We start from the raw sequence: 57,671 nt of genomic DNA, 5'->3' as shown, positions 1-57,671 counted from the left end.
TTGACTATAGCTGGTGTAGAGAGAAACCGATTTACTCGGCTGATACACCAAGCCAAATCGGGGGCTGAAAGCACTATCATTTTGTTCGGGAGAATCAATTCCGCTATTTGTCTGATTTTGTGAAACCCAATCTAAGCGCCCCCCAACCAATAGCTTCAGACTATCTAAAATACTGATTTGATCTTGAAGGTAAGCACCATAAGATTGAGTAGATGAATCGAAACTATAATTTGGAATATATACGGGGTTTGAAATGTTGTAATCTGGGTTGAAGATATCTAGATTAGGAAGAGCAGAATCGGAAATCGTAGACTCAAAAATCTGAACATTGCGATTGAAATCAAAACCCACTAAGAGTTGGTGCGAAATCGATCCCGTCTTAAACTTTCCAAGCAAGTCGATCTGTCCAAAATAATTATCTATTGAGTATCCACGTCTTTCAGCGTTAATACCTACTAGCGAACTATCGTCTTCTATATCTAATCCTCCAGCAAATGCGTCTCTAGTTCTAGTGGTAGCCACTGAAAAATTGTTACGAATCTGCCAGTTGTCGCTCAACTTTTGATTCAGGATGTAGCCAAATTTTTGAGTCTTGGCATCAATAAAGGTTAAATCAGGATAGCCGAGAAAGACACTCCGAGGCAGGAAGCTACCATCACTGAAAAACCAACTGCCAGACTGATTTGGATATCCATTATAGTTAGTGTATTCATAGTATAGATTCAGGTCTGTCCGATCGCCCAATTTCAAACTGATTGAGGGTGCGATCGTGGTTATATTTGTGTTGACGGAATCTTGAAACCCCTCCGAATTTTGATAGCTCGCAATAAACCGATAGAGTACAGTTTTATCGGCATTTAATGGCCCTGAGAAGTCGATGCTGGGCTGATAATATCCAAAATTTCCTGCCTCAAATCCGAGACTGTAGTAGGGTTCACTCAAAGGTTGTTTGGTAGTAACATTGACAATTCCACCTGGTTCTACAGCGCCAAATAGAACTGAGGCGGGGCCTTTGAGAACCTCTACTTGTTCGATCGTTCCAATGCCTGTCAGTGAAAAGCTATCACTTGTATCTCGATAGCCATTGCGGAAATTTCCGGTCTGCACAAATCCTCTGATGACTCTGCCTCCTGAAGGCGCACCGAAGTTGGTTCCTCCATCAACAACGCCACTGACCGTTTCCACTGCCTCTTTTAAACTTCTTACCTTGCGATCTTCCAGCACCTGTCGCGGCACCACCTGAATTGATTGGGGAATATCGCGCAATGGTGTGTCGGTTTTAGTCGCAGTTGACGTTTCTGGTACGTTATACCTATCTTGCTCCCCCGTCACCACCAACTCAATCGGCTCATCCTGCTGTGCTGTTGGTTCTTGCTGCGGTGTCTCGCTTGTTGGCTTTTGTTGATCTTGTGGTGTTTGGGGTTGCTGCGGTGGAGAAGTTGCTATTGCCGAAGAATTTATACCAAACACCAGCCCTGCATTATCATCAAATAACTCAACTTTGGGTAAAGTTTTCTCACCCACCACCGTCACCCGGACAGTATTTGCATCGATATTGGTAACTGTTATCTCAGTAATTTCAGCAAGGGGTTTTTCTGAACGAAATACAAAAGCTTCTCCCGATGCTAAACGCAACTGTGCGCCAGGTATATCTGCAATAAAATTATTATCGGTACTGAGATTTTTAACTTGTAGTTGTTCCCCACGAGTCGTCTCTAAAATCAACTCCACACCTTTGTCTGTAGGATTGGCTTTAACTCCTATGATTGGTACAATTTGATCCCCACTTCTTTGTTCTGAATTCGGGGAGTTGCTTGGTGTTGGTGTCTGTACTAGCATTTGAGCGCTAGTTGCGGGAAGTTTGATTTCGCTGAGTTGGGGAATGTTTTTACTTGCTTTACCAGGTGCTGTTTGGGGTGATGTAGATTTCCCTATCACTTGGGTAAAAGATTGGCCTTGAAAATCTTCTCGTACTTCCTCGCCTTTAGAAGGAGTGCTGATACAAAGAACAAACGTACCTGTCAGCAGCAGGCTTTGAAACAATTTATCTAACTTCATTTATCCGCTTATCCGCTTACACTCAATCACACTACTTGGTCGTACCTGAAGATACAATGACAATCTCTGAAAAAAATTGTCATTTAAATTTAAATTATTCCAATCATATTATGAAGCGATACAAGACACAAGATAATTAATAGCTTTTTTCATTTAGCTATGGATATTAAACAATAAATTCTTATAAAACAGCTTATTTGCTTGATATAGAATCAGAGATTATATATCAAGCAAAAACTACTTTTCTGTCTTGAAAATAGGATTGGTGACTAGGAATTAAAGATGAGGACAAGTTAACTTTCATCCGGTGGTTGCGGGCGATCGCTCGTGGAGTTTTAACTTGAAAATGGGGTATTGCTCATTTGTCTTTTGTCAGGGAATATTGATTTTCCCATGATTTACTGCCTGAAAATGACGTTTTTAAATTTCTCATCTATCTACAGATATAAATTTGTTTATATAAGTAGAATTTATGTAATGTGATTTTGTTGATACTAACTTTCTATACTTTTTCTATTGCTAAAGCAACTTATTCTCGTTAGTGTAATCTGAAGATAAATAAAAATTACTCGCAATAAGCTAGATATTGCTCCCAGAAAATCACTAATTAGGATTTAGACAATTCTAAGTAATTGGCTGAATTAATCATTTCCTCTTGATTTTTCTCTAGTCAGAGCGAGAAAAAGAGTAGCAGTGTATCAGGGTTGTATCTAGTTGAAAATCAAAATGAATCAATATTCTCATTGCTTCCTTGAAGCTTCTGGCGGTGGTTCTACATTTGTTGATTTACTGCGCTTAAGAAGCTCTACCCAGCCAAACAGAGATGCTTTTACCTTCTTGCTGGATGGGGAAACAGAACAAACAACGCTAACCTATCAAGAATTGGATAGGCGATCGCGTCGAATAGCTGCTCAATTACAAGCATTGGGTTTGACTGGAGAACGCGCCTTACTACTTTATCCAGGCGGACTAGATTTTTTGGTTGCTTTTTTCGGTTGTTTATATGCGGGAGTTGTGGCTGTAACGGCATATCCCCCTAGAAATGAGCGCAACACACCGAGAATAAAAGCTATTTCTATAGATGCACAAGCAGCGATCGCTCTCACTACAACAGAAATCCTGCCTACAGTGCGGTCTTTAATGTCACAAAAGACTGACTTAGAATCCTTGCAGTGGCTAACTACAGATAATCTTGCTCTGGGAATAGAAGATGCTTGGCAAGAACCCTCTATTGCTCGAGATACCTTAGCTTTTCTGCAATACACCTCTGGTTCTACAGGAACACCAAAGGGTGTAATGATTAGTCATGGAAACCTACTGCACAATGCTGACACAACTTACCAATTTATGGAGCATTCTCCAGAAAGTAAGTTCGTGACATGGTTGCCGATGTACCACGATATGGGTCTGATTGGAGGAATATTGCAACCCTTGTATGGAGGTTTTCCTTGCATCATCATGCCTCCAACTTCCTTTCTCCAACGTCCTTATCGTTGGTTACAAGCTATTTCTCACTACAAAGGTACAACCAGTGGTGGCCCGAATTTTGCTTATGAGTTATGTACTCAAAAAATTACTCCTGAACAAAAAGAAACTCTTGACTTGAGTAGTTGGAGCGTAGCATTTAACGGCGCGGAACCGATTCGGGATGACACTTTAGAGCGCTTTGCAGCAGCTTTTGCCGATTGTGGCTTCCGTAAAGAGGCATTCTACCCTTGTTACGGAATGGCTGAAACAACTCTGATGGTTTCTGGTGTCCAGAAGGCAACATCACCGATTATCAAGACAGTCCAAAAGTCTGCACTAGAATCTAATCGGGTAGTTGAATCATCTGTTAAGGATGAGGATGTCTATCATTTCGTCAGTTGTGGTCGAGTTATACCACAACTGGAAGTGGCGATCGCTAATCCCGAAACCCTCAGTAGTTGTAAACCTGATGAAATTGGGGAAATCTGGGTATCTGGGCCGAGTGTTGGTCAAGGTTATTGGAATCGTTATCAAGAGACAGCAGAAACTTTCCATGCTTATCTATCAGACACTGGTGTAGGCCCTTTTCTGCGAACGGGAGATTTAGGTTTTTTGCAGAATAGCGAGCTTTTCATTACAGGTAGAGCCAAAGATTTAATTATTATTCGTGGTCGAAATCTTTACCCACAGGATATAGAATTAACCGCAGAACGCAGTCATCCATCATTAAATTCCGGTGCTAGCGCAGCATTTACAGTCGAGGTTAACAACGAAGAACGGTTGGTAATCGTCCAAGAGTTGAAGTTTCGCGCCAAGCCAAATTTAGAAGAAGTTATATCTGCAATTCGCCAAGCTGTTACTGAAGAACATGAAGTACAAGTTTATGCTGTGGTTTTGATAAAACCAGGTAGTATTCCTAAAACTTCCAGTGGTAAGATTCAACGTCGTGCAACTCGCGCTCAGTTTCAGAATGGTGAACTGAATATTATTGTCAGTAAGATTCTCAAAATTAGCAATATTGTCAGAGAGGAAACTCGATTACAGCGTTCCGAACTTTTGGCGCTTTCCCCAAGGGAACGTCAACGGCTTTTAGAAATCTATCTGATTGAACAAGAAGCCAGAGTACTGGCGATCGCACCAGATGATATCAGTCCTGAAGAACCATTAAGCGCTCTGGGGCTTGATTCTTTAAAAGTATTTGAGTTGAAAAACCGACTTGAGGTTAATTTAGAAGTAGAAGTATCAGTAGCAGACTTCTTTGAAGGGATGAGTACGCAACAGCTAGCTACCAAGATCCTCACTCAACTGACAATAGATCCAGTACCATCAATATCCCTTACCAAACACGATAAAAATCCATCTATTCAGCCTCTATCTTTTGGCCAGCAGGGATTATGGTTTATCAATCAGCTAACTCCCGATAGTCCTACATATAACATTCCTATAGTTATTAGCTTAAAAGGCTGCATTAATTTAGCAGTCTTACAAGATAGTCTTAACGAAATTATTAGACGACACGAAGTATTACGGACGAGCTTTACAGTAGTTGATGGACAACCAGCCCAAGTTATAAATCAAGCGCCACCTTTAGCCTTGGTGGTTGAAGATTTGCGTTCACTATCAGAAAAAGAACGCCCTCAAGAAGCACAACGTTTGGCTACAGAATTTGCACAGCAGCCATTTGATTTATCTGCTCAATCGCTTTTGCGTGCTAAAATTTTGCAATTAAGTGAGAAAAATTATCATTTAATTATCACTCTGCATCATATAATTGCAGATGGTTGGTCTATCGGTATTCTGATCAAAGAACTAGCTGTATTATATGAAGCATTCTCCACAGGCGAACTCCCAGCACTTCCTGAATTACCCATTCAGTATCGAGATTTTGTCAATTGGCAACGAAAATGGCTTGATTTTGAGCGTATTCAATTTTTATTGACTTATTGGAAACAAAAGTTGCAGGGTGAGCTACCTATACTAAACTTACCAACTGATCGTCCGCGTAGAAGCTTTGTTTCTGATCGTCAAACATTCAAAGGCGCTCAAGGGAAATTAGTTCTTTCTCAAACTCTGACAAAAGAGTTAAAGAATTTGAGCCGTCATTCGGGAGTAACTCTGTTTATGACCTTGCTTACAGCCTTCAAAACCTTGCTGTATCGCTACACAGGTCAGACTGATATTGTAGTAGGTTCGCCAATTGCCAGTCGTAACAGAGCAGAAGTTGATTCATTAATTGGATTCTTTGTCAATGTTTTGGTGTTGCGTACAGACCTTTCTGGCGATTTGAGTTTTCAAGAGTTACTAGCGCAGGTAAAATCAACAGCTTTAGAGGCATACATTCATCAAGACTTACCTTTTGAAAAATTAGTAGAAGAAATACAGCCAAATAGAGACTTGAGTTACAATCCACTATTTCAAGTAATGTTCGTTCTCCAGAATGTGCCAATATCAAATCCTAGACTCTCAGATGTCTCTGTTACTTGTCAGGAGGGTTATAACGGGACATCAAAATTTGATTTGACATTATTTATGGAGGATGAAGAGCAAGGGCTGGTTGCAACTTGTGAGTATAAAACAGATTTATTTAATGCAGATACTATCGCTCGGATGCTAGTACATTTCCAGACTTTATTAGAAAGTATAGTTAGCAATCCCAAACAACGGATTTCAGACTTGCAACTCCTGACACCATCTGAAGTACAGCAGTTATTAGTTGAGTGGAATAATACTGAGACAAATTACCTCCAAGATAAATGTATTCATCAACTATTTGAAGCACAGGTAGAGAAAACACCATCTAATATTGCTGTTATTTTTGAGAACCAAAAATTAACCTACCAGGAATTAAACGAGCAAGCAAATCAACTAGCACACTACTTACAAGAACTAGGGGTGCAGCCAGAAGTAATTGTAGGTGTTTGCATGAAGCGCAGCCCAGAAATGCTGATTGCATTGTTGGCTATTTTAAAAGCTGGCGGGGCTTATGTACCACTAGACCCAGCTTATCCCCAGGAACGCTTAAGTTTCATGGTAGAAGACAGTCAGACCAAGGTACTGCTGACTCAAAGCCATCTAGTTGAATTGTTTGCTAAATCGAATGTGCATATTGTCTGCATCGATAGAGATTCACAATTACTTAGCCAACAGAGTAGAGAAAATCTGTTTAGTGAAGTAAAATCCAATAACCTAGCTTATGTCATCTATACTTCTGGTTCTACTGGTGTACCAAAAGGTGTTGCGATCGCTCATGAAAGTTGTGTTGCTTTCTTAACATGGTCAAGAGAAGTTTTTACAGATGATGACCTTGCTGGAGTTTTAGCATCAACCTCTATTTGCTTTGATTTGTCAGTATTTGAACTGTTTGTTCCCCTCAGTTGGGGTGGTAAAGTAATTCTTGTAGAGAATGCTTTACACTTACCCTCATTGGTTGCTGAAGTAAGCTTGGTTAATACAGTCCCAAGCATCATTGCAGAATTACTGCAAGTAGATGGTTTACCTCCTTCAGTCAGGACGGTTAATCTTGCTGGTGAACCACTACAAAATCAACTTGTACAGCAGATTTATCAAAACGATCGTATTCAGAAAATTTTTAATCTTTATGGCCCATCTGAAGATACAACCTATTCCACATTTGCTCAAGTAAATAGAGATAGCAACGTAACTATCGGTCGTCCTATTGCCAATACACAAATTTATTTACTTGATACTAATTTACAACCAGTACCAATCGGTGTCCCAGGAGAAATTTATATTGGTGGTGCTGGTTTAGCTAGAGGCTATTTAAACCGACCAGAGTTAACAAAGGAGCGGTTTATATCTAATCCGCTTAATAATAAATTTGAATCATGGCTATATAAAACTGGAGATTTAGCTCGTTATTTACCAGATGGAAATTTAGAGTATTTGGGGCGAATCGATCATCAGGTTAAAATTAGAGGATTTCGGATTGAGTTAGGTGAAATTGAGAATGCTTTACTAAAACATCCAGCAGTGCAGAAAATTGTAGTTTTGGCACGAGAAGATAAACCACGTGTTCAACAATTGGTGGCTTATATTGTTCTTTTACCAGACCAAAAACTTACAACTAGTGAACTGCGAAGCTATCTCAAAGAACTGTTACCGGAATATATGGTTCCTGGTGTTTTTATCTTCCTAGACACCTTGCCACTTTTGCCTAACGGAAAAGTAAACCGTCGTGCTTTACCTGTACCAGAAGACTTACGTCCAACATTGACGACTACTTATCAAGTACCCCAGTCGGAAATGGAACAGCAGATAGCAAAACTTTGGCAAGAGGTGCTACATCTCGAACGAGTAGGTATTCATGATAATTTCTTTGATCTTGGTGGGCATTCATTACTGATGATTCAGGTTAATCATAAACTGCAAGGAAATTTGCAGCGAAATATATCAGTTGTAGAAATGTTTCAGAACCCGACTATTTACTCACTGGCGCAATATTTAAGTCAACAGCGACAGCTTTCTTTTACAGGAACACGCGATCGCGCAAATAAGCAAATTGAGGCTATCAATCGCAAAAAACAACAATTGAGTAAGCAAGGTAAAAAGATTTATGATTAGCACTATACATAATGATGCTATAGAAGGCATTGCCATTGTTGGGATGGCAGGGCGTTTTCCCGGTGCTAAAAATATTGATGAATTTTGGCAGAATTTGCAATCTGGTGTAGAGTCAATTTCTATCTTCACAAATGAAGAGATAATATCTGACGGTATAGATTCCGTTACACTTAGCGATCGCAATTATGTAAAGTCTAGTGCCATATTAGAAAATATCGATTTATTTGACGCTGCATTTTTTAGTTTTAATGCCAAAGAAGCAGAAGTTACTAACCCCCAAAACCGGATTTTTTTAGAGTGCGCTTGGGAAGCATTAGAAAATGCTGGCTATGATTCCAATCGGTATGATAGTCGGATTGGAGTTTACGCTGGTGCTAGCCTAAATAACTATTATTCATTAGATTTAAACCGCGATCCTATAGGATCGGCGCAATGCTATCAAACATTAATTGGTAATGATAAAGATTTTCTGACTACCCGTGTTTCTTACAAATTAAATCTAACTGGCCCAAGTATTACGATCCAAACAGCTTGTTCTACCTCATTAGTTGCAACAACACTTGCTTGTCAAAGTTTGTTGAATTATCAATGTGATATGGCTTTAGCTGGTGGGGTTTCTATCCACGTACCCCAGAAAACAGGTTATTTGCATGAATCGGGAGGGACACTATCTCCTGATGGTCATTGTCGTGCTTTTGATGCCAAAGCACAGGGAACGACTATTGGTAATGGTGTCGGAGTTGTTGTCCTCAAGCGATTGAGCGATGCTCTCGCAGATGGTGACTGCATCCATGCTGTAATTAGAGGTTCAGCCATCAATAACGATGGTTCTGGTAAAGTTGGCTATACAGCTCCTAGCGTCAATGGTCAAGCAGAGGTGATTGCCGAAGCGATGATGCTGGCGGGAGTTGAGCCTGAGACAATCAACTATATTGAAGCTCATGGTACTGGTACAGCTTTAGGCGATCCGATTGAAATTGCCGCCCTCTCTCAAGCTTTTTGTAGTAGTACCAACAAAAAAGGCTTTTGTGCCGTCGGTTCAGTGAAAACAAACATTGGTCATCTAGATGCAGCTGCTGGGATTGCTGGACTGATTAAAACAGTTTTAGCCCTAAAACACAAGCAGATACCAGCAAGCTTGAATTTTGAGCAGCCAAATCCCCAGATAGATTTTGCCAACAGCCCCTTTTATATCAATGCAAAGTTAGCGGAATGGAAAACAGGAAGTACTCCTCGTCGTGCTGGTGTGAGTTCCTTGGGTATAGGTGGGACTAATGCTCATGTCATTCTAGAAGAAGCTCCTGGAGGGGATCAGGGGAGCAGCACTTCTCTACGAGAGGCTGCGCCAACGGCTACGCTCAGTGACCGAGGGGCAGGGGAGCAGGGTAGAAAGTATCAATTGCTGGTAGTTTCTGCAAAAACTGACTCTGCTTTAGAGACAGCAACTGCAAATTTGGCTAATCACCTGCAACAGCACCCAGAACTTAATCTTGCAGATGTAGCTTATACCCTGCAAGTGGGGCGTGCTGAGTTCAATCATCGTCGCGTGCTGGTGTGTGAAGATATCGAGGATGCAGTCAGCGCCTTACAAGATCCAGAAAGAGTTTTCACCCGCTTAGTTGAAAGTGGCGTTCGCCCCATTGTCTTCATGTTTCCTGGACAGGGCGCTCAATATGTGGACATGGGTAAAGAACTTTATCAAACTGAACCGATTTTTCAACAACAGGTTGATTTATGCTGTCAATTGCTGCAACCTCATCTTGGGTTGGATTTATATTCGCTCATTTATCCCAACGAGTCTGAGTCAAAAGCCGCAGCAGAAAGACTGCAACAAACTGATATTACTCAGCCTGCATTATTTGTCATAGAATATGCTCTGGCTAAATTGTGGATGTCCTGGGGCATTTCTCCCCAAATGATGATTGGTCATAGCATAGGAGAATATGTAGCAGCTTGCCTTGCTGGTGTATTTTCCCTAGAAGATGCTTTGGCAATAGTAGCTATCCGTGGACGACTGATGCAGCAACTTCCAGCAGGTGCTATGCTTTCGGTTTCACAAACAGAGGCAGAGATTAAAACTTTACTAAATGAAAATTTATCTTTAGCCGCCAGCAATGCTCCTTCCTTGTGCGTAGTTTCAGGAACCCATAATGCTGTAGACACGATTCATAAGCAACTTACAGCATTAGGTGTAGAGTGTCGGCGTTTGCATACTTCCCATGCCTTTCATTCTGCGATGATGGAACCTATCATTGAGCCATTCATCAAAGAAGTTAAAAAAGTCAAACTAAACCCGCCGCAGATTCCTTTTATCTCTAACCTCACAGGAACTTGGATAACAGCAGAAGAAGCCACAGATCCCGATTACTGGGCAAGACATTTACGCCAAACAGTGCAGTTTGCAGCAGGTATCTCTGCGTTGCAGCAAGAGGCAAATAGCATCATGCTAGAAGTGGGGCCAGGAAGCAGCTTGTGTACTTTTGTTAAAAAGCATTCAGATTCTCCAGCACTCTGTTCATTACGACATCCTCAAGAAAAACAGTCAGATATAGCATTTTTACTGAACACACTCGGCAAACTCTGGTTATATGGAGTACAGGTAAATTGGTCAGGATTTTACGCCCACGAACACCGTCATCGTCTCCCACTACCAACATATCCCTTTGAGCGGCAGAGTTACTGGATTGAAGACTATAAACAGAGACAGGATAACAGTGCTAAACCTGTGTCATTTGGCAAAAAGCCAGATATTGCCGATTGGTTCTACTTACCTTTGTGGAAACAATCTGTACCTACTGTATTGTTGAACCAGAAGGAATTGGGAACTCAGAAGTCTTGCACTCTTGTATTTCTCGATGAGTGCGGCTTGGCAGAAGAACTAGTAAAACGACTTCAGCTTGATGGTCAGGATGTAATTATAGTGAAGGTGGGGTCAAAGTTTATTAAGTTGAATGAGCGTGCATATAGCCTTAATCCTATACAACGTGATGACTATGATGCCCTGCTCAATGAACTAGTAGCACAAGACAAAACCCCAAAAACGATTGTTCATTTATGGAGTGTAACTTCTGTTGATCGGATTCAATCTGGACTCGCAGGAGTTGATGAAGCCCAAGAAAAAGGTTTTTATAGTCTGCTGTTTTTAGCTCAAGCACTTGGAAAACAGCGAATTACAGATGAGCTTCAAATAACGGTCATTTCCAACAATATACACTCAGTCACTGGAGAAGAAGTGCTATGCCCAGAAAAGGCGACTCTACTAGGAACTGTTAAAATCATTCCTCAAGAATATCCAAATATCAACTGTCGTAGCATTGATGTTGTGATTCCAAAAGAAGTAAGTTGGCAAGAGGAGAAACTTGTAAATCAGCTGGTAAATGAGCTACAAATACAATCCTCCGATATAGTTGTTGCCTACCGTGGTTTTCATCGCTGGGTGCAAACCTTTGAAGCAGTCCGATTGGAAGAAGCAGAGGGAGGAAGATCGCGATTAAGGGAAGGAGGAGTGTATTTAATCACAGGTGGACTTGGAGGCATTGGACTTGCTCTAGCGTCACACCTAGCAAAGGCGGTACAAGCCAAACTAGTTTTGATCGGGCGTTCAGCTTTTCCTGCTAGACAAGAGTGGGAACAATGGCTAGCTACTAACGATCGCCAAGACAATATCAGTCGTAAAATTTTGAAAGTAAAGGAACTTGAAGAACTAGGTGCAGAAGTTTTAGTACTGAACGCTGATGTGGCTAACCTGGAACAGATGCAAGAAGCGATCGCAACAGTTCAGAAACAGTTTGGCCAAATCAATGGTGTTCTTCATTGTGCAGGAATTGCTGATTATGCGGGTGTGATTTCTCGAAGAACGCGAGAGATGACAGAAAATATTATGGCCCCTAAAGTCAAGGGTACATTAGTATTAGATAGCCTTTTGAAAGATGTTAAGTTAGATTTTTTAATTCTTTGTTCATCTCTGAGTTCAATTATTTATAGAAAGAAATTTAGTGAAGTTGGCTATTGTGCTGCCAATGAGTTTCTTGACGCTTTTGCTTATCATAAAACCAATCGAGATAGTACATTCACAGTTTCTATTAACTGGACTGACTGGCAAGATGTTGGGATGTCAGTAGAAGCGGTGAAGCGATTAGCTAACAAACAAGATATCTCTGATGCTAAATCCCTATTAATAGATGCTTTATTACCTTCAGAAGGGATAAAAGTCTTTAAACATATTCTCAACAGTGGAGTTCCTAGAGTTGCAGTATCAACTGAAGATTTGACAATTGTGATTGAGCGCGATCGCAATTTTAATCCCCAAGCTCTTTTGGAATCTTTAGGCAAGGCTAACCAGTCGAAATCGGTACATCAACGACCTCAGTTGAGTAATGCCTATTTTGCTCCGAGAAATAAGACTGAGCAAACAATTGCAGATATTTGGCAAAAACTACTTGGTATTGACTTAGTAGGTATCCACGACAACTTTTTTGAACTCGGTGGCGACTCTCTAGTAGGCGTTCAAGTTATTTCGCAATTAAGTAAAGAATTGCATATAGAAATTCCTGTAGTCAGTCTTTATGAAAGCCCAACAGTCAGTTCTTTGAGCAAAACTTTAAATATGGAACAGGCTGACAAACCTATGGAAGAAAGGAGCGGACGGGGACAAAGACGAAGAGAAAAAAGAATGCAACAGAAGAGCGCTTTATAAAAAAATTAATAAAAGAGGTACTAATGAAAATCGATGAAACATTTTCTAATTTAGCGGGTTTAGATATAGCTATAGTGGGTATGGCAGGTCAGTTTCCAGGTGCAAAAAATATTGATCGGTTTTGGCAAAATTTGCAGGACGGCGTAGAATCAATTTCATTTCTTTCTGAGAGTGATTTAGTATCTTCAAATATCGATCCTGCGTTGTTAAATAATCCTAATTATGTTAAAGCCGGATCAATACTGGAAAACGTAGAGGAGTTTGACGCGTCATTTTTTGGTTTTGAACCTAAAGAAGCTGAAGTTATAGACCCCCAATATCGTCTCTTTTTAGAGTGTGCTTGGGAAGCAATTGAAAACGCTGGCTACGATCCTGAAACCTATAAGGGTTTGATTGGGGTTTACGCTGGGGCAAATATGAACACCTATCTATTAGAAAACCTTTATCCAAACCGCGATACTATAAATCCTGTAGATGGAGCTTTACAACCTCTACATGGCAGTGGTCAAGCTTTCCTAACCACAAGTGTCTCTTACAAATTAAATCTTAAAGGGCCTAGTATTACTATCCAAACCTTCTGTTCTACATCATTGGTTGCAGTTCACTTGGCCTGCCAAAGTTTGTTGAATGAAGAATGTGATATGGCTTTGGCTGGTGGTGTTTCAATTAAAGTTCCACAAAAAGCTGGCTATTTATATCAACAGGGAGGAATGTTGTCTCCCGATGGGCACTGTCGAGCCTTTGATGCTAAAGCACAGGGAACTGTTTTTGGTAGTGGGGCTGGAATTGTCGTATTAAAGAGATTAGAGGATGCTGTTGCTGATGGAGATTGCATTCATGCAGTCATCAAAGGTTCAGCAGTCAATAACGATGGCTCTTTGAAAGTAAATTTCACTGCCCCTAGTGTAGAAGGTCAGGCGGAGGTAATTGTAGAAACCCTGAGAAATGCTGGAGTAGATGCCGAGGATATAACCTATATAGAAACTCATGGAACCGGAACAGCTATGGGTGATCTCATTGAAATCACTGCACTCAAAAAAGCTTTTCACACTACTACTCAAAAGAAGGGTTTCTGTGCGATCGGTTCAGTGAAAACCAATATCGGACATCTAGATGCCGCAGCCGGTGTAACAAGTCTCATCAAGACTACCTTAGCGCTCAAACACAAGCTGCTCCCACCTAGTCTGCACTTTGAAGAAGCCAATCCCCAAATCGATTTTAATAACAGCCCCTTCTACGTCAATACCAAGGTTTCTGAATGGAAGGCACATCGCACACCCCGTCTGACTGGGGTCAATTCGTCGGGTTATGGTGGAACCAATGCCTTTGTCATTCTCGAAGAAGCTCCGCCGATCAAATATTCGGAAGAATCCAGACCCTGGCAATTGTTGGTACTCTCGGCTAAAACCATCTCTGCGCTTGAAATTGCGACTACGAATTTAACTGCGTACTTAAAGCAGCATTCAAATGTTAACCTAGCTAATGTTGCTTACACACTTCAGGTTGGTCGCAGGGCTTTCAACCATCGGCGGATGGTAATCTGCCATGATATTAATGATGTGATCGCTACTTTAGAAACACAAGATCCGAAACGGGTTTTTCAGGTCTACCAAGATCGCCTAGATCCTCCCGTCGTGTTTATGTTTCCAGGGCAAGGAGTACAGTCTGTAAATATGGCGCTGGATCTCTACCAGACAGAGCCAACTTTTCGGAAGCAGGTAGATATCTGCTCAGAGTTTCTCCAACCACATCTAGGGCTTGATCTGCGACATATACTCTACCCCAACACAGAAAGGACTCAAGAAGCCGCGCAACAACTGAAACAGACTGCAATTGCTCAACCAGCGCTCTTTGTTATCGAGTACGCCCTAGCAAAGTTGTGGATGGAGTGGGGAATACATCCCCAGGCTTTGATTGGTGAAAGCCTTGGGGAATATGTCGCTGCGTGTTTGGCAGGAGTATTTTCATTAGAAGATGCTTTAACTCTAGTAGCTGCGCGGGGACAACTCATGCAGCAAGTGCCTGAAGGTGCAATGCTTGCCATTCCACTTTCAGAAAAAGAAGTTCAACCCCTGCTAGGCAAAACACTATCTCTAGCTGAGATTAAGGAATCATCTCTTTGCATAGTTTCAGGTTTCATAGATGCTGTGGAGGTATTACAGAAGCAGCTAGCTTCCCAAGGTGTCGAGTGTATGCGTCTGCATACCTCCCATGCCTTTCATTCTGTGATGATGGATGTCATCTTAGAGCCATTCACAGAGGAAGTTAAAAAAATCAAACTGAATCCTCCCAAAATTCCTTTTGTATCCAATGTTACTGGAGCTTGGATTACAGAAGCGGAGGTGACAGATCCAAACTATTGGGTGAAGCATCTGCGGCAAACAGTTCGCCTTGCTCAGAGTATGCAAGAATTGTTGAAAGAACCAGAGCGCATTTTGCTAGAGGTTGGCCCTGGGCAGACTTTGAGTGCATTCGCCCGTCGTCATTCTGATAAAGAAGCCCAGCAAATTGTATTAACTTCCTTGGGCTATGCACAAGAAAGTCAGTCGGATGTAGGATTCTTGTTAAATACATTGGGTCAGCTATGGCTGGCTGGAGTACAAGTAGATTGGTTAGGATTCTATATCCATGAGCGCCGTCATCGTATACCTTTACCTACTTATCCTTTTGAGCGTCAGCGTTACTGGATTGAACCCAAAATACAGGTAAACGCTCTCAAGACTGGTGAAAATAAATTGCCTGCAACCTCTCTACTAGGCAAAAAGCTGGACATAGCCGACTGGTTTTATGTCCCATCTTGGAAACGCTCTCTGCTGGTTGCCCCTCAACTAAGTCAAAAGTCGGTTTTGTCTTGCACTCTTGTATTTATCGATGAGTGCGGTTTAGGTTCTGAGTTGATAAAACGACTCGAACTTGAGGGTCAAGATGTGATTACCGTGAAGATTGGGTCAGCGTTTACAAAGTTGAGCGATCGCGCATATATCCTTAATCCTCGACAACGTGATGACTATGATGCCTTGTTCAATGAACTTCTAGCACAAAATAAACGCCCAAAAACCATTGTTCATTTATGGAGTATTACACCGCACAGTGACGCAGAATTAAGATTTGAGGAAGTTGACAAAATTCAGGAAAATGGATTTTACAGTCTGCTGTTTTTAGCCCAGGCACTTAGTAAACACCATACTGATGAATGTCAAATCGCGGTTGTCTCCAACGATATGCAGGAAGTTGTCGGAGAAGAGTTGCAGTGTCCAGAGAAGGCGACTTTACTCGGACTCGTTAGGGTGATTGCAGAAGAATACTCAAACATTATCTGTCGTAGTATTGATGTTGTTATTCCCCAATTGGGAGTTAAGAGTGAGCCGAAACTTTTGGAGCAGTTGCTCTGCGAACTACAAGCCCTAAATTCTGAGAAGGTTATTGCTTACCGTGGAAATCATCGTTGGGTACAAACTTTTGAGCCAATTCGATTGGAGAAAGCTGGCCAAGGAATATCAAGGTTAAAAGAAGGAAGCGTTTATCTCATTACAGGTGGATTAGAAGGTATTGGTCTTGTCATAGCCCAACATTTAGCACAGACTGTACAAGCCAAGCTGATCCTGACGGGAGGTTTAGCTTTTCCTTTACCAGAGGAATGGGAACAATGGCTAGCTACTCACGATGAGCAAGATAACACAAGCCTCAAGATTCGGGAAATCCAGAAACTTAAACAACTAGGTGCAGAAGTTTTGGTAGTCAGCGCCGATGTGAGCAATTTTGAGCAGATGCAACAAGCGATCGCATTCGCCCAAGAGCGATTTGGCCAGATCAATGGCGCGATCCACGCAGCCGAGGTTTCTGCTAGCGGCGTGATTTTGCAAAAAACGCCAGAAATGGCAGAAAGTATTCTGGTATCTAAAGTAAAAGGCACATTAATTCTCAATAAAATTCTCAAGGATGTTCCACTAGATTTCTTTGTTTTATGTTCATCAATCACTTCCATTACAAGTAAATTTGGGCAAGTAGATAATGTTGCTGCTAATGCTTTTCTTGACGCTTTTGCTCGTCATAAAACTAATCGAGATGGCACATTTACCGTATCGATTAACTGGGATTCCTGGCAGAAAGAGGTGATTAAGCAATCAACACCAATCTTGGATATTTCCCAATCTAAATTAAAAGAAGTGTCTCACCCTTTATTCGATCAATGTATAGTTGAAGGGAAAGAGCAAGAGATATACATCAGCAAATTTAGCGTCATCAAACACTGGGTTTTAGATGAGCATAGGGCTATGGGTAAGGCGACACTTCCGGGAACAGCTTACTTGGAAATGGCTTTAGCCGCTTTTGAAAATCATGCGAAGAACGGAACCATTGAGATTAGAGAAGTATTTTTCTTAACCCCCTTGGTAATAGAAGATGATGAAGAAAAAGAAGTTCGTACAGTCCTGAAGAAGAAAGGAGAGGGCTTTGAATTTTTGGTCATAAGCCAATCAAACTCAGGGTCAAAGCAATGGATCGATCATGCCAAGGGCGAAATAGCCTGTATAAAATCAGAATCATCACCAAAACAAGAACTCAGAGAAATTGAGGAAAGATGTAATCAAAAGGAAATAATTATTCCAGAAGGAGAGAATAAACTTAAAACAGGATTTGTAGAGTTTGGTGCTAGATGGAACAACTTGAAACAGGCAAAATTAGGAACAGATCGGGGGTTGATTGTTCTAGAACTGCCCGAAGTATTTGCCACTGATATTAATTCATATAAGTTGCATCCTGCTTTATTGGATAATGCCACGGGTTTTCTAAGTGTTGAAAACGAAGGTGTTTACTTACCGTTTTCCTATAAAAGTCTGAAAATAAAAAAATCTTTGCCAAGCAAAGTATATAGCCACATCAGATATATAGAAAATAATCAGTTCAGAGAAAGAACTTTAAAATTTAACATCACGATCATGGACGACCAGGGAAACGAACTGGTTGAGATTGAAGAATTCATCATGAGGAAAGTAGATATTGGTACAAATACTGCTGAAGAGTCTAACGGTAAACCTCGAAAAATTTCTTCCGTTTCTGCAAGCGAAAACTTCTCTTTGGAGATTGCTTCCCCTGGCATCTTAAATACCCTGACTTTCCGACCTAGCACTCGCCAAAAACCAGGTCTGGGTGAGGTAGAAATCGAAGTCTGCGCGGCTAGCCTCAACTTTAAGGAAGTGCTTATAGCGTTGGGGCTGCTTCCTGTTCCACCCAATGTTCGTATCAACTTCGGTAGAGAGTGTTCTGGAAAAATAGTTGCTCTGGGAGAAGGAGTTAAGGGTTTTGAGGTAGGAGATGAAGTGATGGCCTTTGGCGATTCTTGCTTTAACCAATTCACAACAACTTCTGCTTCTTTGGTGGCACTCAAACCAGAACATCTTAGTTTAGAAGAGGCAGCAACAATTCCCGTTGCCTTTATTACGGCTTACTATGCCTTGATAAAATTAGCTAGGCTTCGTCAGGGTGAGCGTGTTCTTATCCATGCTGCTGCCGGTGGTGTTGGGATGGCTGCTGTGCAAATAGCCCAGTGGGCGGGAGCCAAAATCTTCGCCACAGCAGGCAACCCGGAAAAACGAGCATTTCTACATTCTTTGGGTATTGAATATGTTATGGATTCCAGGTCTTTGGCTTTTGCCGATGAAGTGATGAAATATACTGATGGCAAGGGTGTAGACGTAGTTTTGAATTCCCTATCAGGAGAATTCATGACTAAAAGCCTTTCACTTTTAGCACCCTATGGACGCTTTCTAGAACTCGGCAAACGGGATATCCTCAACAATAGCCAATTAGGTCTACGACCTTTTGAGAAATGCTTATCGTTCTTTGCTACAGATGTAGGAAATGATCTCCCTGACTTTATTTCTACGTGGCACGAAGTAGTGCAACACTTTAAAGATGGTAATTTTAATTCCCTACCGCATCAGATATTTCCAATTACAGAAGTAGCTCCCGCCTTTGAATACATGGCTAAAGCCAAACATATCGGTAAGATTGTGGTATCTTGGCAGAATCAGGAAGCTTTGAAAGCGCTGGTGGCTTCAGAAGGCGAAGTTAGTCAAGAAAAAAAAGAAACTGTAGCTTCTTCCGCCCGGTTAGGTTCTCCGTCTACTGTTTTTTCCACAGTTGGTTCTGGTATACAGGACAAACCTGCTATTCTCAAGGAAGGGTTATTACCAAAAGAAAGTGTAGAGGCATTTGACCGCATTCTCGGAAGTACACTTACCCAGGTTCTAGTATCAACCCGTGATTTCTTAAATCGAGTTGAGCCGGATAATGGTTTTAACTCAGAACCTTTCCAAGAAGCCTCACAAAAGTATAATCTCTCTAAACCGACACAATCACAACCTGCGCTCAGTAGTGCCTATATTGCTCCCAGAAATGAGATTGAGCAAAAGCTTGCTGTCATCTGGAAAGAACTTCTTGGGAAAGATTTGGTGGGAATACAAGACAACTTCTTTGAAATCGGTGGCAATTCCCTTCTAATAGTCCAAGTTCGCAGCCAACTGCAACAAGTATTTAATAGTGATATCGCAACGGCTGACTTGTTTGAATATCCGACCATAAGTGCCTTAGCAGAATATTTAAGTCGAAAACAGGCCCAGCAACCTGCCTTTGGGCAAGCATATAACCGTGCTAAGAGGCAACAGGAGGTTATGGAAGAAGAAATGCAACTAATGAAGCAAAGGAGGAGAATACGTGAGTAACCAGTTGAAAGGTGTAGCCATAGTTGGCATGAGTGGTCGTTTTCCAGGAGCCAAAAATGTCGATCAATTGTGGCAGAATCTGTGTAACGGTGTGGAATCAATTTCATTCTTTACTGATAACGAGTTAGTCGCTTCAGGCGTAGATCCAGCTTCGTTGAATGACCCTCAGTACGTCAAAGCGGGGGCTGTGTTACAAGACATTGAGATGTTTGACGCTCCATTCTTTGGCTTTTCGCCTAGAGAAGCTGAAATCATGGACCCGCAACAACGTCTTTTTTTGGAGTGTGCTTGGGAAGCGCTGGAAAATTCTGGTTATGACCCGAAAACAGACAAAAATCTAATTGGTGTTTATGCAGGGGGTAACTTAAGTACCTATTTGCTTAACAATCTGGCTTCACACCCTGAACTCATTAAAGCGCTGGAGTCACAAATTACAATTGCTAATGATAAAGACTTTATATCCACACGAGTTTCTTATAAATTAAATCTAAAAGGGCCAAGTATTAGCGTCGGTACGGCCTGCTCTACGTCATTAGTAGCAGTTCACTTGGCGTGTCGAGGATTGCTAAGTTATCAGTGTGATATGGCACTGGCTGGTGGTATTGCGATACAAATTCCACAAAAACAAGGTTATTTCTATCAAGAAGGTGGTATGGCCTCTCCTGATGGTCACTGTCGGGCTTTTGATGCGAAAGCACAGGGTAGCCCTTTCGGTAAAGGAGCGGGTATTGTCGTGCTGAAAAGATTGGAAGATGCTGTAGCTGATGGGGACTGCATTTATGCGGTTATCAAAGGTTCAGCTATCAATAACGATGGTTCCGAGAAGGTGAGTTACACAGCACCCAGTGTCACAGGCCAAGCAGAAGTGATTGCTGAGGCTCAGGCGATCGCTAACTTTGATTCTGAAACAATCACCTACATTGAAACCCACGGAACTGGTACACCTCTAGGCGATCCAATTGAATTTAGGGCGCTTAACAAGGTGTTTAGTGCCGGAACTAGCAAAAAAAACTTCTGCGCTATTGGTTCAGTCAAGACTAATGTCAGCCACCTGAGTTCAGCATCTGGCGTAACGGGCTTGATCAAAACAGTCCTGGCGCTCAAACACAAGATAATTCCGCCCACCCTGCACTTTGAAGAACCCAATCCTGAGATTGACTTCGCTAACAGCCCCTTTTACATCAATACTCAGCTTCATGAATGGAAAACAAATGGAACTCCTCGCCGGGCTGGGGTTAGTTCTTTTGGCATCGGTGGAACTAATGCTCATGTTGTTTTAGAAGAAGCCCCTGGAGGGGAGCAGGGGAGCAGAGGGGCAGGGGAGCAGGGGGGCAGGGGAGCAGGGGAGCAGGGGAGAAAGTATCAATTGCTGGTAGTTTCTGCAAAAACTGACTCTGCTTTAGAGACAGCAACTAGAAATTTGGTTAATCACCTGCAACAGCATCCAGAACTTAATCTTGCAGATGTGGCTTATACATTGCAAGTCGGGCGACATGGTTTCAGCCATCGGCGGACAGTTGTTTGTCAAGATACTCAAGATGCGATCGCAGCCCTCCAAAATCCCAAACGAGTTCTCACTAGCACTCAGGAAACAAATCAGCGCCCAGTAGTCTTTATGTTTACTGGTTTGGGAACCCATTATGTCAATATGGGTTATGAATTATACCAAGCTGAAACAACTTTCCGCGAACACCTCGATCGCTGTTGCTCGTTGTTTCAACCTCTGTTAGGTCTAAATCTCAAAGAAGTTATTTATCCTACTTCCTGTGCCAAGCAAGAAGCAACACAAGAAAAATCGGGTATAGATTTACGCCAAATGCTTGGACGCGATCGCCAATCACCAGATCCCGCCGCCCAAAAATTAAATCAGACATACCTCACTCAGCCAGCATTGTTTGCCATTGAGTATGCTTTAGCTCAATTATGGATGTCCTGGGGCATTCGTCCAGTAGCAATGATTGGTTACAGCATTGGTGAATATGTGGCCGCAACAATAGCCGGGGTATTGTCTCTAGAAGATGCGATTACTCTTGTTGCCAAAAGAGCGCAAATGATTCAAGAGTTGCCAGGGGGCGCAATGCTGGCGGTTCCTTTGACAGAGGAAGAAGTGCAACCTTTGTTGAATGAAAACCTTTCATTATCAGCAGTCAATGGCTCATTTCAATGTGTACTTGCTGGAACTACACAGGCTGTAGAGGAATTGGCAGGAAAGTTGAGTGCTAAGGGATTAGCCTGTCGGCAATTGCAGACTTCTCATGCTTTTCATTCTTACATGATGGAAGCGATCGCTGACTCTTTCACCGAACTGGTTAAAAATATCAGTCTCAAACCACCGCAAATTCCTTATATATCTAACGTCACCGGAACTTGGATTACACCAGAGCAAGCCACAAATCCCAGCTACTGGACACAGCATCTATGCCAACCCGTGCGCTTTGCTGATGGAATACATCAGTTGTGGACACAACATAGTCCCATTTTATTAGAGGTAGGTCCAGGACAGACCTTAAGTAGTTTAGCTATGCAATGTTTAGATAATGTTTCTGATGATAACAAAGTAATATTATCTTCGCTGCGCTATGCTTATGAGCGGCAGTCTGACGTTGCTTTTATCCTCAACACATTAGGACAACTATGGCTTGAGAGAATCAAGATAGATTGGTCGGGATTTTATGCCGATGAGCGCCGATATCGCCTTCCCTTGCCAACATATCCCTTTGAGCGACAAAAATATTGGATTGAACCGCAAAAATTATTAGCTGCACAAACAAATTTCCAGCCCCAGTTAACAGCATCAGAACTTTGGAAATCTTTGGTAGAAGCTGGTCAAATCCAAGCTAGTGCAGGGTCTGCGGAATTTGACGAGCAAATTTCTCAAGCGAAAAGAGAGTGTTTAGATCGTTTATGTATTGCTTATATTAATCTTACAACAGCACATTTAGGAGCTTTTAGCAATCCTACTAAAAAGTATTCTTTGGAAGAATTATTTGACCAATGTCAGATTATTCCTACCTATAGAGAATTGTTCAGTCGATGGTTAGAAATATTGGTCGAACAGGGTCAGTTACATGAAGAACAAGGGCTATTTACTAACTTTTTACCAATATCAATAGACTTTGTTAATGAGCTTTTGGTAGAAGTCAGAGCCAAATGGGCAGACACACCGCAACAAATAGATTTGCTGCAACTATATGGCGAAAATATGGTATCTCTGCTGACTGGTAAAAAAGAACCATTGGAGTTCCATGTTTCTACCTTATTAAAATCAGGAGAATTTTCAGTCCAAGAATCGCCTGAAAATAAGTACTACAACTCAATCATGCGGGTATGCTTAGAACAGGTGTTAAAATCATTGCCATCTCAAGTTAATCTCAGAATTCTGGAACTTGGTGCTGGAACTGGTACTGGTACCGCAGAGTTATTACCTATATTGCCATCAGAGAAAACAAATTATACCTTCACTGATGTGGGAGGTTTTTTCCTGAATGCAGCTAAGAAGAAATTTAGCGATTATCCATTTGTTGAATACCAATTGCTAGACCTTGAGCGATCGCTACAAGAACAAGGATACTCAAACCACAGCTTTGATGTAATTGTAGCTTTCCAGGTGCTGCACGTTACTCGAAATATTGGAGAAACTCTCGACCGCATTCGCTCTTTACTCGCTCCTGGAGGTTTGCTTCTCTTTTGGGAAACAACTCAACCCAGGTTGGAATTTGAGTTCATTGACGCACTATTGATGAATCCGATAGAGAATCCAGAAAGCGATGGTCTCCGACCGACCGGAGGTCATCGCAATATGTGCAATCCCTTTTTATCCAAAGAGCAGTGGCAACAAGAACTCAAATCTCATGGTTTTGTACAGGTAAAAGCTTTCTCAGAATTCGCACCTTTTACAGACCACATAATTGTCGCTCAAGCTACTACCCAAACAACGCCCAAAGCACCAGCAGCATTTACAGCATTACTTCATGAACAAGAAGAAGTTTCATTTGGCAAAAAGTCCAACATTGCTGACTGGTTCTACATCCCTTCATGGAAACGTTCGCTACCACCACAGTCAAACAGTCAGGTGAAACAAGCCGAACGTTGGTTAGTCTTTGTTGATGATTATGGGTTAGGCGCTCAAATCGTCAAGCGCCTCGAACTTGAAGGTCATGATGTAATTACCATCAAAATTGGGGAGCAATTTGGTAGCAAAAGCGAATCTTCAGAGAAGTACCTGGGCAAGTGTGCATATACAATAGCGCCTCAACAACAAGATGATTACAATACCCTACTCAAAGAACTTCGCGCCCAAGATTTAATACCAAAAAGAATTATTCATCTGTGGAGTGTAACACAGTCAGAATGTGCAGACTTTGATACAGCCCAAACACAAGGATTCCAGAGTTTGTTATTTTTAGCACAGGCGCTAGGAAAACAGAATTTCACTGATGAGTTACAGATTGCAGTTATCTCCAATAATATGCAAGCTGTAACTGGAGTTGAAAATCTCTGCCCAGAAAAAGCAACCCTACTTGGACTTGTTAAAGTCATCCCACAAGAATATTCAAATATTAAATGTCGTAGTATTGATGTTATTATTCCCTTATCAGAAAGTTGGCAAGAAGAGAAATTTGTAGAACAACTACTGACAGAACTTCAAGGCAATTCTTCTGACTCAGTTATTGCTTACCGTGGTTTGGAACGTTGGGTGCAAACCTTTGAGTCTGTCCAATTAGATGCAAACGTCCCGGATACACCCAGGTTAAGAGAAAAAGGAGTCTACTTAATTACTGGTGGACTCGAAGAAATAGGACTTGTAGTAGCCGAACATTTAGCAAAGACAGTACAGGCAAAACTGCTGCTTTTAGAGGCTGAAGGTTTTCCCAACCGTCAGGATTGGCTAGAGTGGCTGAAAACTCACGATCGGCAAGATAACATCAGTGGTAAGATTCTCAAAGTGCAGGAACTAGAAAATCTAGGCGCAGAAGTCTTAATCAGGGGCGTTGATGTAGTAAATTTAGCACAAATGCAAAGTGCGATCGCTCAAGCCCAAGAGCAGTTTGGTCAACTAAACGGAGTGTTTCATACAACCAAGATAGCTCTAGAGAATTCATTTAGTGCTATTACAGAGATAAACCCAACGCAGTGCGAACAGCAACTTCAAGCAAAGAAACAAGGACTTTTAGTATTAGAAAAGGTTTTACAGTCCCAAAAGCTTGATTTTTGTCTATTAATGTCTTCATTAACCTCAGTTTTAGGAGGATTAGGCTCTGTTACCTATTCAGCAACAAGTCTTTTAATGGACGCTTTTGCTTACCAGCATAATCAGACAAATCCTGTTCCTTGGATGAGTATTAATTGGGATGCCTGGCGATTTGGAGGAGGAAATTCACAAATAACTACTGGTACAAGTTTAGCTGAATTCGCCATCGAACCTTTAGAAGGTATTAATGCCCTTGAACAGATTCTTTTGTGGAGTCAATATCATCAAATAGTTGTCTCAACTGGTAATTTACAATCTAGAATTGACCAATGGATTAGATTAAAGCCTTTACAACAAAAAACTACTGCCCAAACAGTTAATTTATCTTCTCGTCACTCTAGACCGAACTTAAAAAATATTTATGTTGCTCCTAGTAATGATGTAGAACAAAAATTAGTTGAAGTTTTTCAAGAGTTACTAGGTATTGAACCAGTAGGTATTCATGACAGCTTTTTTGCACTAGGGGGAGACTCCCTAACGGGAACTGTACTCATTTCTCAACTTCGCAAAAACTTTCAAATAGAACTACCTGTTCGTTCTCTTTTTGAAGCCCCCACCATCGATGAATTAGCTTTGGTGATTGAAGAAATTCTCATAGAAGAGTTAGAACAATTATCTGGAAATGAAACAAGTGGGGATATCAAAAAAACTCTTGATGTGCAATTTTCAAACTAGTAGTCTGTCAAGAACTAATTGACGGATAAATTCCCTGTAGAGACAGCGATTTATCGCGTCTCTCTGACCGTCTTAGTCACTATAGGATAAATCGATGAGAACATCAAAAAATAACTCTCACTAATGTTAAGTCAATACTGTTCGGTTAAGACAAGAGACGCGATGAATCGCCGTCTCTACAATAATCAGTCTTTCGTCTTGACGGCGATTTATCGCATCTTTGGTGATCTAGAATTTTCATCAAAAAACCTTAACCGAACCGTATTGAATGTTAAGTAGCCATTTTGGAGTTTGTAAACAATGCTTACTAGCCCTTCTCGCCCTTGGCAGTTATTAGTAATTTCTGCAAAGACCGACTCAGAACTAAAAACTGCTACTGTCAACCTTGCAGATTACTTGAGACAGCATCGTGACTTTAACCTTGTGGATGTTGCTCATACATTGCAACGCGAACAACAGGCTTTTAAGCATCGGCGGACGGTTGTTTGTCAAGATATAGAAGATGCTCTAGTTGCACTTCAAGATCCAAGGCGAGTACTTACCAACATCCAAGAAACAGAAGAACGTCCTGTAGCCTTTATGTTTCCTGGACTTGGTACTCATTACGTCAACATGGCTTGGGAACTTTACCAAGTTGAACCCGTATTTCGCGCATCAGTTGACTACTGTTGTGAATTTCTCAAACCCTTTGTTGGTAAAGATTTACAAGATATAATATATCCAAACAGAGCTTCTCAACAAGACCAACAGTCTTTCAAAGAAAATTCTCCCGGTCTAGATTTGCGAAAAATGTTAGGTCGCAGCCAGACACCAGCAGACGCAAAGATGGAAGCTGCTAAATCTTTACTCAATCAAACTCACCTGGCTCAACCAGCCATTTTTGTAATTGAATATGCCCTAGCACAGCTATTGATATCTTGGGGAATTCGTCCGGCGGCAATGATTGGCTATAGCATTGGTGAATATGTAGCAGCGACTTTAGCAGGGGTTTTATCTTTAGAAGAGGGTTTAACACTAATTGCTGCAAGAGCGCAGATAATTCAAAAGTTGCCAGGTGGAGCAATGCTTGCAGTTCCACTTTCGCAAACAGAGATATCTCCCCGACTCAATGATAAACTCTCACTATCTGCGGTCAATGGGCCACACATGAGTGTAATCGCAGGTGAAACCAATGCTATAGAAGTTTTAGAACAACAGTTAACACAAAAAGGTTTAGCTTGTCGCCGTCTGGAAACGTCTCATGCTTTTCACTCTCAGATGATGGAGGGTGCTAACTCTGACTTACGTGAGTTGGTAAAAACATTTAACCTCCAAGCACCAAAAATTCCCTATATATCTAACGTTACAGGAACTTGGATAACAGCAGCAGAAGCGACAAATCCCGATTATTGGGTTAAGCATCTTTGTCAACCTGTGTTGTTTGCTCAGGGTATGCAGGAGTTGTGGAAACAACAATATCCTATTTTGTTAGAAATAGGCCCTGGACAGACTCTAGGTAGCTTTGCACTGCAATGTATAGAAAATAATCCAGCAGTTAGTCAAATTATCTTACCTTCTCTTAGATATTCTTACGATAATAAATCAGACTTAGCATTCTTACTTAAAACACTGGGTAGGCTTTGGTTAACAGGAGTGCAAATAGATTGGGAAAAATTTTATGTTGATGAGCATCGTCATCCTATTTCTTTATCGGCCTCTCTCTTTTAATGCAAAAACTAACTTAAATACAATAATATCCAAACGGAGATGAGTTGAAGTTATGAATATTCAAACAGTAGGTGTTGTTGGTGCAGGGGTAATGGGAATAGGTGTCGCACAAAACCTAGCTCAAACAGGTCATCAAGTTATCTTGGTAGATATTTCAGAAAATACCCTAGATAAGGCTAAACACGAAATCAGGAATAATATCCGATTTCAGGGTTTTTTCAAAAAAAGTGATAATACAGAAACCCCAGATAGTATACTCAATAAAATAGAATTTTCTACCAACTATAAACTTTTAGAAAATACAGATTTTGTAGTAGAAAATGTCACAGAAAAGTGGGATATTAAAAAAGAGGTATATCCTCTACTAGATTCTATCTGTCCAGAAAATTGCGTATTCGCGGCTAACACATCAGCAATTCCCATTACCCAGATTGCTTCAGCTACTAAGCGTGCTGATAAAGTTGTTGGTATCCACTTTATGAATCCTGTACCAATGAAGCCGATGGTGGAGATGATTCGTGGATATCATACCTCTGATATAACAATTGAGATAGCAAAAAAAATGCTAGCTCAGATGGGTAAAGAATGTATCATTGTTAATGATTCACCTGGTTTTGTTTCTAACCGAGTGTTGATGTTAACTATTAACGAAGCTGTTTTTCTATTGCAAGACCAAGTTTCTACAGCAGAAGATATAGACAAAATCTTTAAAAGTTGTTTTGGTCACAAAATGGGGCCTTTAGAAACAGCAGATTTGATTGGTTTAGACACCATTCTATTTTCTATCGAAGTTTTATATGAAAGCTTTAACGATAGTAAGTATAGACCATGCCCCTTACTCAAAAAAATGGTAAATGCCGGGTTACATGGTAGAAAAAGTGGTAAAGGATTTTACGCATATCAGTAAATAGGAATAATCAAGACAAATGAACGAAATTAAAGCTAAAATCAAAAATTTCCTTTCCAAATTTTTCGGCAATCATGATTTACAGCCAGATGAAGATATTTTTGCGCTCGGTTTTGTCAATTCTATGTTTGCCATGCAACTTGTTTTGTTTGTAGAGCAAGAGTTTCAGATTACCATTGAGAACGAGGATTTAGAGCTTGAAAATTTTCGCACAATCAACTCTATCGTCAATTTAATTGAACGTAAAACTGCTATTCTCGTGCAGTAAGAAACATACGTTGCCATTTTAGGTGGCATAAATGATATTATGAAACTAGAACTATCTGCCCAACAAAAAAATGCTCAAGCTAAATTTAGAGCTTTTGTTAATGAGGAAATATATCCTAGTGCTGGGGAATGGGATAGAAAAGAATTTACTCCACCAGAACTAATTAAGAAAATCACCGAACATGGTTTTCTCGGTGCCATATTACCCCAGGAATATGGTGGTAAAGGAATGGACATGATTACTTATGGTATTCTCAACGAGGAAATTGGACGGGGATGTTCTTCTGTACGGAGTTTGCTCACAGTTCACAACATGGTTGCTTATGCTTTGTGTAAATGGGGTAATAAGTCTCAAAAAGAATATTGGCTGCCCAAATTTGCATCTGGAGAAATCATAGCTGCTTTCGCATTAAGTGAACCTCATGTAGGTAGCGATGCCAAAAGTGTAGAAACAACAGCAACACTTGCAGGTGATACTTATGTCTTGAATGGGCAAAAAAAATGGATTACCTATGGACAAATAGCAGATGTATTTTTGGTCTTTGCTAAATGCGAGGGTAAACCCACAGCTTTTTTAGTTGAAAAAAATAGCCCAGGACTTTCTGTCAAACCAATGTCTGGTCTTTTAGGTGTTAGGGCTTCAATGTCAGCAGAATTGCTGTTTAATAACTGTCATATTTCTTCAGAAAATTTAGTAGGTAAATTAGGATTTGGATTTTCCTACATTGCATCTTCTGCACTTGATTATGGTAGATATAGTGTAGCATCGGGTTGCGTAGGTATTGCTCAAGCTTGTTTAGAAGCTTGTATCAAGTATACAAATGAACGAAAACAGTTTGGCGTTTATCTCAAAGAACATCAATTAATCCGCCAAATGATTACTCAGATGATAACTAACGTCAAAGCAGCAAGACTGTTATGTTATCAGGCTGGTTATCTCAAAGATATTAACGACCCCAACTCAATTATGGAGACTTCTATTGCGAAGTACTTTGCATCGACAGTGGCTACCAAAATAGCAAATGATGCCGTGCAAATTCATGGTGGCAATGGTTGTAGTAATGAGTACCCAGTTGAAAGATATTTACGAGATTCTAAAATCATGGAAATTATTGAAGGTAGTACTCAAATTCAAGAAATTACTATCGCCGAATCAGGTTATCAGGATTATTTTTTCTCAACTGTTCCTACTAGCTTAGAAAAAATATTGCTTTAAAATAATATTTTTTATCAGCAAATAAAAACAATTAGACTTCACGGACAAGTAGATTCTTGGAGATTGTTTATGAAAGTTAAAAATAGTAACTCAATTTTGAGGATTAAAAATCCTAGTAAAAAAGAATTTGTAGAGCTTTGGAAGGAATATCAGCCTTTTTTAATTGAAGGTGTTGCTGAATATTGGAATGGCTGTAAAAATTGGTCTAATGATTATCTATTAAAAGAATGTGGGGACAAGATTATTCCTGTATCATTTTTTACAAAGAAATATTTAGATAACTCTAACTATGTATTACACAAAACTTACAATAACAAGGAGGAGATGAAGTTAAAAGACTATGTAGATATAATTAGCGAAAATAAAAAAGAAATTGATTTAAAATATTATATGAGTGAGTTAGATTTTGAAAAGTATTTGCCTGAACTAACTAGTGATATAAATTATCCAGACTACTTTGGTATAAAACCATTCATTTTCTTCTGGTTTGGTTCCCTTGGGAAAACTACCACTCTTCACTTTGATCAAGCACATAATCTTTTTACTCAAATTCGAGGCAGAAAAAGAATACTTCTGTTTTCTCCTTCAAATTATTTATCATTCTATCCACCCCTTGGAGAGAGTGGTACTTATGCAAATTATAGTAAGGTAAATCCTATTACCCCCAATTTAGAATTATTTCCAAGATTTCCTTGGCAAGACCAAATTGAAGTTATACTTCAACCTGGGGAAATGCTTTATATCCCACCTCTTTGGTGGCATCACGTTACAGGAATAGATGAAAACATATCATTGTCATTTTGGTATGATGTTAAAATAAAAGATTTTTTCAGACAAAAGAGATTTTTTTCTACGATTTTGGATATATTGCCTCATTATGCACGTCATTCAATCTCTTCACTGAGTATGCTTAAGTTATTATTTCAATCTCTTTGGTAATCACAAGTAATTGGAAATAAGCTTGTATCAAGTATACAAATGAGCGAAAACAGTTTGGTGTTTATATTAAAAAACATCAATTAATCCGCCAAATGATTATTCAGATGATAACTAAAGTGAAAGCAGCAAAACTATTATGTTATCAAGCTGGTTATTTCAAAGTCATTAACGACCCAAAATCGATTATGGAGACTTTTATTGGGAAGTACTTTGCATCCACAGTCGTCTACCAAAATAGCAAATAATACTGTGCAAATTCATGGTGGCGATGGTTGTAGTAGTGAGTACCCAGTTGAAAGGTATTTACGAGACTCTAAAATTATGGAAATCATCAAAGGTAGAGTTCAAATTTAAGAAATTACTATCGCCGAATCAGGTTATCAGGATTATCTTTTTTTAAATATTCCTATTGGCTTAAAAAAATCTGATTTTCAAATAATATTCTTGATCCACAAATAGAGATAATTAAATTCACAAAATAAAAATAAGTAGATTCTTGGAGATTGTTTATGAAAGTTAAAAATAGTGACTCAATTTTGAGGATTAAAAATCCTAATGAGAAAGAATTTTTAGAGCTTTGGAAGCAATATCAGCCTTTTTTAATTGAAGATGTTGCTAAACATTGGGATGCTTGTAGTAAGTGGTCTAATGATTATTTGATAAAACAGTGTGGAAATAATCTGGTTGATATACAAAATTTTAAAAAAGATTTTTTTGATGATTACAAGATGTTTTCTTATGTTGGTGCTTATATTGAAGATCGAAAAATAATTAAATACAAAGAATATGTAAAGGAGATAGAAGAGAGAGTTAATGAAAATAAGAATGATCCTGATTTAGTAGGATGTTATTTACCTAGTGCATTTTTTGAAGATTCTTTTCCAGAAATTATTGGAGACGTAATTTATCCAGAATACTTAAATAGGAAGCCATTAGTTAACTACTGGCATGGTTTTTCAAGTAAAAACTTTTCTTCAACTAGTGCCCTTCATTTTGACGCAGTTCATAATATTTTTGTTCAAATTAGAGGCAGAAAAAAAATACTTTTATATCCTCCTTCAAATTATTTGTCCTTTTATCCACCTCTTGATGATAGTCGTGGTTTAGCAGCTTATAGTAGGGTAGATCCGAATCTCCCTAATTTGGAATCATTTCCGAAGTTTCCTTACCAGGAAAGAATAGAAGTTTTAATTCAACCGGGAGAAATGCTCTACATACCACCTTTTTGGTGGCATTATGTAACAGCAGTAGATGAGAATATATCATTATCATTTTTCTACGATGTTACAATTCAAGATTATTTCAAGCAACAAAAGATTTTATCAGTTTTGTTAAACATCGCACCTCATTATCTATATCATGCAATCTCTTCTCCAGACGCTCTACAGTCTTCTATAGCTATGATAAAATCTTTTATCTTACCGGGTAGTTTCACAGAGGGCGCTAGAGACGAAAAACCTAAATAGCAAAAAAAACCATTGAGATACACTTTGCACGGAAAGAAACTGAGCTTTTGATTTAGCTACGAGCTATCAGGTAAAAACTCATAGCTGATAGCTAATAGCTGACTGCCCAAAGATAAGTACACCGAACAGAAAGAGTTTTATATATGATTAGCATTAAAGAACAAGATGTAAATACTAAAGAGAAAGATCAAAAAGTTATTAAGTGTGTAGTTTGGGATTTAGATAATACTCTATGGCAGGGAGTTTTGCTGGAAGATGAGAAAGTTTTTCTGCGAGAAAATATAGTAGAGATTATTCACACTTTAGATAGTCGTGGTATACTTCAATCTATAGCTAGTAAGAATGAACCTGCTACAGCAATAGCCAAACTAGAAGAATTTGGTTTAAAAGAGTATTTTTTATATCCACAAATAAACTGGAACTCTAAAGCATCTTCTCTCAAAGAAATTGCTAATTTGCTTAATATTGGGATAGATGCGATCGCTTTTATTGACGATCAGTTATTTGAACTAGAAGAAGTAAAATTTTCCTGTCCACAAATCCTCTGTATTAATGCTGATGAAATAGAGTATATTGTAGATATGCCAGTTATGAATCCTCGGTTTATTACAGAGGATTCAAAATTAAGAAGGCTAATGTATCTTAATGATATAGAACGAAATAGTTTCGAGAAAGAATTTATTGGAACTCAAGAAGAATTCTTAGCCACACTCAATATGACTTTTACTATCTCTTCTGCTCAAGAAGATGATTTACAAAGAGCCGAAGAATTAACAATAAGAACAAATCAATTAAATACAACTGGTTATACATACTCGTATGACGATTTGAATCAGTTTCGACAATCTGATAAGCATAAAATATTGATTAGCAGTTTAGAAGATAAATATGGGAATTATGGAAAAATTGGATTAGTTCTTTTGGAATGTGAAGAAGTTGTGTGGACTCTAAAACTTTTGCTGATGTCTTGTCGCGTTATGTCTAGAGGTGTCGGCACAATTATGCTAAATCACATTATGAAATTGGCTAAAAATAGTAATGTCCGTTTGCGTGCCGAGTTTATTTCAAATAATCGGAATCGCATGATGTTCATATCTTATAAGTTTTCAGGTTTTCAGGAAATAGATAAAAATGGAGATTTGCTGATTTTAGAAAATGACCTAACGCGAATACAGCCTATCCCTGAGTATGTGAAGGTCAAAGTTATAAATTAAAAAATATTGCTAGTTCTCGTAGTTCGATAGGGGAGATTATGGACACAAAAAAAGATGAAGTTTTAAAACGACGGTCAAAGCTTTCACTCGTACAGCAAGAGCTTCTTAAAAAGCGCTTACAAGGTGAAATTGACTCTGACTTACAATTAGAAGTTATTCCAAAACGTTCCCAAATAAGTCCTGCTCCCCTATCCTTTGCTCAACAACGCTTATGGTTTTTGGCCCAGTTAGAACCAAACAGTCCTTTCTACAACATCCCTGCTGCTGTTCGCCTACAGGGACAATTGAATCTAGAAGCATTGCAACAAAGTTTCAACGAAATTATCAGTCGCCATGAAGCGTTGCGAACCAATTTCCAAACAATAGAAGGGCAAGCAATATCTGTCCTTTCTGAAGCGATGCCCTTAACATTACCAATATTTGATATTAGCGAATTACCTTTAAATCAACAAGAAACTGAAGTCAGACAACAGGCTTCTCAAGAAGCACAAAAACCTTTTGCTCTCAACAGCGACTTGTTGCTGAGAGCAAAGCTATTGAAAATTAGTAAACAAGAATACATATTATTATTGACAATGCACCACATTGTCTCTGACGGTTGGTCGATAGGTGTTATGGTGCGCGAATTGGCGACACTTTATCAAGCCTTCTGTAATGGACAACCCTCACCGTTACCTGCACTGCCAATACAGTATGTAGACTTCGCGGTTTGGCAAAAACAATGGCTGCAAGGAGAAGTACTCGAAACTCAGATATCTTATTGGCTTAAGCATTTAGAGAATGCACCAAAAGTATTAGAATTACCTACAGATCACCCAAGACCAGCAATTCAGACTTTCCGGGGTGCAACCTACTTATTTAAGTTATCTTTAGAATTATCCACATCCCTAAATAAATTAAGTGAGCAGCAGGGAAGTACTTTATTTATGACTCTGTTAGCAGGTTTCCAAACACTGCTATGGCGTTATACGGGTAAGGAAGATATTGTGATCGGTTCACCGATCGCTAACCGCAACCGAACAGAGATAGAAGGGTTAATTGGATTTTTTGTCAATACTTTGGTATTGAGAACTAGCCTGGCAGGAAATCCCAGCTTTGAAGAGCTACTAAAAAGGGTGCGGGAAGTAGCGTTAGGAGCTTATGCACATCAGGATTTGCCTTTTGAGTTGTTAGTTGAGCAACTGCAACCACAGCGAGACTTAAGCTATACACCATTATTTCAAGTGATGTTTGTGCTTCAGAATGCACCGATGTCTGCGTTAGAGTTCCCTGGTTTGACTTTAACTCCCTTAGAAAGCAATAGTGATAGTGCCAAGTTTGATTTAACCCTACAAATGACAGAAACAGAGGAGGGACTAGTTGGAAGCTTAGAATACAATACTGATTTATTTGAAGAAAAGACGATACATCGAATGGCGGGTCATTTGCAAACCTTGCTTGAAGGAGTTGTTGCTAATCCACAGCAAAATTTGTCGGAGTTACCACTGTTAATTGATTCTGAACGGCATCAATTGCTGCGGGAATGGAATAATACAGAAGTTGAGTATTCTCAACAGCTATGCATTCATCAGTTATTTGAAGCGCAAGTAGAACGCACACCTGATTCTATAGCAGTAGTATTTGAAGATGAACAGTTGACCTACTGTGAACTCAACACCAGAGCAAATCAACTAGCCCATTATTTGCAAGCTTTAGGAGTAAAACCAGAGGTGCTGGTGGGGATTTGTGTAGAGCGATCGCTCGATATGGTTATCGGACTATTAGCAATCCTCAAAGCGGGTGGTGCGTATGTACCGCTAGATCCGATGTATCCACCGGAACGTTTGTCCTTCATGCTAGAGAATGCCGACATATTCGTTTTGTTGACTCATAAACGGCTAGCAGAGCGGTTATCGAAGTACAAAGGGGATGTGATTTGTTTCGACGCAGATTGCGAAACTATTGCCAAACATTGCCCAGAAAATCAAGTCAGTGGTGTCACACCAGACAATTTAATGTATGCGATCTACACCTCTGGATCAACAGGTAAACCCAAGGGTGCAGGAGTCTATCAGCGAAGCTTTGCAAACCTGATGAATTGGTTTGTGACGGAATTCGATTTTACCTGCAATGACCGTGTTTTACTGATATCTTCTTTGAGTTTTGATTTGACGCAGAAGAATATTTATGCTCCTTTACTCGTTGGAGGTGAGTTGCACCTTTTATCATCTGGATGCTATGACGCTGCACAAATCGCTGAGTCTGTTTGTAACAAACAAGTGACGTGGCTCAACTGCACTCCGAGCGCCTTTTATCCATTGATAGATCAAGGTGATAAAAGCTTGTGTATGAAGAAGACGTTGAAGTATGTATTTTTGGGTGGTGAACCGATTTCAATCTCTAGGCTCAAGGTATGGCTCGACTCTATTCCCTGCACAACACAAATTGTCAACACTTACGGCCCGACCGAGTGTACAGACATCTGTGCCGCTTATCGGGTTGCTCAACCAGAACAATGGCTAGAAAAATTAGTACCGATTGGGAAACCGATCCATAATGCCAAAGTATACATATTAGATGAAAACCTCAAGCCTTTGCCGGTGGGTATGGTCGGCGAACTATATGTTGGTGGTGAAGGAGTCGGACGAGGCTATATCAATAATATTGATCTGACTTTAGCTAAGTTTGTTTCCGATCCTTTCAGCAACAAGCCGGGCGCACGCCTATACAAGAGCGGGGATCTGGCTCGTTATTTAGCAGATGGTAATATTGAGTACCTTGGACGTATCGATCACCAAGTAAAAATACGCGGTTTTCGCATTGAACTCGGCGAAATTGAAGTAGCGATCAACCAATACCCAGCAGTAAAAGAAACTGTAGTTGTAGTCAGCGAAGAATCGGTAAATTCTAAACGTTTAGTCGCCTATGTAGTTCCTCAAAAAGAGCAAACACTGGCAATTCCTGAACTACGTAGCTTCTTAGAGTCAAAGTTGCCACCCTACATGGTACCATCTGCTTTTGTCAGCCTAGAAGCGTTACCATTAACACCTAATGGCAAGGTTGATCGCAAGGCACTACCTGTACCTGATACAGCAAGACCTGAATTAGGCAAAGAGCTAGTAACACCTCGTAATTTCGTAGAAGCCAAGCTGGCTGAAATTTGGGCAGAAGTGCTTGGTGTGGATAAAGTGGGTATTTTCGATAACTTTTTTGAGTTAGGTGGTGATTCCATCCTTGCCATTGTAGTTATCACCAGAGCTAACCAGGCTGGTCTAAAACTGGCAGTTAAACAGTTATTTCAACATCAAACAGTTGCTGGTTTGGCAAGTGTCGCAGTTGCGAAAAAGGTAAAACAAGCTGAACAAGGATTGATTACAGGTTTAGCTTCTCTGACACCAATACAATACTGGTTTTTTGAACAGAATCTACTCGAACCCCACCACTGGAACCAAGCAGTCTTACTAGAAGTTAAACAAGTTCTTGACCTAGATGTATTAGAAAAATCCGTACAGCAACTGCTGTTACACCATGATGCTCTCCGCTTACGCTTTGAACAAACAGAGTCTAGCTGGCAGCAGGTTATAGCCAGCCCTGATGCAGAAGTACCCTGGATACACTTGGATTTCTCTGCCCTATCAGCAAGCGAACAAGAACTAGCCATCGAAACAGCTGCTACCAAATTACAAGCGAGTCTTAATCTCTCAACAGGCCCATTGATCCGAGTTGCTCTGTTCGACTTAGGGCAGCAACCAAGCCATTTGCTGATAGTCATTCACCATTTAGCCGTAGATGGGGTTTCTTGGCGGATTTTACTGGAGGATTTAGAAACAGTATACCAACAGTTAAGTCAAGGCAAGAAAGCGCAACTGCCAGCAAAGACAACCTCGTTTAAATATTGGTCGCAATGCTTACAGGAATATGCACAATCAGCTACCCTCCAGCAAGAATGGGACTATTGGCTGAGTCCGTCTTGGCAGAAGATTGCTCCTTTACCAGTCGATTTTTCTGACGGCGACAATACTGTGGAGCAAGTTCGGAACATCTCAATTTTTCTGACTGTGGAACAGACTCAAGCCTTGCTAAAAGAAGTACCAAAAGCTTACAATACGCAAATTAACGATATTTTGCTCACGGCACTAGTACAGGCTTTTTCTCAATGGACTGGCAATAGTTCTCTGTTGTTGGCTCTGGAAGGTCATGGGCGGGAAGAAATTTTCGATGATGTAGATTTTTCACGCACATTGGGTTGGTTAACCTCTATTTTTCCTGTACTATTAGATTTAGGAAAAACGTCTGATCCCGTAGAGGCGTTGAAAGTGGTAAAAGAGCAGCTGCGGGGCATTCCAAATAAGGGAATGGGCTATGGTGTACTACGTTACCTAAGTCATGATACTACAAGAGTAGAGGCACTGCGATCGCTTCCCCAAGCTGAGGTCGTCTTCAATTACTTAGGTCAGTTCGATCAAACATTTTCGGACTCATCAATATTTAGAATCTCTCAGAAGTCTCAAGGACAAACGCGCAGTTCGGAGAATTGCGAGGCTTATATGCTAGATATCAATGCTTTGGTAATTGATAAGCAGTTGAGAGTGAATTGGGCGTACAGCGAAAAAATACATCGACGAAGTACTATCGAACGATTAGCGCAAGAGTTTTTAGAAGCATTGCAAGTACTCGTGACTCATTGTCAATCCCCTGAAGACAGAGGATATACACCTTCTGATTTTCCAGAAGCAGACTTGGTTCAACAAGACCTTGATCGGTTTTTAGAGAAAATCAACCGAGGGAGTAAAAATAAAACAACATGAAAGAAGATATCCAAGATATATATCCACTATCTCCGATACAGCATGGTATGCTTTTTCACAGTTTGCACGCTCCAGAAATGGAGCTATACCATGCACAGTCTGTCTACACCTTTAGTGGCAATTTGAACCTTGCGGCTTTTGAATATGCTTGGCAGCAAGTAGCAACCCGACACACAATGTTGCGTACTAGCTTCTATTGGGAAGAATTGGATAAACCACTACAAGTTGTGCATCGCCAAGTAGAAGTACCTGTAGAATACCAAGATTGGCAGGAAATCAATCCATTAGAACAGCAAGAGCGTTTACAGTCTTTTCTCAACAGCGATCGCCTCCGACGTTTTGATTTTTCCCAAGCACCTCTAATGCGTGTGGCTATCATCCAGATTCAAGAACACGCTTACTATCTTATTTGGAGTAGCAGCCTGATCGTTCTTGATGGTTGGTCATATCCATTGGTATTAAATGATGTGATTGAAATTTATGAAGCTTATTGTCAGGGTGAGGATGCATCCTTAGCAGATGGCAGTAGCTTTAAAGATTATATCAAATGGCTCAAACAGCAGGATTCATCAAAAGCAGAGGATTTCTGGCGACAGCATCTTCATGGAGTCAAAGAGGCTACTCCCCTAAGAAATTTAGAGTCAAAGAACTTGTCCAACTTAGAACAACGGTACGAGGATATAAAAATCAGTCTATCGGAAGCAACGACTAAGAATCTATATTTATTAGCAAGACAGCATCACCTCACTATGAGTACCCTCGTTCAGGGAGCTTGGGCTATACTTCTGTATCACTACAGCGGCAAAAATGATGTAGTCTATGGCTGTACTACTTCTGGTCGTCCAGTAGATTTAGAAGGTTCGGAGTCAATGGTAGGGGAAATGGTTAATACCTTACCAGTAAACATCAAGGTAAATATGCATGAGTATTTATTACCTTGGCTTCAGGAATTGCAAAATCAGTTAATAGATATTCGTGAATATGAATATTATCCATTGGTAGATATTCAAAAGTGCAGCGAAGTTCGGGGTAATGTAACCTTGTTTGAGAGCATAGTAGTGTTCGAGAACCAAAAAACAGGTAAATTTCTGGAAGAATGGGGGAGTCTAAACATCTCTGAGAAAACTGAATATTACAAAACTAACTATCCTCTAACTATAGTTGGGTATCCTGGTTCAGAACTGACGATTGGAATTAATTATGATTTTCGCCGCTTTGATGGTGCAACAATCATTAATATATTAGAGCATTTAAAAATATTGCTCGAAGGCGTGGTGACAAATCCTCAAGTACGTCTTCAGGAGTTATTGTTACTTACCGAGCAAAAGCCCCATATTAAATTATCAATGTTAGAAACAGAAATGTCATTGGATTTTGATTTTGTTTCCACCAATTAAATGGCTAAATAAAGCTTAAAAAATCAAAGTTAACAAAAAAAACACCAAATTTAATTTCCAGTATTTTGATATTGATTTATCTCTAATTAGAGAAGACGAAGGGGTTTTTGGCTTTTAGCGATCGCTCCTATAGACCCGAAGAGTCTTTTGAAGGAAAACCCCAAATTCAGCAATACCAGATTAATTAATGTATTTTGTAATTCAAATAGAAAACTCATGAATATATTTGAAAAGCGTGAATCAAACGTCAGAAGCTATTGCCGCAATTTTACCGCCATCTTTCATAGAGCTAAAGGTTCTATAATTTATTCTGAATCAGGTGAAGAATATATTGATTTTTTAGCAGGAGCAGGTGCTTTAAATTATGGACATAATCACGACTATATCAAAGAAAAGGTGATCTCATATTTAGATGCCGATGGAATAACACATGGTTTGGATATGTATACTTCGGCTAAGGAGAAATTTTTAGCCAAGTTTGATGAGGTGGTACTAAGTTCAACAAAACTAGATTATCGCATTCAATTTTGTGGGCCAACAGGAACAAATGCAGTTGAAGCTGCTTTAAAATTAGCAAGAAAAGTAAAACGAAGAACAGGCATATTCTCCTTCATGGGAGCATATCATGGAATGACTTTAGGCAGCCTATCGATTAGTGGCAACATCGGAATTAGAGCAGGCGCAATTGGTACATCAAGTAATGTAAATTTCATGCCTTATCCTTATGGATTCATGGAAAGTTTTGACACAATAGAATATATAAATTCTGTTTTAAATGATGTCAACTCTGGAATTGAAAAACCAGCAGCAATAATCTTTGAAACAGTTCAAGCTGAAGGTGGAGTTGTTGTAGCTCCCATTGAGTGGATGCAAAGACTAAGAAGGTTATGTGACGAGAATGATATTTTATTAATCTGCGATGATATTCAGGTCGGCTGTGGTCGAACAGGCTCTTTCTTTTCCTTTGAAAGAGCAGATATTGTTCCCGATATGGTAGTACTTTCTAAATCTATTAGTGGGTACGGGTTTCCAATGTCACTATTATTGATTAAACCAGAATTGGATATATGGGAACCAGGTGAGCATAATGGTACTTTTCGGGGTAATCAATTGGCATTTATAGGAGCAACAGCGGCTCTAGAGTATAGAGAAAGTAGCAATCTCGAACAGGATGTCAAAGCCAAAGAACTTTTTTTGAAAAATTTTCTTACTCAACAAATAGCACCAATTAGTGAAAAGATAGCAATACGTGGAATTGGTATGATTTGGGGTATTGATTTAAAAAATTTTGGCGGCAATATTTTTGCTAAAAGTATAACATCGCGTTGTTTTGAGCTAGGATTAATAGTTGAACGCGCAGGTAGAAATGATACTGTAATTAAAATTTTACCCCCTTTGGTAATTGATATGTCTACCTTAGAAAAAGGTTGTTCAATTATCAAAGAAGCTTTTAATGACTGCATGTCAAATTAAATTGGCATACTAATATTCATAATTCAGAAAGTAATTTATTATCAGGAAAAGAATATGAGTACAAAATCACACTCGAATGACTTATTATCTCAAAAAATTTATTGGATAAATAAGTTATCAGGAGAACTACCAGAAACAAATCTAATGCTGGACTATGTAAGACCTTCATTTCCTACTGATAGAAACAAATCTCTTAGCTTTGACTTATCAAATGATTTATCTAAAGCAATCATTAAGCTAGCTAAAGGTTCTTATTTTTCAACATACTTGATATTAGTGTCTGCATTGAATATATTGCTACAAAAATATACTCGGAATAATGATGTTATTATTGGAATACCTATATATGAAGAAAGTGGTACAGGTTGCGTAAATAGCAAAGTCATTCCCTTGCGGACTCAGGTAACACGTCAACTTTCATTCAAAGATTTTACTTTTGAAGTCAAAGATGCAATTATCGGTGCTTTCAACAATCAGAACTATAATTTTAATGAGTTAATTAAGTTGTTAGAGCTACCAGCAAGCCCTAATCGTTGCCCACTTTTTGACATAGTAGTTTTATTAGAAAATATTCATAGTAAAAAAGATTTAAATCAACTTAATAATGACATAACAATTTCTTTTTCAGTTAATGGTGAAGGTATTATTGCCAATATTGAGTATAAAGAACATCTGTTTAAAGATGAAAATATAAAATTGATGATTAGGTATTATACTAATGGTCTTGAGAGTATTATCAATAACTTGAATAATAGAATATCAGATATTCTATTTTTGAAAGAATTTGATAAACATCAGTTGTTGAAAAAATATAACAATAAGACTAAAGAATATCCAGTCGATCAGACAATAAATAAATTATTTGAAAATCAGGTATCTCAAACTCCAAACAAGATAGCTGTCGTTCATAAATCCACTAAATTAACCTATGAAGAAATAAATATAAAAGCTAATCAAATAGCTGGATTACTGCGGAAAATAGGAGTTTCTAAAGGAGAGTTTGTAGGCATTTTTAAAGCTCGCGATATCAATTTCCTGGTTGCTATCCTTGCTGTCTACAAGGCAGGTGGGGCATATATACCGATTGATAGTACTTATCCACCAGATCGAATTAAATATATGCTATCTAATAGCGAAGTTAAATTTATACTAACAGATTGTTCGCTATTAAATTCCTTATCAGACTTGGTAGAAGATGATTCGCAATTATCATCTATTATTTGTTTAGATGATGTCTTGAATAGGACTAAACTATGGGCTAATAAAACAGAGCTTAAAATATATAGCAAGTGTGATTTTGACCAGCTACCTCATGACAATCTAGAACATCTGAATGATGCTGTCACCCCAGCTTATATGCTTTATACTTCAGGCTCTACAGGATTATCTAAAGGGGCAATTGTTAGACATGATGGTGCAATAAATCATATTTATGCTCAATTTGATGAGTTGGAGTTAAGGTCGGAATTTTGTTTTCTCCAAAGCGCTCCTTCTTCAACAGATATTTCTGTATGGCAATTTTTGGCACCACTTTTAATTGGTGGAAAGACTATAATTGTAGATATCGAAACTGTTGCGATTCCCGAACAATTATTTGCAGTACTTAAATCAGAAAAAATTACTGTTGTTGAATTAGTACCAACATTATTTGGAGGCTTACTTGAATATGCTTCCCAATTACCAAACCATGAACGGGTATTACCAGATTTAAAATGGATGATATTATCGGGTGAATCTGTATCGGTTAAATGGGTAAATAAGTGGCTTGAGATATACCCCCATATCAGAATTGCTAATGCTTATGGCCCTACCGAAGCTGCTGATGATATCACCCAGTTTATCGTTAACAAACCTTTGCCAGAAAATCAGCGAACAGTTCCAATTGGTAAACCATTAGCAAACTTAAATCTCTACATTCTGGATGAAGAAATGCAGCTATTACCCATTGGTGTTCCCGGAGAAATCTGTGTATCGGGAATTGGTGTAGGTGATGGGTATTGGAAAAACGAAGAAAAAACCAATTTAAGCTTTGTTCCTAACCCGTTTACAGATACCATAAACAGCCTACCTGATAATCGCAGAGATGTAATTTATAAGACTGGAGATTTAGGAAGGTGGCTGACTGATGGGAACATCGAATTCCTTGGACGTATTGACCATCAAGTGAAAATTCGTGGTTTTCGGGTTGAACTTGGAGAAATTGAGACATTTTTAGGTCAGCATCCGAATGTACGTGAAAATGTAGTTGTGGTTCAACAGGAGCAAGCAGATAACGTGCAATTAGTTGCCTATGTGGTTGCGAAGACAGAAGTAGTTCCTAGTATTAGCGAACTCCGTAGCTTCTTGAAGGGAAAATTACCTGACCACATGATTCCTTCTGCCTTTGTAGTACTGAAAAATCTACCGCTAGCACCAAGCGGTAAAGTAGACCGTAAAGCTCTGCCTAAACCAGATAATCTTCGTCCAGAACTAGAAACAGCTTACGTGTCTCCGCGAAATGAGATCGAGCGGACGGTTGCTGATATTTGGCAAAAAGTACTTAAGGTGGAGAAAGTTGGCATTAAAGATAACTTTTTTGACCTCGGTGGTCATTCGCTAAATGTACTTCAGGTTTATAGCAAAGTGCGAGAACTTTTGAAAGCGGATTTAGCTATAACTGACCTTTTTAAATATCCGACTATAAATTCTTTATCACAGTATTTAAGTCAAAAAGATAATATTGATGAAGTATTTGCTTCAGAAAGTAATCAAATCAATGAAAATCTAGAAGCTGGGAAAGCTAGATTAAAACAAAGTCTCTTGCGAAAGAAAAAACAATTTATTTAAAACAGAATAAAAGATTAATTAAAAGGATAAAAATGATGCCTAATTCAGTAGATTACTTAAGTGAAAAAACAGGCTTAGAAATAGCTATTATTGGGATGAGTGGCTGTTTTCCCAAATCTCAAAATGTTGAGCAATTTTGGCAAAATATCCGAGACGGAGTAGAGTTGATTCATTATTTCAGCGCTCAAGAGCTAAAAGATTTAGGTGTAGATTCTGCCGACCTGACAAACCCTTATTATGTTAGGGCAGAGGGTGTAGTTGAAGATATAGATTTGTTTGATGCTTCATTCTTTGGTATAAATCCCAGAGAAGCTGAAATTATGGACCCCGGACTCCGTTTGTTTTTGGAACATGCATGGACAGCACTTGAAAATGCTGGTTATAGTTCCGAAGCTTACAATCAGCCGATTGGAGTTTATGTTGGTACTAGTTTTGGCGGTTATTTACGTAATATTTATTCAAATTATGAAATTGTAGAATCTCTTGGTGAACAACAAATAGAGAAAGGAACCTCTGGAGCTTCCGTTACATTTGCTTCTTATAAATTAAACTTGCAGGGGCCAAGTTATGCAGTTCAAACTACCTGTTCAAGTTCATTGGTTGCTTTACATTTAGCCTGCCAAGGTTTGCTTAGTGGCGAGTGTGATGTTGCTTTGGCGGCTGGAGTCTCAATATCAGAAGCAGTCGGTTATATATATCAGCAAGATGGAACTTCATCTCCTGATGGACATTGCCGTGCTTTTGATGTCAATTCTAAAGGATGTCCGAGAGGAAGAGGTTTAGGTGTTGTAGTTTTAAAGCGTTTAGAGGAAGCGATCGCAGATGGAGATTGCATCCATGCGGTCATCAAAGGTTCCGCCATTAATAATGATGGAGCAAACAAAGTTAGCTACACTGCACCCGGCGTTGATGGTCAGGCAAAGGTGATTAGAGCGGCTCAGATTATGGCTGAGGTGGAACCCGAAACAATTACCTACATAGAGGCTCACGGGACTGCAACTGCTCTAGGCGACCCCGTTGAAATTGCGGCTTTAACACAAGCTTTCCGCAGCAAAACTCAGAAAAAGGGTTTTTGTGCGATCGGTTCTTTGAAAACCAATATTGGACATTTGGACGAAGCTGCTGGCGTTGCAAGTCTAATCAAAACCGTTTTAGCCCTCAAACATAAACAGATACCACCTAGCTTAAACTTTGAAGAACCTAACCCCCAGATAGATTTTGCTAACAGTCCTTTTTACGTTAACAACACATTGTCTGAATGGAAAAGCAATGACGCCCCTCGTCGTGCTGGAGTTAGTGCTTTTGGTTTTGGTGGGACAAATGCCCATGTAATTTTAGAAGAAGCGACCATAATTAAACCTTCTAGCCCTTCTCGATCTTGGCAGTTATTATTACTTTCAGCTAAAACAGATACAGCACTGGAAACTGCTACAGAAAATCTGGCTAATTATCTCCAAGAGCATCCAGATTTAAATCTCGCTGATGTTGCTCATACTTTGCAAGTGGGCCGCTGGACTTTGAACCATCGCCGAATGGTAGTTTGCCAAGAGCAAGAAGATGCAATCAAGGCACTGCAAGACCCTCAAATAGCTTTCACCCATTACCAAGAACCTTGTAATCGCTCGATTGTGTTTATGTTTTCTGGACAAGGTTCGCAGTATGTAAATATGGGTCGGGAATTATACGAGAGTGAAACCGTATTTAGAGAGCAAGTTGATTACTGCTGCGAGCTGCTCATACCTCACTTAGAAGTAGACCTACGTACAATTTTCTACCCCTGTGAAGAAAAAACTCAAGAAGCAGCACAAAAGTTGCAGCAAACAGCAATTATTCAACCAGCTTTGTTTGTGCTTGAGTATGCTCTAGCCAAGTTATTGATGGCCTGGGGCGTGCGTCCTGAGACTATGATTGGTCACGGTATAGGAGAGTATGTAGCTGCCACTGTGGCTGGAGTTTTTTCTTTGGAAGATGCCTTGACAATAGTAGCTACTCGCGGAAAACTAATGCAGCAGTTGCCTAGTGGTGCTATGCTCTCGGTTCAGCTTCCAGAACAAGAGGTAGAACAACTACTAGAAAAGGAAATCTCTCTGGCTGCAAGCAATGCACCTTCTTCCTGCGTGGTGTCTGGTTCGACAGAAGCGATAGACCAATTGCAACAGAAGCTACAACAAATAGGTGTAAGCTGTAGACATTTGGATACTTCCCACGCCTTTCATTCTCAAATGATGGAACCCATCATTGAAGCTTTCACTTGGTCGTTACAAAAAATAAAACTCAATCCTCCGAAAATTCCTTTTGTGTCCAATGTTAGCGGAACTTGGATTACCGTAGCAGAAGCGACAGACCCTAACTATTGGGCGAGGCATTTAAGGCAGCCAGTGCGTTTTAGCCAAGGGGTAACAGAGTTACTCAAACAGCCAGAGCAAATACTGTTGGAGATTGGCCCGGGACGGACACTGAGTAGTTTGGCTAAACAACATCAAACAGATGAACTGATAGCGCTAGCCTCTATACGGCATCCTCAAGAGCAACAATCAGATGTAGCATTTTTACTCAACACCTTGGGTAGACTTTGGGCAGTAGGAGTTCACATTGATTGGTCTGGTTTTTATGTAGATGAAAAGCGTCATCGTGTACCCTTACCTACTTATCCTTTTGAGCGCAAGCGTTACTGGCTGGAGGTAAATCGAAATGCACTTCTGGCAATGAAGTCGTCAAAAACCTTAGATAAGAAGCCAGATATTGCTGACTGGTTCTACATTCCTCGTTGGAGAGAATCTACACCGCTTGAGCTTTTCCAAAAACAAAAGCTGGTAGAACAAAAGTTATGTTGGTTAGTTTTTGTCGATACCTATGGAGTGGGATCAGAAATTGCAGAAAGACTCAAACAACAAGGTCAGGATGTGATTACCGTCAAAGTCGCAGATAATTTTGCGAAACTTAGTGACTGTACATATACAATTAATCCCCAACAGAGAGATGATTATGATATCTTGCTTCAAACACTACGAGAGCAGAATTGGACTGTCCAGAGGATTGCCCATTTTTGGGGCGTTACTCCCAACGATACTCTACACTCTCAAGAGCTAGACGAACAAACACAACATCAATTTTTTGAAGATTGTCAGCATCTCGGTTTCTGGAGTCTACTTTTTTTAGCACAGGCTTTAGGAAAACAAGATATTAGCAATTCTCTGAAGCTGATGGTAGTCACCAGTAATTTATATGATGTAACTGGCGAGGAGAAATTATGCCCTTCTAAAGCAACCGTATTAGGGCCATGTAAGGTAATTCCCAAGGAATATTCAAACATATCTTGCCGTAATATTGATATAGTAGTCAATTCTTTAAAAACCCTACCAGGACAAAATGTTTTAGACAATCTGATCGCCGAATTTACAGCAGATCAAACAGATGACATAGTTGCCTACCGTGGTTATCATCGCTGGATTCAATCCTTCGAGCCTGTGCATTTAGAACAGACCATAGCTGCTGATAAAACTAAGTTAAAGGAGGGAGGGGTTTACTTAATTACTGGTGGACTAGGCGGTATTGGTTTAGTATTAGCAGAACATCTAGCAAAGAAAGTGCAGGCTAGATTAGTTCTAGTTGGACGAAAGAGTATTCCCGAAAAAGATCATTGGCAAGAATGGTTGGCAACTCACGATCGACAAGATCGGGTTAGCCGGATAATTTGTAAAGTCCAAGTATTAGAGGCTCTTGGTGCAGAAGTTTTGGTAATCAGCGCGGATGTGACTAATTCCGAACAAATGCAGGCTGTGATTGCTCAGTCAATAGAAAAATTTGGTGTGATTAATGGTGTTATCCACGCAGCAGGTATTGCTGGTGGCGGTGTCATCCAACTTAAAACCCCGGATATAGCAAGCAAGGTACTCGCACCAAAAGTTAGAGGAACGATATTACTAGAGCAAGTTTTTCAGAATATTAATCTAGATTTCTTGGTACTTTGTTCATCCCAAAGTTCTATATTGGGTGAATTTGGACAGGTAGATTATTGCGCGGCTAATGCATTTCTTGATGTATATGCATATAATCAAGTTTCCAAATCTGGACGATTAACAATATCAATCGACTGGGATACTTGGCAAGAAGTAGGGATGGCAACGGAGATTATGTTACCAGATAATCTCAAATATCTAGCGGAAGATATAGTTGCAGAAGAATTAAAAGAAGCAATAATGCCCCAAGAAGGCGCTGATGCTTTTGATCGCATTTTGGGAAGTGCCTTACCTCACGTTGTTGTGTCAACAAAAAATTTCTCAGATGTAATTAAGGAGAATCATTATCTCAATTTTCTGGAAGAAGGATTAAAACTTCTGGAAGATAACTCAGCTTCAGCTAGTATTTCCCAAACAAACCATCCTCGGCCTAATCTAGGTAATGATTATGTTGCACCTAATAATGAAATTGAAGGAACTATTGCTCGAATCTGGCAAGAGATCCTGGGAATTAATCAAATAGGTATTCATGATAGCTTTTTTGATTTGGGAGGACATTCCCTATTAGCTACTCAACTTCTCTCTCGATTGCGTCAAGATTTTCAAGTAAACCTGTCTCTGCATAGCTTTTTTGAAGCACCCACTATCATCGATCAAGCATTAATGGTTGAACAGACCCGAAGTTCGGGAGAAAAGTATAGCATCAACATGATTCCAAGAATTGAGCAAAGTAATGAGCAACAGGTCTTGGCAAAGCTCGATCAACTTTCAGACCAAGAAGTAGAGTTACTGCTTAATAAGGTGTTAGCAGAAAAGGGAACTGAACAATGACCAGTAATCACGAGATAGTTAATGATATTTCAGCAGAAAAAAAACGTGAATTGTTGGCACAACTACTTCAAGAAAAGGTTAGCCAGCTTCAGACTTTTCCAATGTCTTTTGGTCAACAACGACTTTGGTTTATAGACCAATTACAACCTGGTAACTTTGCTAATCACATATCGGCAGCTTTGCGTCTTACAGGTTTCCTGAATCAAGCTGCATTATTGCAAACCCTGGATGAAATAGTGCGACGCCACGAAGTTTTGCGAACTACTTTCGCAACGATGAAAGAAAAACCTGTTCAGGTAATTATCCCTACTTTAAGCTTGAATTTACCTACCATCAATTTGGAGGAATTATCTGAGGTTGAGCAAGAAGCTGAAGTTAAAAAGTTAGTTATACAAGAAATTCAGCAACCCTTTAATTTGAGCCAAGCTCCATTACTGCGAGCTACTTTGTTGCGTCTCAAAGAAATAGAACACATTCTAGTGTTCACAATGCACCACATTATCTCTGACGGATGGTCAATGGGAGTACTGACTCAAGAAGTTGCAGTACTTTACGAAGCCTTCTCGAAAGGGCAGCCTTCTTTGCTTTCAGAACTGCCAATACAGTATGTAGACTTTGCAGCTTGGCAGCGACAACGGCTACAAGGAGAACTACTACAATCGCAAATATCTTATTGGAAAAACCAGTTAGAAGGCGCACCAAAATTATTAGAGTTACCCACTGACTACCCACGACCTGCTGTTAGCAGCTTTCAGGGTGCTAGCTATCCATTTGAGTTATCTGATGATTTATATGTAGCCTTAAATAAACTGAGCCAGCAGCATGGAAGTACCTTATTTATGACCCTGCTGGCAGCCTTTCAAATACTACTATGGCGTTATACGGGTAGTGAAGATATTGTAGTCGGCTCGCCCATTGCTAACCGCGATCGCACAGAGTTAGAAGGATTAATTGGTTTTTTTGCCAATACAATTGCACTGCGAACTAATTTGGCAGGTAATCCTACCTTTGAGGATCTACTAACTTGTGTGCGAACAAAGCTATTAGGAGCTTACGCCCATCAAGATTTACCTTTTGAGCAGCTAGTAGAAGAACTGCAACCACAACGAAACTTGAGCTACACGCCAGTATTTCAAGTAATGTTTGTGCTTCAGAATACACCAATGTCAGTTTTCGAGTTGCCTGGTTTGACTATAAGTCCCTTGACAATTGATAATGGTAGCGCCAAGTTTGATTTGACCCTAGAGATCACAGAAACACCACAAAAACTTTTTGCTAGCCTAGAGTTTAATACAGATTTATTCGAGTCAAGTACTATTAAGCGAATGGCTGGACATTTCCAGACATTACTTAAAGAGATTATTGCCAATCCAAAACTACGACTATCAGAATTATCACTGCTAACAGAAGCAGAGAAACGTCAATTGCTAGTGGAGTGGAATGACACTCAGGTTAATTATCCTCAAGATCAATGCATCCATCAGTTATTCGAGGCTCAAGTAGAACGCACACCTGATGCGATCGCAGTAGTATTTGAAGATGAACAGTTGAGCTACCACGAACTCAACGCCAGAGCGAATCAGCTAGCGCACTATTTGCAAGCTTTAGGAGTAAAACCAGAAGTATTAGTTGGGATTTGTGTAGAGCGATCGCTCTTAATGGTAATCGGGCTGTTAGCCATCTTGAAAGCAGGTGGTGCATATATACCATTAGACCCCAGCTATCCCCAAGAACGCATTGCATTTATACTAGAAGATACTCAAGCCCCAGTGTTGCTAACTCAAGAGTCGCTTCTTGAGGCGATACCGCAACACAAAGCTAAAGTGGTTTGTTTAGATACCGATTGGCAGACAATCGCCCAACAAACCCAGGAAAATTTATTATCTCTTGTAACTAGTCAGAACCTAGCTTATGTCATCTATACCTCTGGTTCAACAGGCAGACCAAAAGGTGTAATGATTCAACACGCAAACACAGTTGCAATGTTGGATTGGGCAAACAAAACCTTTGCGATAGAAGCTATGCAAGGAGTTTTGGCATCAACCTCAATTTGCTTCGATCTTTCGGTATTCGAGGTGTTTGTTCCTCTGTGTTGTGGTGGCAAAGTGATTTTAATTGAGAACGCACTCTTGTTACCAACTTCGTCAGCAGCTTTAGATGTAACCTTAATTAATACTGTCCCAAGTGTAATTTCACAATTATTAAGAACTGATGGAATCCCAGCGTCAGTGCAAATTGTGAATGTTGCAGGTGAACCACTTCATAATAAACTTGTACAACAACTTTATCAGCAAGATAATATACAAAAAGTATTTAACCTATATGGGCCTTCAGAAGATACAACTTATTCAACTTTTGCCTGGATACATAAGGATACTAGCAACACTCCACCTATCGGTCGTCCGATTCACAACACCCAGATTTATTTGTTAGATCAAAATTTACAACCTGTTCCTGTAGGTGTACCAGGAATGTTGTATATTGGTGGTGCAGGTTTAGCCCGTGGTTATCTAAACAAAGCAGAACTGACTGCGGATAAATTTATTCCTAATCCTTACGCCAACTTGCCAGGGGAACGGTTATATAAAACTGGAGATCAGGCACGCTATCTGCCCAATGGAGATATCGAATATATTGGTCGCGTTGACTATCAAGTAAAAGTTCGTGGTTTTCGGATTGAACTGTTAGAAATTGAAGCAGTTATTCTTGAATACCCAGCAGTCCAAGAAGCTGTAGTTGCGGTTCATTTTTCACAGGTAGATTCTCAACAAATAGTTGCCTATATAGTTCCACAAATAGAGCAAACGCTAACGATTTCTGAACTGCGTGGCTTTCTGGAGTCAAAGTTGCCAAGCTATATGATGCCAGCAGCTTTTGTCATATTATCAGCACTACCATTAACACCTAATGGTAAGGTTGACCGTAAGGCACTACCTACACCTGATACAGCTAGACCTGAAGACAAAGAACTAGTAGCGCCGCAGACAACCGTTGAAAAGCAGTTGGCTGCGATCTGGACAGAAGTATTAGGTCTGAAAAATATAAGTATAAACGATAACTTTTTTGGATTAGGTGGGGATTCGATTCTTAGCCTTCAAGTAATATCCAAAGCCAACCAAACAGGGCTGCACCTAACTCCTAAACAGATGTTTCAGTACCAAACTATTGCCCAATTAGCGACAGTAATTGGTACAACTCAGAAAATTCAAGCTGAACAAGGAGTTTTAACTGGAGCGCTAGAGCTAATACCTATTCAGCACTGGTTTTTTGCACAAAAGCAACCAGAACCACAGCACTGGAATCAAGCTGTATTCTTAGAAAGCAAGCAGAATATTGACCCTGTAGTTTTAGAGAAAATTATCAAGTTTCTACAAATACATCATGATGTACTACGTTTACGATTTATAGAAAATGAATTTAGTACTCAAGCACTTATCGTTATTCCTGATGATGTCATACCACTGACATACTTTGATTTCTCAGCACTGCCAAAAGACCGACAATCGCCAGCAATAGAAGCAGCAGCAACTAAACTGCAAGCCAGCTTAAATCTGTCACAAGGGCCGTTATTCCAGGTTGCGCTTTTCAACTTGGGCGACAATCAACCCAACCGCTTGCTGTGGATTATTCACCATTTAGTTGTTGATGGTGTCTCTTGGCGAATTTTAATTGAAGATTTTCAAACAGCTTACCAGCAAATTAGTCAAGGCAAAGTAATTAAGTTGCCATCCAAAACAACTTCTTACAAACAATGGTCTAGCCATCTCCAAAAATATGCACAAGCTTCAGTACTACTTTCAGAGCTAGACTTTTGGCTGACGACACAATATCAATTAGTTTCGTCTATACCAAGAGATTTTCTTGATGGAAATAATATAGAAGAAACCACTTCTATAGTATCAGTATCGCTGTCCGTAGAAGAAACCCAAAGTTTGCTGCAACAAGTGCCAGCAGCCTACCAGACACAAATTAATGATGTCTTGTTAACAGCACTGATACTAACGTTTAACCAGTGGACAGGAGAAAATTCTTTACTAATTGATTTGGAAGGGCATGGGCGAGAAGAAATCTTTGAGGATGTGGACTTATCGAGGACTATCGGTTGGTTCACAACTATTTTCCCAGTACACCTAAAGCTAGAAAATACCAACGAGCAAGGAAAAGTCTTGAAGTCGATCAAAGAGCAGCTACGAGCAATTCCAAATCGAGGTATTGGCTATGGATTACTCCGCTATCTTTGTCAGGATCAGGAAATAGCTGAAAAATTTTCCTCATCAAAAGCTGAAGTTGCTTTCAACTATTTAGGACAGTTCGATCAAGTTTTACCAGAATCATCTTTATTTAGCTTCGCGAAGGAATCGACTGGTTCCACTCGCAGTTTGCAAAGTAAACGAACTCACTTATTAGAAATTAACGGTGGTATTTATCAAGGACATCTGGAAATGAGTTGGTCTTACAGTAATAAGTTGCATCGACAAACCACGATTGAAGTACTTGCTCAAAGGTTTATTGAGGAACTGCGATCGCTGATTGCTCATTGCCTATCTCCCAATGCAGGTGGTTTTACCCCTTCCGATTTCGCAGATTTTCAGCAAAGCCAATGGGATCAAACCGATCTCGATGCCATTACAGCAGCTATGGGGGATATGTAACATGGGTGTGCAAAACAAAAACATTGAAGATTTTTATCCGCTCTCGCCCATGCAGCAGGGCATTCTGTTCCATAGTCTTGCAGCTCCTAAATCTGGCATCTATTTTGAACAATTTAGCTGGACTATCCACGGAAAGCTCAATGTTACAGCCTTTCGTCGGGCATGGCAGCATATTGTAGAACGATATTCCATTCTCCGAACCTGCTTTGTTTGGGAAGGCTTAAAAGAACCAGTACAAATTGTGCATCGACAGGTGGCTTTACCGTGGCAGGAGTATAATTGGCAGGATCTCTCTCCAGAAGAACAACAACAAAAGTTAGAACTTTTCTTACAAAGCGATCGCTCTAGTGGCTTTGAACTTAAGCAACCTCCATTGATGCGCTTAACACTGATTCAGCTTTCAGATATTTCCTATAACTTTACCTGGAGTCATCATCATCTGTTGCTAGATGGCTGGTCTGTTGCCTTAGTTTTTAAAGAAGTCCTTGCTTGTTACAAAGCTTTTAGCAATGGTCAAGAATTATACTTAGAATCAATTCGCCCGTATCGAGATTACATTGCCTGGCTACAGCAACAAAACCTATCGGAAGCTGAAACTTTTTGGCGAAAGATACTTAAAGGTTTTACCACTCCGACACAGCTATCGGTGAATCAACGAGCTAGAAAATTACTGACTCAAACAGATGGCTATGACGAGCGAGAAGTTAAACTTTCTGTAGTCACAACAGCAGCATTGCAGTCTGTAGCAAAGCAACACCAATTAACGCTGAACACCCTTGTACAGGGAGCCTGGGCTTTGCTATTGAGCTGCTACAGTGGTCAAGAAGACGTAGTTTTTGGGGCAGTAACTTCTGGTCGTCCCCCTACTTTACCTCAAACCGAGTCTATGGTAGGGCTGTTTATCAATATGTTACCGATTAGAGTACAAGTATCATCCCAAGAATTTCTTTTGCCTTGGCTTCAGAAAATCAAAGATCAACTAGTTGAAGCACGGCAATACGAGTATTGTCCATTAGTGAAAGTCCAAGAATGGAGCGAAGTTTCCAAAGGTGTATCGCTGTTCGAGAGTATAGTAGTTTTTGATAACTATGCTGTAGATCCTTCCTTACGGCAGAGGGATATAAATTTGGAGATAGAGGAATTTCATAGCTTTGAAAAGACTAACTATCCGATAACCCTAAGCGTGAATCCAGGTGAGGAGTTGTTGCTCAATATTACTTGCGATGACAGCGATCGCTTCGACACTGACACGATCACTCGAATGCTAGGACATTTACAGACTTTGCTAGAAGGTATGTCCACCAATCCACAGCAACGTCTTGGTGAGTTATCGCTCTTAACAGAACATGAGCGACATCAGTTACTTGTGGAATGGAATCAGACTCAGGTTGAATATTCTCAAGATCAATGCATCCATCAGTTATTCGAGGCTCAAGTAGAACGTACACCTGATGCGATCGCAGTAGTATTTGAAGATGAACAGCTAACCTATTGGGAACTAAACACCAAAGCAAATCAACTAGCACATTATTTGCGTTCATTAGGAGTAAAACCAGAAGTATTAGTCGGGATTTGTGTAGAGCGATCAATCGAGATGATCGTTGGGCTATTAGCCATCCTCAAAGCTGGGGGAGCCTACGTACCGATCGATCCAACTTATCCGCAGCCGCGATTGGCACTGCTGCTAAATGATGCTCCACTGACAGTATTACTTACACAACAGTACCTACTGGCACAGATGCCACCGCATACAGCAAAAGTCATCTGCTTCGATGACGATATTAATTGGCAAGCCGGATCGTCAGCAATCAAACAAAACCCTGTAAATCAAACCACCCCTGCAAATCTAGTCTATGTGATTTATACATCAGGCTCTACTGGTACACCCAAAGGTGTCACTATCCAACATCAATCTTTGGTAAACTTTGTCCAAGCAGCGATCGCAGAATACCAACTACAAGCACAAGACCGGATCTTGCAATTTGCCTCCATCAGCTTTGATGCCGCTTGTGAAGAAATTTTTCCTTGTTTGCTACACGGTGCGACTTTGGTATTGCGAACTGATGAAATGTTGGTTTCGATCAAAGCTTTCAATGAAAAATGCCAACAGCATTGCATATCGGTTTTAGATCTACCTACTGCTTTTTGGCATCAAATAACTTCAGAACTGGCAACATCAGCATTAAAGCTACCAGAATCACTGCGCCTAGTTATTATTGGTGGCGAAAAAGCTTCACCAGATAAACTTAACATTTGGCAACAGCAAGTAGAATCAGGCATACGTTTGATTAATACCTACGGGCCGACAGAAACCACAGTAGTTGCTACAGTTTGCGACCTGACAACTCTAGAAGGGGAAGTGCCGATTGGCAGAGCGATCGCTAATATGCAAACCTATGTGTTAAATACTGATTTACAACCAGTCCCCATCGGTGTTTGGGGCGAATTGCACATTGGCGGAATTGGCGTAGCCAGAGGCTATCTGCACCAACCAGAGTTAACATCTGAGAAGTTTATACCAAATCCTTTTAGCGATCGCCCAGGTTCTCGTCTTTACAAAACAGGCGATCGGGTACGCTACCGCAGCGATGGTCAACTTGAATTTAGCGATCGTATTGACAACCAAGTAAAAATTAGGGGCTTCCGTATTGAGCTAGGAGAAATAGAAGCACTCATCAACGAACATCCATCTGTTATGGAAGCAACAGTGATTTCTAGGAAAGATGTGTCAGACTACGAGCAGTTAGTGGCTTATGTAGTTGCTAATACATCTGATGTTGTAAAAGAGCAGACATCAGTAGTTGATTTGAACACTCAACAAGCCTCGCAGTGGCAGGCAGTTTTTGATAGTCTTTACAACGAGTTAGACTCAGAACAACAGTCAGGTTTTTATATCAAGGGCTGGGAAAGTAGCTATACAGGCTTGCATCTCCCCGATCGAGAAGTACGTGAATGGATGGATCAAACAGTTGAGCGGATTTCAGCTTTACAACCAACCCACATCCTAGAAATTGGTTGTGGTGGTAGCGGTCTAATGCTTTTACGCTTTGCTCCTCATTGCACACAATACTGTGCAACTGATATTTCGCAAAATGCTCTAAACATTCTCCAGCAACAATTAAGCAACTTAGGGCAAAATTTGTCAGGAGTGAGCTTTATCCAGAAAGGAGCAGATGACTTCACTGGTATAAGTACAGATACTTTCGATGCTGTCTTTATAGTCTCAGTAGCCCAATATTTTCCAAGTGTTGACTACTTATTAAAGGTGTTGGAAGGTGCTGTAAATGTAGTAGAGCCTGGAGGCTTTATATTTATAGGAGATGTTCGCAATTTTAGCTTACTAGAAGCTTTTCACACCTCTGTTCAACTACATAAAGCACCAGCTTCTCTCTCTGTAGAAAATTTACAGCAACTTGTGCAAAAGCAAATATTTGCAGAGAAACAGTTAGTTATTGATGCGGCCTTTTTTATCGCCTTAAAGCAGCATCTGCCCAAGATTAGTCATGTAGAAATTCATCTGGAACGCGGGCACTTTCATAATGAGTTGACAAAATTCCGCTACGATGTGATTATCCATGTAGGACATGACAATCCTCCAGTAGATATTTCATGGTTAGATTGGCAGCAAGCAAAGCTGACGCTTGCATCTGTCCGCCAATTACTTATAGAGACTGAGCCGGATATTTTAGGAATTGTTAATGTGCCTAATGCTCGTGTCTTGCCAGATATAAAAGCTGTAGAATTACTCAAAAAGCCCAAAGGCTTGACAAATGTTGGTGAGGTACGCCAAGCTCTTCAGGCAATAGCAACAACTGGCGTAGACCCCGAAGAATTATGGGCTGTTAGTGAAGAATTACCTTATATCGTCGATATTAGCTGGTCAGATGATAGTGTCGATGGTCAATACCAAGTAGTATTCAAAAAGCGCACTGTAGCATCACAAATAAAGCCTATAATGGTGGCTCCTCCTTGCAGTGGAAAAACAGCTAGCTCTCAGACTTGGAGTGATTTTACTAATACTCCACTACAGCAGATATCTAATACTCAGGTTGTGTCCCAATTACGGCAGGATTTAAAGGCGAAACTGCCTAACTACATGATGCCGTCAGCGTTCGTGATGCTAGATGCACTACCACTTACACCTAATGGTAAGGTCGATCGCCAAGCATTACCTGCACCTGGTACGACAAGACCTAAATTAGAAGCAGCTTATCAGCCACCCCAAACCGAAATAGAAAAAACTATTGCTAGTATCTGGCAAGAAATACTGAATGTTGGGGACGTGGGAATTCATGACAATTTCTTTGAACTTGGTGGTCATTCATTGCTCTTAATTCAAGTTCATAGCAAGTTGCAAAAAGTATTTCAGCGAGATTTCACCTTGGTTGATATGTTTGAATATCCGACTATAAGTCACTTGGCTAAATATTTTAGTCAGGAATCTAGCGAAGAAACACCTGTTTTACTACCTGTTCATCACCCAGAGAGCAGAACGGCTTCAGTACAGCGGCGAAAACAAGTTAGAAAAGAGTATCGAGAAGCAACAAAGCAAAAAGATGTTTAGTTTAAACAAGGCATTG

21 protein-coding genes (1 of these 21 only partly in view) are annotated in these 57,671 nt (G+C 40.0%); 20 read left to right on the top strand and 1 reads right to left on the bottom strand.

Features of this window, described 5'->3' with window-relative positions:
- On the bottom strand, positions 1 to 2,058 hold the 5' portion of the coding sequence (locus tag V7K61_RS17695) for a TonB-dependent siderophore receptor (RefSeq protein WP_335055099.1). Its footprint begins 642 nt before the window's first position; the window shows 2,058 of its 2,700 coding nt (coding positions 1-2,058); the start codon lies at positions 2,056 to 2,058; its stop codon lies beyond the left edge, outside the window.
- A gap of 726 nt (positions 2,059 to 2,784) precedes the next feature.
- Between V7K61_RS17695 and V7K61_RS17690 the strand changes: the two genes are divergently transcribed.
- The 20 genes from V7K61_RS17690 (at position 2,785) to V7K61_RS17600 (ending at position 57,655) form a co-directional block, all read left to right on the top strand.
- Positions 2,785 to 8,106, top strand: coding sequence for an amino acid adenylation domain-containing protein (locus V7K61_RS17690; protein ID WP_335055097.1), 5,322 nt, complete (start codon positions 2,785 to 2,787; stop codon positions 8,104 to 8,106).
- Complete coding sequence (locus V7K61_RS17685) at positions 8,099 to 12,802, top strand: type I polyketide synthase (protein WP_335055095.1); 4,704 nt, start codon at positions 8,099 to 8,101, stop codon at positions 12,800 to 12,802. The genes V7K61_RS17690 and V7K61_RS17685 overlap by 8 nt, the downstream gene beginning before the upstream one ends.
- 23 nt (positions 12,803 to 12,825) lie before the next feature.
- Positions 12,826 to 19,524, top strand: a complete 6,699-nt coding sequence (locus V7K61_RS17680) for a beta-ketoacyl synthase N-terminal-like domain-containing protein (RefSeq protein ID WP_335055093.1) — start codon at positions 12,826 to 12,828, stop codon at positions 19,522 to 19,524.
- Positions 19,517 to 25,450: a beta-ketoacyl synthase N-terminal-like domain-containing protein gene (locus V7K61_RS17675; RefSeq protein WP_335055091.1), complete on the top strand. Its 5,934-nt coding sequence runs from the start codon at positions 19,517 to 19,519 to the stop codon at positions 25,448 to 25,450. Before V7K61_RS17680 ends, V7K61_RS17675 begins: the two co-directional genes overlap by 8 nt.
- Before the next feature lie 300 nt (positions 25,451 to 25,750).
- A complete protein-coding gene (locus V7K61_RS17670) occupies positions 25,751 to 27,157 on the top strand; it encodes an acyltransferase domain-containing protein (protein ID WP_335055089.1) in 1,407 nt (468 codons plus the stop codon).
- Positions 27,158 to 27,209: 52 nt separating this feature from the next.
- Positions 27,210 to 28,064, top strand: a complete 855-nt coding sequence (locus V7K61_RS17665; protein WP_335055087.1) for a 3-hydroxyacyl-CoA dehydrogenase family protein — start codon at positions 27,210 to 27,212, stop codon at positions 28,062 to 28,064.
- A gap of 19 nt (positions 28,065 to 28,083) precedes the next feature.
- The gene (locus V7K61_RS17660; protein ID WP_335055085.1) at positions 28,084 to 28,332 is read left to right on the top strand and encodes an acyl carrier protein; all 249 of its coding nucleotides are present in this window, start codon (positions 28,084 to 28,086) and stop codon (positions 28,330 to 28,332) included.
- A gap of 39 nt (positions 28,333 to 28,371) precedes the next feature.
- Complete coding sequence (locus V7K61_RS17655) at positions 28,372 to 29,547, top strand: acyl-CoA dehydrogenase family protein (RefSeq protein WP_335055083.1); 1,176 nt, start codon at positions 28,372 to 28,374, stop codon at positions 29,545 to 29,547.
- A 69-nt stretch (positions 29,548 to 29,616) separates the two neighbouring features.
- Positions 29,617 to 30,486 carry a cupin-like domain-containing protein gene (locus tag V7K61_RS17650; RefSeq protein ID WP_335055081.1) on the top strand — a complete coding sequence of 290 codons (870 nt, stop codon included), beginning with the start codon at positions 29,617 to 29,619 and terminating at the stop codon, positions 30,484 to 30,486.
- 26 nt (positions 30,487 to 30,512) lie between these two features.
- Complete coding sequence (locus V7K61_RS17645; protein WP_335055310.1) at positions 30,513 to 30,731, top strand: acyl-CoA dehydrogenase family protein; 219 nt, start codon at positions 30,513 to 30,515, stop codon at positions 30,729 to 30,731.
- Between the two features lie 4 nt (positions 30,732 to 30,735).
- Positions 30,736 to 30,840 (top strand): acyl-CoA dehydrogenase family protein, encoded by a 105-nt coding sequence (locus tag V7K61_RS34145; RefSeq protein WP_442936329.1) that lies wholly within the window; start codon positions 30,736 to 30,738, stop codon positions 30,838 to 30,840.
- A 155-nt stretch (positions 30,841 to 30,995) separates the two neighbouring features.
- Entirely contained in the window at positions 30,996 to 31,952 is a 957-nt protein-coding gene (locus tag V7K61_RS17640) for a cupin-like domain-containing protein (RefSeq protein ID WP_335055080.1), read from the top strand.
- 143 nt (positions 31,953 to 32,095) lie between these two features.
- Positions 32,096 to 33,166, top strand: a complete 1,071-nt coding sequence (locus V7K61_RS17635; protein WP_335055078.1) for an HAD-IIIC family phosphatase — start codon at positions 32,096 to 32,098, stop codon at positions 33,164 to 33,166.
- Between the two features lie 38 nt (positions 33,167 to 33,204).
- Positions 33,205 to 37,953: an amino acid adenylation domain-containing protein gene (locus tag V7K61_RS17630; RefSeq protein ID WP_335055076.1), complete on the top strand. Its 4,749-nt coding sequence runs from the start codon at positions 33,205 to 33,207 to the stop codon at positions 37,951 to 37,953.
- Positions 37,950 to 39,350, top strand: coding sequence for a condensation domain-containing protein (locus tag V7K61_RS17625; RefSeq protein ID WP_335055074.1), 1,401 nt, complete (start codon positions 37,950 to 37,952; stop codon positions 39,348 to 39,350). The genes V7K61_RS17630 and V7K61_RS17625 overlap by 4 nt, the downstream gene beginning before the upstream one ends.
- A gap of 216 nt (positions 39,351 to 39,566) precedes the next feature.
- A complete protein-coding gene (gene ectB, locus V7K61_RS17620; protein ID WP_335055073.1) occupies positions 39,567 to 40,823 on the top strand; it encodes a diaminobutyrate--2-oxoglutarate transaminase in 1,257 nt (418 codons plus the stop codon).
- A 54-nt stretch (positions 40,824 to 40,877) separates the two neighbouring features.
- A complete protein-coding gene (locus V7K61_RS17615) occupies positions 40,878 to 43,649 on the top strand; it encodes a non-ribosomal peptide synthetase (protein WP_335055071.1) in 2,772 nt (923 codons plus the stop codon).
- A gap of 35 nt (positions 43,650 to 43,684) precedes the next feature.
- A complete protein-coding gene (locus V7K61_RS17610) occupies positions 43,685 to 48,439 on the top strand; it encodes a type I polyketide synthase (RefSeq protein WP_335055308.1) in 4,755 nt (1,584 codons plus the stop codon).
- Entirely contained in the window at positions 48,436 to 53,091 is a 4,656-nt protein-coding gene (locus tag V7K61_RS17605; protein ID WP_335055069.1) for an amino acid adenylation domain-containing protein, read from the top strand. Before V7K61_RS17610 ends, V7K61_RS17605 begins: the two co-directional genes overlap by 4 nt.
- Before the next feature lies 1 nt (position 53,092).
- A complete protein-coding gene (locus V7K61_RS17600) occupies positions 53,093 to 57,655 on the top strand; it encodes an amino acid adenylation domain-containing protein (RefSeq protein ID WP_335055067.1) in 4,563 nt (1,520 codons plus the stop codon).
- Positions 57,656 to 57,671: the final 16 nt, after the last annotated feature.

It is taken from the genome of Nostoc sp., from assembly GCF_036918015.1.
Lineage (GTDB): Bacteria > Cyanobacteriota > Cyanobacteriia > Cyanobacteriales > Nostocaceae > Nostoc.
The sequence above is the reverse complement of the archived record's forward strand: the minus strand, read 5'-3'. Positions and strand labels throughout refer to the sequence as shown.

What these genes read in the sequence shown, in the direction of transcription:
- V7K61_RS17685 (WP_335055095.1), top strand. Translation starts at nt 8,099, where the DNA reads ATGATTAGCACTATACATAATGATGCTATAGAAGGCATTGCCATTGTT.
- V7K61_RS17605 (WP_335055069.1), top strand. Translation starts at nt 48,436, where the DNA reads ATGACCAGTAATCACGAGATAGTTAATGATATTTCAGCAGAAAAAAAA.
- V7K61_RS17665 (WP_335055087.1), top strand. Translation starts at nt 27,210, where the DNA reads ATGAATATTCAAACAGTAGGTGTTGTTGGTGCAGGGGTAATGGGAATA.
- V7K61_RS17650 (WP_335055081.1), top strand. Translation starts at nt 29,617, where the DNA reads ATGAAAGTTAAAAATAGTAACTCAATTTTGAGGATTAAAAATCCTAGT.
- V7K61_RS17655 (WP_335055083.1), top strand. Translation starts at nt 28,372, where the DNA reads ATGAAACTAGAACTATCTGCCCAACAAAAAAATGCTCAAGCTAAATTT.
- V7K61_RS17625 (WP_335055074.1), top strand. Translation starts at nt 37,950, where the DNA reads ATGAAAGAAGATATCCAAGATATATATCCACTATCTCCGATACAGCAT.
- V7K61_RS17660 (WP_335055085.1), top strand. Translation starts at nt 28,084, where the DNA reads ATGAACGAAATTAAAGCTAAAATCAAAAATTTCCTTTCCAAATTTTTC.
- V7K61_RS17600 (WP_335055067.1), top strand. Translation starts at nt 53,093, where the DNA reads ATGGGTGTGCAAAACAAAAACATTGAAGATTTTTATCCGCTCTCGCCC.
- V7K61_RS17635 (WP_335055078.1), top strand. Translation starts at nt 32,096, where the DNA reads ATGATTAGCATTAAAGAACAAGATGTAAATACTAAAGAGAAAGATCAA.
- V7K61_RS17640 (WP_335055080.1), top strand. Translation starts at nt 30,996, where the DNA reads ATGAAAGTTAAAAATAGTGACTCAATTTTGAGGATTAAAAATCCTAAT.
- V7K61_RS17610 (WP_335055308.1), top strand. Translation starts at nt 43,685, where the DNA reads ATGCCTAATTCAGTAGATTACTTAAGTGAAAAAACAGGCTTAGAAATA.
- V7K61_RS17670 (WP_335055089.1), top strand. Translation starts at nt 25,751, where the DNA reads ATGCTTACTAGCCCTTCTCGCCCTTGGCAGTTATTAGTAATTTCTGCA.
- ectB (WP_335055073.1), top strand. Translation starts at nt 39,567, where the DNA reads ATGAATATATTTGAAAAGCGTGAATCAAACGTCAGAAGCTATTGCCGC.
- V7K61_RS17615 (WP_335055071.1), top strand. Translation starts at nt 40,878, where the DNA reads ATGAGTACAAAATCACACTCGAATGACTTATTATCTCAAAAAATTTAT.
- V7K61_RS17630 (WP_335055076.1), top strand. Translation starts at nt 33,205, where the DNA reads ATGGACACAAAAAAAGATGAAGTTTTAAAACGACGGTCAAAGCTTTCA.
- V7K61_RS17680 (WP_335055093.1), top strand. Translation starts at nt 12,826, where the DNA reads ATGAAAATCGATGAAACATTTTCTAATTTAGCGGGTTTAGATATAGCT.
- V7K61_RS17690 (WP_335055097.1), top strand. Translation starts at nt 2,785, where the DNA reads ATGAATCAATATTCTCATTGCTTCCTTGAAGCTTCTGGCGGTGGTTCT.